51 protein-coding genes and 1 tRNA gene are annotated in these 56523 nt (G+C 62.7%); 43 read left to right on the top strand and 9 right to left on the bottom strand.

Annotated elements, in window-relative coordinates:
- Nucleotides 1-214: 214 nt before the first annotated feature.
- Complete coding sequence (gene hemN / locus CK226_RS26965; RefSeq protein WP_063169226.1) at nt 215-1564, bottom strand: oxygen-independent coproporphyrinogen III oxidase; 1350 nt, start codon at nt 1562-1564, stop codon at nt 215-217.
- Nucleotides 1565-1716: 152 nt separating this feature from the next.
- On the opposite strand from hemN, the gene CK226_RS26960 reads away from it, so the two are divergent.
- From CK226_RS26960 to CK226_RS26905, 12 genes are all read left to right on the top strand, one after another.
- Nucleotides 1717-2460 carry a Crp/Fnr family transcriptional regulator gene (locus CK226_RS26960; protein WP_024502861.1) on the top strand — a complete coding sequence of 248 codons (744 nt, stop codon included), beginning with the start codon at nt 1717-1719 and terminating at the stop codon, nt 2458-2460.
- A gap of 494 nt (nt 2461-2954) precedes the next feature.
- Entirely contained in the window at nt 2955-4574 is a 1620-nt protein-coding gene (gene ccoN, locus CK226_RS26955; protein WP_063169225.1) for a cytochrome-c oxidase, cbb3-type subunit I, read from the top strand.
- Nucleotides 4574-5305: a cytochrome-c oxidase, cbb3-type subunit II gene (gene ccoO, locus CK226_RS26950; RefSeq protein WP_063169224.1), complete on the top strand. Its 732-nt coding sequence runs from the start codon at nt 4574-4576 to the stop codon at nt 5303-5305. Before ccoN ends, ccoO begins: the two co-directional genes overlap by 1 nt.
- A gap of 11 nt (nt 5306-5316) precedes the next feature.
- Entirely contained in the window at nt 5317-5466 is a 150-nt protein-coding gene (locus CK226_RS26945) for a cbb3-type cytochrome c oxidase subunit 3 (protein ID WP_024502864.1), read from the top strand.
- Between the two features lie 2 nt (nt 5467-5468).
- A complete protein-coding gene (gene ccoP, locus CK226_RS26940) occupies nt 5469-6332 on the top strand; it encodes a cytochrome-c oxidase, cbb3-type subunit III (protein ID WP_063169223.1) in 864 nt (287 codons plus the stop codon).
- Between the two features lie 167 nt (nt 6333-6499).
- Nucleotides 6500-8059, top strand: a complete 1560-nt coding sequence (ccoG, locus tag CK226_RS26935) for a cytochrome c oxidase accessory protein CcoG (protein WP_063169222.1) — start codon at nt 6500-6502, stop codon at nt 8057-8059.
- On the top strand, nt 8056-8553 hold the full coding sequence (locus tag CK226_RS26930) for a FixH family protein (protein ID WP_063169221.1): 498 nt from the start codon (nt 8056-8058) through the stop codon (nt 8551-8553). The genes ccoG and CK226_RS26930 overlap by 4 nt, the downstream gene beginning before the upstream one ends.
- Nucleotides 8550-10829, top strand: a complete 2280-nt coding sequence (locus tag CK226_RS26925) for a cation-translocating P-type ATPase (protein ID WP_063169220.1) — start codon at nt 8550-8552, stop codon at nt 10827-10829. The genes CK226_RS26930 and CK226_RS26925 overlap by 4 nt, the downstream gene beginning before the upstream one ends.
- A 5-nt stretch (nt 10830-10834) precedes the next feature.
- Entirely contained in the window at nt 10835-10990 is a 156-nt protein-coding gene (gene ccoS, locus CK226_RS26920) for a cbb3-type cytochrome oxidase assembly protein CcoS (protein ID WP_081714250.1), read from the top strand.
- A 728-nt stretch (nt 10991-11718) separates the two neighbouring features.
- Nucleotides 11719-12336, top strand: coding sequence for a hypothetical protein (locus tag CK226_RS26915; RefSeq protein ID WP_063169219.1), 618 nt, complete (start codon nt 11719-11721; stop codon nt 12334-12336).
- Nucleotides 12337-12616: 280 nt separating this feature from the next.
- Nucleotides 12617-13798, top strand: a complete 1182-nt coding sequence (ubiM, locus tag CK226_RS26910) for a 5-demethoxyubiquinol-8 5-hydroxylase UbiM (RefSeq protein WP_024502870.1) — start codon at nt 12617-12619, stop codon at nt 13796-13798.
- 175 nt (nt 13799-13973) lie between these two features.
- Complete coding sequence (locus CK226_RS26905; RefSeq protein WP_082826564.1) at nt 13974-15875, top strand: EAL domain-containing protein; 1902 nt, start codon at nt 13974-13976, stop codon at nt 15873-15875.
- 1453 nt (nt 15876-17328) lie between these two features.
- Here CK226_RS26905 and CK226_RS26900 read toward each other — a convergent pair.
- Nucleotides 17329-18651: an integrase gene (locus CK226_RS26900; RefSeq protein WP_063169217.1), complete on the bottom strand. Its 1323-nt coding sequence runs from the start codon at nt 18649-18651 to the stop codon at nt 17329-17331.
- 114 nt (nt 18652-18765) lie between these two features.
- Nucleotides 18766-18855 (bottom strand) — tRNA-Ser (locus CK226_RS26895).
- 416 nt (nt 18856-19271) lie between these two features.
- Here CK226_RS26895 and CK226_RS26890 point away from each other — a divergent pair.
- The 3 genes from CK226_RS26890 (at nt 19272) to CK226_RS26880 (ending at nt 21019) form a co-directional block, all read left to right on the top strand.
- Nucleotides 19272-19943 carry a 50S ribosomal protein L21 gene (locus CK226_RS26890; RefSeq protein ID WP_095772323.1) on the top strand — a complete coding sequence of 224 codons (672 nt, stop codon included), beginning with the start codon at nt 19272-19274 and terminating at the stop codon, nt 19941-19943.
- Nucleotides 19944-20041: 98 nt separating this feature from the next.
- Nucleotides 20042-20311, top strand: a complete 270-nt coding sequence (gene rpmA, locus CK226_RS26885) for a 50S ribosomal protein L27 (protein ID WP_095771984.1) — start codon at nt 20042-20044, stop codon at nt 20309-20311.
- Between the two features lie 120 nt (nt 20312-20431).
- Nucleotides 20432-21019 (top strand): GNAT family protein, encoded by a 588-nt coding sequence (locus CK226_RS26880; RefSeq protein WP_179301136.1) that lies wholly within the window; start codon nt 20432-20434, stop codon nt 21017-21019.
- 163 nt (nt 21020-21182) lie between these two features.
- Here the strand turns inward: CK226_RS26880 and CK226_RS26875 are convergent, their stop codons facing one another.
- Nucleotides 21183-22052 (bottom strand): endonuclease/exonuclease/phosphatase family protein, encoded by an 870-nt coding sequence (locus CK226_RS26875; protein ID WP_095793485.1) that lies wholly within the window; start codon nt 22050-22052, stop codon nt 21183-21185.
- Between the two features lie 132 nt (nt 22053-22184).
- Between CK226_RS26875 and obgE the strand changes: the two genes are divergently transcribed.
- The 5 genes from obgE (at nt 22185) to CK226_RS26850 (ending at nt 27707) form a co-directional block, all read left to right on the top strand.
- On the top strand, nt 22185-23216 hold the full coding sequence (obgE, locus tag CK226_RS26870; RefSeq protein ID WP_095793484.1) for a GTPase ObgE: 1032 nt from the start codon (nt 22185-22187) through the stop codon (nt 23214-23216).
- Nucleotides 23217-23220: 4 nt separating this feature from the next.
- A complete protein-coding gene (gene proB / locus CK226_RS26865; RefSeq protein WP_095793483.1) occupies nt 23221-24357 on the top strand; it encodes a glutamate 5-kinase in 1137 nt (378 codons plus the stop codon).
- Between the two features lie 3 nt (nt 24358-24360).
- A complete protein-coding gene (locus tag CK226_RS26860) occupies nt 24361-25647 on the top strand; it encodes a glutamate-5-semialdehyde dehydrogenase (RefSeq protein WP_095793482.1) in 1287 nt (428 codons plus the stop codon).
- A gap of 72 nt (nt 25648-25719) precedes the next feature.
- Nucleotides 25720-26307 carry a nicotinate-nucleotide adenylyltransferase gene (locus tag CK226_RS26855; RefSeq protein WP_095771990.1) on the top strand — a complete coding sequence of 196 codons (588 nt, stop codon included), beginning with the start codon at nt 25720-25722 and terminating at the stop codon, nt 26305-26307.
- A gap of 101 nt (nt 26308-26408) precedes the next feature.
- Complete coding sequence (locus CK226_RS26850; protein WP_095793481.1) at nt 26409-27707, top strand: MFS transporter; 1299 nt, start codon at nt 26409-26411, stop codon at nt 27705-27707.
- A gap of 55 nt (nt 27708-27762) precedes the next feature.
- Here the strand turns inward: CK226_RS26850 and CK226_RS26845 are convergent, their stop codons facing one another.
- A complete protein-coding gene (locus CK226_RS26845; RefSeq protein WP_095793480.1) occupies nt 27763-28614 on the bottom strand; it encodes a mechanosensitive ion channel family protein in 852 nt (283 codons plus the stop codon).
- Nucleotides 28615-28856: 242 nt separating this feature from the next.
- Between CK226_RS26845 and rsfS the strand changes: the two genes are divergently transcribed.
- From rsfS to CK226_RS26790, 10 genes are all read left to right on the top strand, one after another.
- Nucleotides 28857-29234 (top strand): ribosome silencing factor, encoded by a 378-nt coding sequence (gene rsfS, locus CK226_RS26840; RefSeq protein ID WP_010912111.1) that lies wholly within the window; start codon nt 28857-28859, stop codon nt 29232-29234.
- Between the two features lie 85 nt (nt 29235-29319).
- Nucleotides 29320-29802 (top strand): 23S rRNA (pseudouridine(1915)-N(3))-methyltransferase RlmH, encoded by a 483-nt coding sequence (gene rlmH / locus CK226_RS26830; protein WP_095789939.1) that lies wholly within the window; start codon nt 29320-29322, stop codon nt 29800-29802.
- A 206-nt stretch (nt 29803-30008) separates the two neighbouring features.
- Nucleotides 30009-31364, top strand: coding sequence for a murein hydrolase activator EnvC (locus CK226_RS26825; RefSeq protein WP_095793479.1), 1356 nt, complete (start codon nt 30009-30011; stop codon nt 31362-31364).
- Nucleotide 31365: 1 nt separating this feature from the next.
- The gene (locus tag CK226_RS26820; protein ID WP_095771995.1) at nt 31366-32697 is read left to right on the top strand and encodes a S41 family peptidase; all 1332 of its coding nucleotides are present in this window, start codon (nt 31366-31368) and stop codon (nt 32695-32697) included.
- 190 nt (nt 32698-32887) lie between these two features.
- Nucleotides 32888-34069: a divergent polysaccharide deacetylase family protein gene (locus CK226_RS26815; protein ID WP_095793478.1), complete on the top strand. Its 1182-nt coding sequence runs from the start codon at nt 32888-32890 to the stop codon at nt 34067-34069.
- Between the two features lie 30 nt (nt 34070-34099).
- Entirely contained in the window at nt 34100-34621 is a 522-nt protein-coding gene (locus tag CK226_RS26810; RefSeq protein WP_095789936.1) for an RNA pyrophosphohydrolase, read from the top strand.
- Between the two features lie 65 nt (nt 34622-34686).
- Nucleotides 34687-35832 (top strand): alanine racemase, encoded by a 1146-nt coding sequence (gene alr / locus CK226_RS26805; protein ID WP_095793501.1) that lies wholly within the window; start codon nt 34687-34689, stop codon nt 35830-35832.
- A gap of 275 nt (nt 35833-36107) precedes the next feature.
- Nucleotides 36108-36530, top strand: coding sequence for a nucleoside diphosphate kinase regulator (gene rnk, locus CK226_RS26800; RefSeq protein WP_095793477.1), 423 nt, complete (start codon nt 36108-36110; stop codon nt 36528-36530).
- Nucleotides 36531-36544: 14 nt separating this feature from the next.
- Nucleotides 36545-37087 carry a nucleoside-diphosphate kinase gene (locus tag CK226_RS26795; RefSeq protein ID WP_095793476.1) on the top strand — a complete coding sequence of 181 codons (543 nt, stop codon included), beginning with the start codon at nt 36545-36547 and terminating at the stop codon, nt 37085-37087.
- 124 nt (nt 37088-37211) lie between these two features.
- Nucleotides 37212-38468 (top strand): D-amino acid dehydrogenase, encoded by a 1257-nt coding sequence (locus tag CK226_RS26790; RefSeq protein WP_095793475.1) that lies wholly within the window; start codon nt 37212-37214, stop codon nt 38466-38468.
- 16 nt (nt 38469-38484) lie between these two features.
- Here CK226_RS26790 and CK226_RS26785 read toward each other — a convergent pair whose 3' ends face one another.
- Together CK226_RS26785 and CK226_RS26780 are read right to left on the bottom strand one after the other, a co-directional pair.
- Entirely contained in the window at nt 38485-40638 is a 2154-nt protein-coding gene (locus CK226_RS26785; protein WP_095793474.1) for a phosphatidylserine/phosphatidylglycerophosphate/cardiolipin synthase family protein, read from the bottom strand.
- Nucleotides 40635-41078 (bottom strand): hypothetical protein, encoded by a 444-nt coding sequence (locus CK226_RS26780; protein WP_095793473.1) that lies wholly within the window; start codon nt 41076-41078, stop codon nt 40635-40637. The genes CK226_RS26785 and CK226_RS26780 overlap by 4 nt, the downstream gene beginning before the upstream one ends.
- A gap of 189 nt (nt 41079-41267) precedes the next feature.
- On the opposite strand from CK226_RS26780, the gene CK226_RS26775 reads away from it, so the two are divergent.
- Nucleotides 41268-41840: a hypothetical protein gene (locus CK226_RS26775; protein ID WP_095793472.1), complete on the top strand. Its 573-nt coding sequence runs from the start codon at nt 41268-41270 to the stop codon at nt 41838-41840.
- 30 nt (nt 41841-41870) lie between these two features.
- On the opposite strand, the gene CK226_RS26770 is transcribed toward CK226_RS26775, so the two are convergent.
- Nucleotides 41871-42752, bottom strand: coding sequence for a LysR family transcriptional regulator (locus tag CK226_RS26770; RefSeq protein ID WP_095793471.1), 882 nt, complete (start codon nt 42750-42752; stop codon nt 41871-41873).
- Between the two features lie 160 nt (nt 42753-42912).
- Here CK226_RS26770 and CK226_RS26765 point away from each other — a divergent pair, with 160 nt between their 5' ends.
- From CK226_RS26765 to CK226_RS26755, 3 genes are all read left to right on the top strand, one after another.
- Complete coding sequence (locus CK226_RS26765) at nt 42913-44409, top strand: CoA-acylating methylmalonate-semialdehyde dehydrogenase (RefSeq protein WP_095793470.1); 1497 nt, start codon at nt 42913-42915, stop codon at nt 44407-44409.
- Between the two features lie 248 nt (nt 44410-44657).
- Entirely contained in the window at nt 44658-44963 is a 306-nt protein-coding gene (locus CK226_RS26760; protein ID WP_095772005.1) for a hypothetical protein, read from the top strand.
- 261 nt (nt 44964-45224) lie between these two features.
- Complete coding sequence (locus tag CK226_RS26755) at nt 45225-45536, top strand: hypothetical protein (RefSeq protein ID WP_095789929.1); 312 nt, start codon at nt 45225-45227, stop codon at nt 45534-45536.
- Nucleotides 45537-45544: 8 nt separating this feature from the next.
- Here the strand turns inward: CK226_RS26755 and CK226_RS26750 are convergent, their stop codons facing one another.
- A complete protein-coding gene (locus tag CK226_RS26750) occupies nt 45545-46237 on the bottom strand; it encodes a GntR family transcriptional regulator (protein WP_179296389.1) in 693 nt (230 codons plus the stop codon).
- 69 nt (nt 46238-46306) lie between these two features.
- Here CK226_RS26750 and CK226_RS26745 point away from each other — a divergent pair, with 69 nt between their 5' ends.
- The 9 genes from CK226_RS26745 (at nt 46307) to CK226_RS26705 (ending at nt 56341) form a co-directional block, all read left to right on the top strand.
- Entirely contained in the window at nt 46307-47242 is a 936-nt protein-coding gene (locus CK226_RS26745; RefSeq protein ID WP_095793469.1) for a dihydrodipicolinate synthase family protein, read from the top strand.
- A 14-nt stretch (nt 47243-47256) separates the two neighbouring features.
- On the top strand, nt 47257-48570 hold the full coding sequence (locus CK226_RS26740; protein WP_179301135.1) for an FAD-dependent oxidoreductase: 1314 nt from the start codon (nt 47257-47259) through the stop codon (nt 48568-48570).
- Between the two features lie 16 nt (nt 48571-48586).
- Entirely contained in the window at nt 48587-49588 is a 1002-nt protein-coding gene (locus CK226_RS26735; RefSeq protein ID WP_095793468.1) for a 4-hydroxyproline epimerase, read from the top strand.
- Nucleotides 49589-49924: 336 nt separating this feature from the next.
- Nucleotides 49925-50827: a branched-chain amino acid ABC transporter permease LivH gene (locus tag CK226_RS26730; protein ID WP_095772009.1), complete on the top strand. Its 903-nt coding sequence runs from the start codon at nt 49925-49927 to the stop codon at nt 50825-50827.
- A 4-nt stretch (nt 50828-50831) separates the two neighbouring features.
- Complete coding sequence (gene livM, locus CK226_RS26725) at nt 50832-52427, top strand: high-affinity branched-chain amino acid ABC transporter permease LivM (RefSeq protein WP_095789925.1); 1596 nt, start codon at nt 50832-50834, stop codon at nt 52425-52427.
- Nucleotides 52427-53902, top strand: coding sequence for an ATP-binding cassette domain-containing protein (locus CK226_RS26720; protein WP_095789924.1), 1476 nt, complete (start codon nt 52427-52429; stop codon nt 53900-53902). Before livM ends, CK226_RS26720 begins: the two co-directional genes overlap by 1 nt.
- The gene (locus tag CK226_RS26715) at nt 53902-54630 is read left to right on the top strand and encodes an ABC transporter ATP-binding protein (RefSeq protein ID WP_095772012.1); all 729 of its coding nucleotides are present in this window, start codon (nt 53902-53904) and stop codon (nt 54628-54630) included. The genes CK226_RS26720 and CK226_RS26715 overlap by 1 nt, the downstream gene beginning before the upstream one ends.
- Nucleotides 54631-54740: 110 nt before the next feature.
- On the top strand, nt 54741-55088 hold the full coding sequence (locus CK226_RS26710) for a DUF6867 family protein (protein ID WP_010912085.1): 348 nt from the start codon (nt 54741-54743) through the stop codon (nt 55086-55088).
- 137 nt (nt 55089-55225) lie between these two features.
- Nucleotides 55226-56341, top strand: a complete 1116-nt coding sequence (locus CK226_RS26705; protein ID WP_095772013.1) for a branched-chain amino acid ABC transporter substrate-binding protein — start codon at nt 55226-55228, stop codon at nt 56339-56341.
- Nucleotides 56342-56523: the final 182 nt, after the last annotated feature.

Raw genomic sequence — 56523 nt, 5'->3', positions numbered from 1 at the left:
CCGCCGCCGGCTACAACTTCTCCCTCCTGCTCAGGTGGCTGAAGGGGTTTTTGTCGCTCTTGATTGCCCTGCTTCAAATCCGGCCGAAGCCGGTCGCCGCTTAGGGCTCGGATTGTTCACGGTCGACGATTTGATGCGGTAGTCGCCTATGAGCGGTCAAAACGAACGCAGCTGGTTCGCCGATCGACCAAACGGCGAGCGCACTGTGCTTTGCTCAGACCGCCACCGAGTGCCTCGCCGTTCCCCCTTTGAAATATGTATCGAACTTGGCCGCGATGGTTCGAATGAAGGGGCGACTTTCAGTCCGTACGAGGAAACTGTCACCATCGAATTCAAGCGCTCGGGCAGGATCGTGGAGTGCGATGGACCTCGAGCGATGAAGGAGCTGCTCGCCGGCTTTGCCGAACCGCTCCACCAGGTCGACTGCCGAGAAGGCAAAATCACACATCAGCCGCTCGATGATCCAGCCACGGACGCGATCGTCGTCGGAAAGGGCAACGCCGCGGACGGCAGCCAACCCGCCATCCGCAACCATGCGCCCGTACCCGGCAGTCGAAGCCATGTTCTGCACGTAGCCTTGGCGAAAACGACCGATGGACGAAGGGCCAAGTCCGATCAGTGTCGGGCAGCGATCCTCAGTGTAGCCCTGAAAATTGCGATGCAAAACCCCTGCGCGGGCCGCTATGGCCAGCGCATCGTCGGGCTTCGCGAAATGATCGAGTCCTATTGCCTCATATCCCTTGGCGACAATTGCCCGCGCCGCGAGTTGAGATTGGGCGAAACGCTCAGTGGGACTCGGCAGCCATGCCTCGTCGATCATCGTCTGATGCTTCTTGAACCAGGGCACATGTGCGTAGCCGAACAGGGCCATCCGGTCTGGCTCCAAGGTCAGTGCCTGCGCCACCGTGGAACAGATCGTCTCGCGTGTCTGATTCGGGAGCCCGTAGAGCAGGTCCAGATTGACCGATTCGACGCCCCGCGAACGAACCCCGTCGACGACTGCCTTGGTCTGCAAAAAACTCTGCTCACGATTAATTGCTTTTTGCACTTGCGGATCGAAATCCTGCACGCCGAGGCTCGCCCGCGTTACGCCGATTTGAGCAAGTGCATCAAGGCGCGCCTTGTCCATGTCGTTGGTTTCGATTTCGATGCTGACCGTAGCATCCGGGAGAAGGTCGAAGCTGTCCCGCAAGGCCGCTCCAAGAGCAACCATATCATCGGGCCTCAGAATAGTTGGCGAACCGCCACCGAAGTGGATTGCACGGACATGTGCCTTGCCGCTCACCAGACCGGCAATCGTGACGATTTCGGCATTCAGCGAGCGCAGATAAGCGGCCACCGGCTCATATTGGTGCGTCTGCTTGGTGTGGCAGGCGCAGAACCAGCAGAGCTTGTCGCAGTAAGGAATGTGCAGGTACAGCGAGATTTCGTCGCCGCTTTCCAGCGTCTCCAACCAGCCACGGTAAATGGCAGCATCGATCCCCGAATGGAAATGCGGCGCCGTCGGATAGCTGGTGTAGCGTGGGACGTTCTCGCTGAGTTTGACAGCTATTTCCGATTGCATCTCGCGTTCACCGTGTTGCCCGCCGGAACACTGCACGCATCGCTGAAGCAGACCCTGATCTCGATCAGCCGCGCTCATGGACAAACCGCCGCAGGATTTCTCTACCCTGGATGGGTATCCTGCCGGCAGTTAGGATCGGGTAAGGCGAACGCATGACCTTTCGGCAAGACATTCATAGTTCCGGCATTCCTGTTCTTTGCTTCCCTTGCGAGGCACGGCGTCGCGGTGTCTGCGGTGCGCTCGATCCAGACAATTTGGTTGGGCTCGCCAAGACTTGCTCGCGTCGCCGGATCGAGTCAGGAATGGAGTTGACCGGCGAGGCACAGAACGTCGACAGCTACTCCAACGTGCTTTCAGGCGTGGTAAAGCTATCAAAGAGCCTGTCGGATGGGCGCCAGCAGATCGTCGGTCTCCAGTTTGCACCGGATTTTCTGGGACGTCCTTTCAAGGAGGAAAGCTCGATCAATGCGGAAGCGGCAACAGCAGTCACGCTGTGTTCGTTTCCGCGAGCGGCCGTCGAACGGATGATGAAGGCGTCACGGGAATTCGAGCATCGCCTGCTCAAACAGACGCTGAATGAACTCGATGAGGCGCGCGAGTGGATGGTGACGCTGGGGCGCAAGACAGCTCCGGAAAAGGTGGCGACTTTTCTCCTCATGATGGCCCGGAATATCGATTCCAGTCTCGATGCGGCTTCCGGGTCGGCCTCCTTCGATCTGCCGCTGACGCGTGCCGAAATGTCTGATTTCCTTGGAATCACCAGCGAGACCGTGAGCCGCCAACTGACGCGATTGCGGGCTGACGGGGTGATTCGGATTGAGAACGCACGCCATGTGACGGTGGACAGCATAAGCCGTCTGGAGAAGCGCTGTGGCGGCGGACGCGAGCGGCCCTAAGCGGCGAGGCCATGTCGCATGACTCCGGGGCGGGCCGTGTTTGCCTTTTAATGCGATGTCGCCGCGCCTTCGACGAAGCGGCGTCACGGTTGTCGAGACAAACAGCTTTCGGGCTTTGATAGGAACGTGACCAATCGCCAGGTGTGTTTCGGCACATACCGGCGAAGCATGGTCCTTAATCTGCCACGGCTCGGCGGAACGATCGCGTTCGTTTCCAATGGGATCCGAACAACGTTTGGCAGGGCATCGGCAATAGCATCCAACGCGCGCAGAGCCTCAGCTTTCGCCTCAGCGATCGCGTCTGCGCCCGCCCAACCCAGGGAACGCCTTCCATGAGGGAGTGAGCCCGCGCTGCGTTCCTCGTTCATTCGCCACCTGCTGATTGCGCCGCACAAAATCGTGCGGCCTGACATAGATCAGGGCGAGGGGGCGGCGGCTGCGCGATTAGTGCGCTGCGGATTTGGCATCCACCAGATTCGAGATCGGGATCTGCAATGAAATTCGGCACAGAGATCGTCCTTCTAAGCGTGTTCGCTTTTGCGGCCCTGGTGGCCGCCGGCTTCGGCGTGGATGAACCTTTCCGCCGACACATGTGGGTGTTGTTCTTCGCAGTGGCTGGTTTCACTGCGATCCTGTTGCGCAACACGGAGTTCAGGCCAGCAGCTCCGATTGACCCATCCGCTTACATGGATGGTCCGATCCGCTACGGCGCGATCGCCACCGTGTTCTGGGGTGTCGTCGGCATGCTGGTCGGCGTGGTGATCGCGCTGCAGCTCGCCTACCCCGATCTCAACATCCAGCCCTGGTTCAATTTCGGTCGTTTGCGGCCGTTGCACACATCCGGTGTCGTTTTCGCCTTCGGCGGCAACGCGCTGCTTTGCACGTCTCTGTATGTCGTGCAGCGCACCTGCCGCGCGCGCCTCTTCGGCCGTGATCTCGCCTGGTTCGTCTTCTGGGGCTACCAGCTGTTCATCGTCATGGCCGCGACCGGCTACCTGCTCGGCATCACCGAGGGCCGCGAGTACGCCGAACCCGAATGGTATGTGGATGTCTGGCTGACCATCGTCTGGGTCGCCTACCTCATTCTGTTCCTTGGCACGATCCTGAAGCGCAAGGAACCGCATATCTACGTGGCCAACTGGTTCTACCTGTCGTTCATCGTGACCATCGCGATGCTGCATGTGGTCAACAACCTGTCCATACCAGTCTCGTTCCCGGGCTCCAAGAGCTACTCCGCCTTTTCAGGGGTCCAGGACGCCTTGACGCAATGGTGGTACGGCCACAACGCGGTCGGCTTCTTTCTCACCGCCGGCTTCCTCGGCATGATGTATTATTTCGTGCCCAAGCAGGCGAACCGGCCAGTCTATTCGTACCGGCTGTCGATCGTCCATTTCTGGGCTATCATCTTTCTCTACATCTGGGCCGGGCCGCATCACCTGCACTACACCGCCTTGCCCGATTGGGCGCAGACGCTCGGCATGGTGTTCTCGATCATGCTGTGGATGCCGTCCTGGGGCGGCATGATCAACGGCCTGATGACGCTGTCCGGCGCCTGGGACAAGCTGCGCACCGATCCGATCATCCGCATGATGGTGATGGCCGTCGCCTTCTATGGCATGTCGACCTTCGAAGGCCCCATCATGGCGATCCGGGCGGTCAATTCGCTGTCGCATTATACCGACTGGACCATCGGGCACGTCCATTCGGGTGCGCTCGGCTGGGTCGGCATGATCTCGTTCGGCGCGATCTACTACATGGTCCCGAAGCTCTGGAACCGTCAACGGCTCTACTCGCTGAGGCTCGTCACCTGGCACTTCTGGCTGGCGACACTCGGGATCGTCGTCTACGCCGCGGTGATGTGGGTGTCCGGCATCATGCAGGGCCTGATGTGGCGCGAATATGGCGAGCAGGGCTTCCTGGTCTACTCCTTCGCCGAAACCGTCGCCGCCATGCACCCCTACTATGTCCTGCGCGCCATCGGCGGCGCCATGTACCTCTCCGGCGCCCTGATCATGGCCTGGAACATCACCAGGACCATCCTCGGCCACCAGCGCGAGGAGGAGCCGATGCCGAGCCCCGTCGCCATCCGACCTGCGCGATCAGGAGCCAGGTAATGGGCTTGATGGACAAACACGCAATCATCGAGAAGAACGCCACGCTTCTTCTCGTTGGCTCGCTGCTCGTGGTGACGGTCGGCGGCATCGTCGAGATCGCGCCTCTCTTCTATCTCGACAACACGATCGAGAAGGTGGAAGGCATGCGCCCCTATTCGCCGCTCGAACTTGTCGGGCGCAACATCTATATGCGCGAGGGCTGCTACCTCTGTCATAGCCAGATGATCAGGCCGTTCCGCGACGAAGTTGAGCGCTATGGCCACTACAGCCTGGCTGCCGAGTCCATGTACGATCACCCCTTCCAGTGGGGATCGAAGCGCACCGGGCCGGATCTCGCCAGAGTTGGCGACCGCTACTCGAATGCATGGCATGTCGCGCATCTTACCGACCCGCGCTCGGTGGTGCCGGAATCGATCATGCCGAGCTATGGGTTCCTGAAAGACACGCCGATCGACGTGAAGGATTTCTCGACGCATCTGGTCGCCAACAGGCTTGTAGCCGTCCCTTACACCGATGACATGATCGCCCACGCCAATGCGGATCTGGCGGCGCAGGCCGATCCCAATGCCGACACATCAGGCCTTGAGGCGCGTTACCCAAAAGCCAAGATCGGCGACTTCGACGGCAACCCGCAACAGGTCACCGAAATGGATGCCCTGCTCGCCTACCTGCAGATGCTTGGCACACTGGTCGACTTCAAAAATTACGACGAAGCCGCCGGCTACCGCTGAGGAGAACGCTGATGACCTACAATTTGATGCGGGCGTTTGCCGACAGCTGGGGCCTGGTTGCGATGGCGCTGTTCTTCGTGGGGTGCATCGCCTTTGCCCTACGCCCCGGCAGCCGAAGGCTGGCCGACGAAGCGGCCCGCATTCCGCTCGAGGACGAGTGATCATGAGCGACGAGCATATCGATGAAATCTCTGGCGTCTCGACCACCGGCCACGAATGGGATGGTATCCGGGAGCTGAACAACCCGCTTCCCAGATGGTGGGTTATCACTTTTTACGTCACCATTGTCTGGGCGATAGGCTACACCATTGCCTATCCAGCATGGCCTCTGTTGCACTCGGCGACAACGGGTGTGCTCGGCTATTCCAGCCGCAACGAGGTCAGGAACGAGCTGACCGCGGCTGAGGCCGCCAAGGGCAAATATATCTCGGCGGTGGAGTCCAAGAGCGTCTCGGAAATCGCCGCGGACGACGGCCTGCGCGAATTCGCAATCGCCGCCGGTGGCGCCGCTTTCAAGGTCAATTGCGTACAATGTCATGGCTCCGGCGCCCAGGGTTCCAAGGGCTTTCCCAATCTCAACGACGACGACTGGCTGTGGGGCGGCAAGGCCGAGCAGATCCAGCAGACGATTACGCACGGCATCCGCTTCGCATCCGATCCGGACACGCGCCTGTCGGAAATGCCGGCCTTCGGCGACATCATTACCGCCGACCAGATCGCACAAGTCAGCGCCTACGTGGCCAGCCTTTCCGGCAAGGTCCGCGATGCAAGTCTGATCCAACCCGGCGCCAAGGTCTTTGCCGAGAATTGCGTGGCCTGTCACGGCGACAATGCAAAAGGCAACAGGGAATTCGGCGCCCCCGACCTGACCGATGCGATCTGGCTCTATGGATCCGGTGAGACAGCCATCGCCGCACAGGTCCGTGCGCCAAAACAGGGCGTCATGCCGGCCTGGGTTGGCCGTCTCGGCGAGATCAAGGTCAAGGAACTTGCAGTTTATGTCCATTCGCTTGGCGGCGGAGAATAGGAATGGAAGGTCCTATTCTTCGGTCCCCCCTGCCAAGCGGACGAGGCCCGGCGTGAGCCGGGCCTCGACACCATCCCTAATGCGATCTGCACAACCCGGCAAGGCTATCCTACGGCGAGGCTTTACGACAGGTGCCCCTGACATTGGCTGGGAAAGTGGAGTTGCACATGCGTGACAAGACGCAGTTGACAGGGCTCGAAACAGAAACTGTCAATTCCGCCAAAACCCGCAAGCCGCTTTATGCCGCGCGTCAAAAGATCTTTCCGAAGCGCGCCTCGGGCAACTTTCGTCGCTTCAAATGGCTGGTGATGACGATCACACTTGGCATCTATTACCTGGCTGCGTGGCTGCCTTGGGCTCGCGGTCCATTTGCCCCGGACCAGGCAGTCCTGCTCGATCTCGCGAACCGGCGCTTCTACTTCTTCTTCATCGAGATATGGCCCCAGGAATTCTTCTATGTGGCCGGCCTCCTGGTCATGGCGGGCGTCGGTCTTTTCCTGATCACCTCGACTGTCGGCCGTGCCTGGTGCGGCTATGCATGCCCTCAGACGGTGTGGGTCGATCTGTTCCTCGTCGTCGAACGTGCGATAGAGGGCGACCGTAACGCTCGCATGAAACTCGATGCAGGCCCCTGGACCGCCCGCAAGCTGATGCTGCGCTTATCGAAGCACGCCGTCTGGCTGGTCATCGGTGCGGCGACCGGCGGCGCCTGGATTTTCTATTTTGCCGATGCGCCGACGCTGGTTGGCGAACTCTTCACCGGCACCGCGCCACCCGTCGCCTACATCACTGTCGCCGTGCTGACGGCTACCACCTACACGTTCGGCGGTCTGATGCGCGAGCAGGTCTGCACCTACATGTGCCCATGGCCGCGCATCCAGGCAGCGATGCTCGACGAAAGTTCTCTCACCGTCACCTACAATGACTGGCGCGGCGAACCGCGTTCTCGCCACGCCAAGAAGGTCCTTGCCGCAGGGCTGCCGGTCGGTGACTGCGTCGACTGCAATGCCTGCGTCGCGGTCTGCCCGATGGGGATCGACATCCGCGATGGCCAGCAGATGGAATGCATCACCTGCGCGCTGTGCATAGACGCCTGCGACGGGGTCATGGACAAGCTCGGCAAGGAGCGCGGGCTGATCTCCTATGCGACACTGTCCGACTACAACGCCAACATGATGCTGGCGACCGCGGGCGGCTCCAGTTCAGTCAACCCGTCGCAGGTCAGGACCGCTGATGGCCTGTTCTCCGACAAGGTGGCGCATTTCCATATCCGCAAGATCTTTCGGCCACGCACCTACGTCTACATGGGTATCTGGTCGCTGATCGGCCTGGGTCTGCTCTATTCGCTGCTGACGCGCGATCGGCTCGAAGTCAACGTGCTGCATGATCGCAATCCGCAATTTGTCACGCTGTCCGACGGCTCGATCCGCAACGGCTACACCGTCAAGCTGCTCAACATGATCCCCGAGCCAAGGACGATCGTTGTCGCGATTCAAGGCTTGCAGGGCGCCGAGATGAGCGTGGTCGGCGACGACATCCCGGAAGGCCGTTCTTTTGCCATTCCGGTCGAACCCGACCGCCTGAAAATGCTGAAGGTCTTCGTGCGCCAGCCGGCGGATCAAATCCAGGGCACAGCGCAGACCTTCAAGTTCCGTGTCGAGGACAAGGCGAGCTTCGAGGCGGACGAATACACCGCCACCTTCAACGCGCCGGAGACTGCCAGATGACCGCTAACGCTGAAAAACCCCGCGTATTCACCGGCAGGCACATGCTGGCCATCATCCTAGCCTTTTTCGGGGTGGTCATCGCGGTCAATCTGACGATGGCAACGCTCGCCAACACGAGCTGGACCGGCCTTGTCGTCGAAAACACCTATGTGGCGAGCCAGCAGTTCAACAAGAAGGCCGAGGAGGGGCGGGCGCAGGCAGCGCTCGGCTGGACCGGCAAGCTGACCATCGCATGGGGCGAGGTCCGCTATAGCCTTACCGACGCCGTCGGCAAGCCGATTGCCTTGCATGGCGTCAAGGTGCTGTTTCGCCATCCCGCCTACGAGAAAGAGGACAAGGCGGTCAACCTCGCCCTCGCCTCCGGCCAGGAATTCGCAGCCCAGCACATGCCGAAGGATGGCGTCTGGATCGTCGAAGTCGACGCTGACGCCGGTCTGGCCGAGCCCTACCGCGAAGTCCGCAGGATCATGATTTCCCATGGAGCGCTGAAATGAGTTGTTGTGCACCGGGCGCCGAAATGGCGCTTGATCTGGGCAGCACCACGTCGGTCCTGCCGTCTAGTCAAGAGATCAGGCTGGCGAGCCGATCGCTTGGAGATGATCTCCGCCAAACCGATCTTTCGGTGCCGAGCGTTCATTGCGCAGCTTGTATCCAGACGATCGAGACGGCGTTGGGAACGCTCGATCGCGTCGAGAGCGCCCGCGTCAACCTGTCGACGAAACGGGTCTCGGTCCGCTGGCGTGGCGACGAGGTTCCACCGTTCGTCGCCGCGCTTGGACGGCTCGGCTACCAGGCGCATCTCTTCGCCCCCGAGATTGATGAAAAGGACAGGACGCTTTCGGAGTTGATCCGCGCCGTCGCGGTTGCCGGGTTCGCGGCGGGCAATATCATGCTGCTTTCGGTCTCTGTCTGGTCCGGGGCCGAAGGGGCTACCCGCGACCTGTTTCACTGGGTCTCCGCATTGATCGCCATCCCAGCGCTCGCCTTCGCCGGCGGCATCTTCTTCCGCTCGGCCTGGAATGCACTGCGCCACGGCCGCATGAACATGGACGTGCCGATCGCGGTCGGAGTGTCGCTCGCTTACGCCATGAGCCTCTATGAGACGATCAACCATGGCGACCACGCCTATTTCGACGCGTCGGTTTCGCTGCTTTTTTTCCTTTTGATCGGCAGGACGCTGGATCACGTGATGCGCGAACGTGCCCGCACCGCGGTGAAAGGCCTGTCGCAGCTGGCCGCACGCGGCGCCATGGTGCTGCGCGGCGATGGCGCGCGCGACTATCTGCCGGTTGGCGAGATCGAACCGGGGATGCAGCTGCTGATCGCGGCCGGTGAAAGGATCCCCGTCGACGGCAAGATCATCCACGGAGCGTCTGATCTCGACTGCTCGCTGGCCTCAGGCGAAAGCGCGCCGAAAAACGTGGCGCCGGGCGAAGCCGTGCAGGCCGGCGTGCTCAATCTTACCGGCCCGCTGACGATCGAGGCGACCGCCGCCGCGAAGGATTCGTTCCTCGCCGAAATGGTTCGGCTGATGGAAGCCGCAGAGGGCGGTCGCGCGCACTATCGCCGCATCGCTGATCGCGTGTCGGCACTCTACGCGCCCGTGGTTCATCTCACCGCCTTCGTGACATTCCTGGGTTGGATGGCGGCGACGGGCGACTGGCACCGGGCGATGACGATCGCCATTGCCGTTCTGATCATCACCTGCCCGTGCGCGCTCGGCCTCGCCGTACCGATCGTTCAGGTGGTCGCCGCGCGGCGTCTGTTCGAGAACGGCATCATGGTCAAGGACGGTTCGGCCATGGAGCGCCTGGCGACGATTGATAACGCAGTGTTCGACAAGACCGGAACGCTCACGCTCGGACAACCCCGGCTCCTCAATGCATCGTCGATCGATCCGGCCATGCTGGCAATCGCGGCAGACATGGCCGCGCACTCGCGTCACCCGTTTTCAAAGGCCATAACCGGCTTTGCCGCTCCTGGCGGGCAACACAAATTCGATGCCGTCACAGAGCATCCGGGGTTCGGGATCGAAGCCACTGTCGCCGGAAGCATCTGGCGGCTGGGTCGACGCGGATGGGCTGGATGGAAGGCCCGGACCGGTGGTGAAGGCAACCATGGCTATGGCGGAACGGTGCTGACAAAAGACGGGTTCATTGTCGCGACCTTCGATTTCGAGGATGCGCTGCGCGCCGACGCGGCGGCGGCGATCAAGCGATTGAACGATACTGGGGTGTCGATGCAAATGCTGTCGGGCGATACCGCAGGTGCCTGCGGTGAAGTTGCAAGAATGCTGGGTGTCGAGGACTTCGTTCCGTGCCTGCTGCCGTCGGGCAAGGTCGAGCGCATCGAGACCCTGGCGAAAGACGGACACAAGGTTCTGATGGTTGGCGACGGCCTCAACGACACGCCGGCGCTGAGCGCGGCGCATGTCTCGATCGCTCCGGCCACCGCCGCCGACATTGGCCGCAATGCCGCCGACTTCGTATTCCTGCGCGAAAGCCTTCTGGCAGTGCCTCTCGCGCTGGACGTCTCGCGCAAGGCGGGACACCTGATCCGCCAGAACATCGCGATTGCGATCGTCTACAATGCCGTCGCCGTGCCGATCGCCATCCTGGGCCACGCCACGCCTTTGTTAGCGGCGATTGCCATGTCTGCCTCATCGGTGCTTGTTATTGGAAACGCATTGCGCTTGCACGGCTTCGGGGCGAATGCGACGCTGCAAGTTATTCAAAAAGTCGGACGCTCCGCAGTCAGCTATTCGGCATAATCCTCGTGACGACGTTGCTCTATCTCATACCAGTGGCCCTTTTTCTGGGTGCACTGGGTGTGTCCGGCTTCGTCTGGGCATTGCGAAGCGGTCAATACGAAGATCTCGACGGAGCCGCCGAGCGGATACTAATTGATCGGGACGACAAACCGGAACGCTGATTTCAATCCGCTGTGCATAAGATGCGCGGATCGCGCTCGTCAGTCGAGCCGGCTCGGTCGGGAACAAGCTGTCCATGCTCCATGCTCCATGCTCCATGCTCCATGCTCCATGACCATCTTGACCTAAGCTGCACACTACATTTGTGAAAAGCCTCTGTCGTGCGAAGGACTGCCTCCCATTGCACCCAGTATGAGGCGTGTGATGCCACGAGAGTACCTCGCGTGGCCGGACGAGAGCTTGGCAATGTGCGCACGGGTTCCAAAGTGGAACGTCACGGTCGATCACCTGACCGTGAACCGCCAGTGCCGATTGGTCATGTCTGGCTGATCCAGATCAGGGTCATACTCATCGGCGTGGTCTATTGACCAGTCTTCGACGGAGAAATGCATGACTTACGGAAAGATTGGTCGTCATTATCAGCACCTTCACGGTTCTGGGTTTTCTGTCGTGTGGTCGGCCATGCCTTGTGCTTACGGCGCAGCCATTAGCTGACCGGCGTCGTGTGTATCTCGCTTGCTGGCTGACCATCCGCGTGGCTTGCGCGGACAGGGGGCCGATCAACAGCTTTCGCCTTTGATGGGTTGTGTGCGTCGTTGCCGATCCATCCCGATTCCCGGCCCGCGCCTTGAGGCTATGCGACGGTACCGGAACCCAGCGCACGTCACGCGGTTCCGCGCGCGTGGTGTCCGCTCGTCACGACGATGAACGAACAAGCGGCTGGAGTACCATGAACACCGTACACATCATCGACTGCCACAATGCAAATGACTACTTCGCCGACAGGCAAGAGGGACCGATCGTGCAGCACTTGTTAAAGGCTGTCAACATCCGCGCGGAGCTCCAAATGGCGTTGAACCGAACGAAATTTGGTGAGGCTGTAGTACGAGCGATGGAGGCGGAGTGCGACGTGCTTCACATCGCCGGGCACGGCAATGGTGACGGGATCGCTTCGTCCAGTGGGCGAAGTGGCCTTCTTTGGGCTGACTTCGTAAAAATGTTCCAGGGCTCGCATCCAGCGCCGAAGATCCTCGTGATGTCAACGTGCTGCGGAGCATCATCGGGGTTGGGACGTGCGTTTTCGAAATCGATCAACCGTCCGAAGTTGATCATTGGTTCGAGTGACGCGCGCTATTTCGACGACTATGTCGCCGCGTGGGCTTTGCTCTATCGGCGACTGAATTGCAAGGACATCGACATCGAAGCCATGCAGCAGGTTCTTGATGAGATATGCGCGGTCGTGGATAAAAGTTTCCGCTACCTTGGCTGGGATGACGAGAGAGAGCGCTACGTTCGATACCCTCACCCTCGCAAGAGAGCCCGCTTCGACGTCGTGGAGCGTGAGTAGTATGCGCAAGGGTTCCAGGTGGAATGTGGCGATCGATGCGGCGCGGCCGTCGCTGACCAGCGTCGCGAGTGTCTCGCTTGCTGGCGGCGATCTGCGCGGCTGCGCGGCGAAAGGGCGGGATCGGTTAGCCGCATCCACCTCTGAGCGCTTTGAGTGCTTCGTTGCCGATCGATGCGAATCTCCCGGCCCAGCGCCTTTAGGCAATGCGGCGGGCACGGAGCTCATGTCACTCGGCTCAGTTCCACCGTTACACGAGGATAGGCGACCGGATGGCGGCACGCTGATGGGCTCTGACGATAATTTTGACATCGTTGTCGTTGGAGCCGGCCCGGTCGGCCTTTCGTTCGCTGCGTCGCTTGCCCAAAGCGAACTCAAGGTGGCAGTTGTTGAACAGAACACATTCGATAGTCTGGCGAATCCGGCTTTCGATGGTCGCGAAATCGCGCTGACCAACGCTTCGATCAGAACCCTTCGCGAGCTCGGCGCCTGGGATGTCATCCCGGCTTCGGACAAATCAGCACTTCAAGGCGCGCGCGTGCTCAACGGCTCGAGCGCATTCGCTCTTCGTTTCGATCCTCCCAGCAACTCTGGAGAACCGCTGGGGGTTTTGGTTCCAAATTGCCGGATCCGCGAGGCGCTGTTCAAAATCGTCCGCTTGCAGGATCGCGCCCGGCTGTTGTGCGGCCACTCGGTCGTCGATGCAACAAACAGCCAAGAAGGAGCAGTCGTAACGCTCTCTAATGGCGCGCGTTTAACTGCTCGGCTGGTTGTTGCCGCGGATTCGCGTTTGTCCGCCACGCGTGATCTGCTAGGCATCGGCGCCGATATCAACCGGCTTGGCCACTCGATGCTGATTTGCCGAGTGAGGCACGAGCGCGCCCACCACCAGATCGCCATCGAATGGTTCGATCACCATCAGACGATAGCGATATTGCCCCTCGCGGAGGGCATGTCGTCGCTGCTGCTCACATTGCGCTCAAACGAGGCCTATAGACTGCTTGCCTTCGATGATGATTTGTTCCTGTCGGAGTTGACGAAACGGTGTCGAGGGCGCCTTGGAAAAATGACCTTGGCAAGCAAGCGCCACACCTATCCGCTGGTCACGACCTGGGCGCACAAATTCCGGGCGCCGAGCGCCGCACTCATCGGCGACGCTGCCATCGGCATGCACCCGGTGACCGCTCACGGATTCAACATCGGTCTCAGCAGCCAGAAGCAACTCGCCCGTGGAATCATGACTGCGTGCCGCGACGGCCGCAATGTTGGCGACCCCGACATGCTGCATATATACGAAAGGCGGCTGCGCCTGTCGGCGGCGCCGCTCTACCATGCAACGAACATATTGGTTGGACTCTACTCCAGAGACCACCTGGCGGCACGGCTTGCAAGGCATCTGGGGCTTCGCTTTGCCCAACATGTTCCCCTTGTCCGGCATGGGATTTCGGCGGAGCTCCAGCGGTGATACTGCACCAGCAGTCGCATTTTTGCGCGTGCTGGGCGAGCGATGAGAGAGTGCATGATGCACCGGAGTAATCCTGCTCCCCGACGCTGATCTCCGATTGAAGAATTAACCCGTCCTTCAGGGGGGCTGCATAGGCTGCGGACAAGCAGGAGTAAGCAAGCTGACCCGTCCAGCCTTGGAAAAAGAAGATCCGCTGGAGGCGAGAATCCTTCAGGACCAGCTCGCTGATCTGAGGGCAGGCCTTTTCGTCTCAATGCCGATAAGCATTGTGCTGTCCGGGCTGATTTTGACCGTGCAGGCCCTTTCCGGGAACGGTCTTGCTGGCGCGGCCTGGTTTTCGGTCGTTAATGCGATAAATGCCGCCCGCCTTGCACTCGCCCGTCATCAGCTGAAGGAACCCGGAGTCCAGGATGATCTGACACGGGTTTGGCTGCGGCTTCGCTGGTTTGGCAGGCTTGCTCTTCTGGCGGGATTCACCTGGTCATTCCTTGCCGTCCTAACGGCTGGATACACGACGTCTCAAGCATCGCTGCATCTAATAATTCTGGCGGGCATTTCAGCTGGCGCGGTCACGTACGGCAGCTCATATGCTGCGGCAGCGATATGCTTCATCACACCGCCACTCCTCATTGCCGCCGCATGTTTGCTGACGAAGGGAGCCCCGGAAAACTACATTCTGGCTTTTGCCGTCCTGCTTTTCGAGGGCGGCCTGGTTCGATCCTCGTTCGTTGGACAAGCGCGCTTCCGTGACGCGAGCCGCCTGAGACATCAAGCCGAGCGGCTTGCCGCGGAAATGGAGCGCAATTCCAGGGAGGACCATCTTACCGCGCTCCTCAACAGGCGGGGCCTCGAACATGCAATCGATCAGTTTGAGAACACCGATGGACCCTTTGTGGCCATGCTGATTGATCTGGACGGGTTCAAATCTGTCAACGATACCTACGGTCACAGAACGGGTGACGAGCTGCTTGCCAGGATCGCCCGCCGAATAGAGGAAGAAGCACCGGAGGGCTCAACGCTCGCCCGCATCGGTGGGGATGAATTCGTGCTGGTTTTTTCTTCGCGAAAGAATTCTCCTTCTCCCACCAATCTCGCGTCCAATCTCATAGCCAAGCTTGCTCGCCCCTATCCTGGGATCGCATCAGTCCGCATTGGAGCGTCTATAGGAATCTACTTGGCTGAAAACCCCGGACTAACGGAAATGTTGTTGCGGGCCGACATCGCCCTTTACACAGCTAAGCGCCGCGGCAGGAATGAATTTTGTCTGTTCGATGCCGAGCTAGCCCGGGAGTTGCAACGCCGCCAGTCAATCGAACGCGATCTTCATTCGGCGATAACGATGAGAAGCTTGGTCGCTTGGTTTCAGCCAATCGTAAGACTCGAAACTGAAGCCGTCGTCAGTTTTGAAGCCTTGCTAAGATGGTCTCACCCGCTTCACGGTCCCATTTCTCCGCCCGAGATCATGACAGCGGCACGCGAAACTGGAATGCTTCAGCTGCTAACTCAAACGGTATTCGCCGACTGTTGCGCTCTTATCGAGGGCTTGGTCAAAGCTGACCGTCGTGATGTTCGTGTGGCGATGAATGTTTCACCGTGCGAGTTGGAAGCTGGCGATATTGACGAGATGATTCTTAATGGTCTGGCGGCAAAAGACCTCCCTGCAACGATGTTCGACATCGAGATTACCGAAGAAGCCCCAGTGGATCCGGACAGAGTGGATGAAAAGCTCGCCCGGCTTTCACATGCTGGCATTTCTATCGCGCTCGATGACTTCGGCACCGGTTTTTCGACGTTGGCATCGCTCAAGGACAGTCGGATCAGGAAGGTGAAAATAGATCAGGGCTTCGTTCGCGGCTTAGCCAAGTCCCGGGAGAATCGGCTGCTTGTCAAAGCGGTGATTGATCTTGGTAGGACGCTCGGGATCGAGGTCATGGCCGAGGGCGTTGAAACAGAGGCAGATCGGCAAACTCTGTACAAGCTTGGCTGCAGAACCGCGCAGGGCTTCCTGTTCTCTAAGGCAGTGCCTCTCCATTTGGCACTTGATTCGGTAGTAAAAGAGCACGCGAAGGAGTTGTGACCGGCCTCTCCGTCCGTGCTGCTCGCGGAACTTTCATGTGGGGTGGACCTGACGCGCGAAAGCCGTTTCGGACGGTAGAGTTATTACGGGGGCGAAACTGAGCACGTGGTTTGGATAGCAGCAATCCGGTCCACCGGCGCACATGCAGCGGCTTCATACAAGCGTTCAAGTTGCGAGATGAGCTTGAGTGAACGACGTCGGAGAATTGCGTCCTTTGGACGCTGGTTTCGCGGTTCCCGTAGGATTCGATTACGGGAAGCGTTCTTGGCTGCTTCTCGGCTCAGCGCTCATCGGGATGAACAACGTACCCGCGGTCAAGGTCTTCGCGACCTCAACCCAGTCACCATCCCGCAACAGCAGCGGTCGGGTCCTGATCAAGCGCTCAGCCTCAGCACAGGTGCTGGAGCAACGGTAGAGCGCGGAAAACGTGTATCGGAATGCGCTGGCTCACCATAGGAAGCTGCCACGGCATGTCGAATGTCCCCAGGGGGCGGACCGTTCCCTTGCATTTGTCTCGATGACGGGCTCTCAAAGCTAAAGCCAAGAGAGCTTTATAAAAATCGCACCCGATCGGCTGCGCAACGACGACCAGCTGAGGCCCGATCGGGTGCTAAGGTCGTGCCAAAAAAGGCGCGTCACTGTCGCATTTCTAGCCGGCTTGCGATCGGACGTCATCTCTTGGCGATCGCTGCCCCTTCTCTCAAATGCGCTTAGCGGCGCCGATGGCGAATAGCGCAAGCTTTTCCACCCGTTTCTACTCCACTACCGAGACTCGTCACCAACCTCCTTTTATTCGCTTCCATATGGCCCATCCTGTCTCCAATCGAGGAGGAGCGCGAACATGGGCCAAGCCGTAGAACGTCTCAGTCTCGGGAATTCTTCTGCTCGCCAAACTGCCGTTGTCGCCGGCACCATATTTGGCAGGGTGACAGTGCACGACAAGATATCAGGCGTTCTTGTCTGGGCTGAACTATGCTTGCAAGCCATAACCCAAAAATCGCCGATCCCTTTGAATTCGAGCCGGATGAATGGGTGTTTCAAAATTTTTGGCGGTTTTAGGCAGAACCCTCCGATGGCCCGCGTACCGGTCAAGCTTCGTGAGCACTTTAGGTTCGTCGATCAGGCATAGGTTTCTTTCCCATGCCACATGCTGGCCGTTTGCCTAGTTCGGAAGCCCTCGAGAGGCGTTGCTCGTCTTGGTATGGCGTCGCCCCTTTTTCCGATCCATCGGCCACGGAGCTAGAATGGTGTCTAGCTGTTGCCGCCTACTTGGTCATCCGGCATGGAGATGCCTATATACCGACCTTCGAAAGGCTGGAATACGAGGTCGAACAAATGCGGCGGAAGCTCGGAAATCGCGAGCGAGCGCAGCGCGTGCTGGCCACGCTCAACCTAAATGGCTCGGACAGCTGGAGCCGTGAGGTTGGTTCTCAAGGCCTGGATGGCGCCGCAATCACATTCGCCCGGGCGGGGTAAAAGCGATTTTTTGGAGCCACTCGCGCTTTTGCGCTAACGAAGGTCCCGCGCCGTATTTGGGCCGGATCCATTTGTGGCCCATCAGAGAAGCAATTACCTTCTCCGGCGCCTCAACTGCCGTCAGCCGGTCCTCGAAAGTGTGTCGCAGGCTATAAAGACTATGCTCGGAAGTCGGCAGAAGTTCCTTGCTGGCGAGCACCTTGTTGACGAGCGCTGAAAGTGACGCGGCCTTGTCGCGATAACGAGGAAAGCCGTCCGGATGGAGCTTGATGGCTGCAAGTGCGCCGCCAACCAAGGGAATGTCACGGGCTGAATGACCGGTCTTCAAGCGACGGCCATTGGGGCGCACCCGCACATGCGGGATTTCTCGATCGAGGTGGATTGTTTCGGTGGTGAGGTTTGCCGCTTCAGAAAGCCTGAGTCCGGTATCGGCAATCACATAGATTAGATGGCGGGCTTCGTCATTGAGTCCGTCGAGCGCGCCTTCAGCGAGTATCTTCTCCTGAATGAACTCCGCTGTGAACGCAGCGCGTTGCCCGGGGACGGCGCCGGAAAGACGCAGGTTTCGAAAAACCGGCTCCAGCTTGAGCTGGTGAGTCAGATCGACGACGCGCAGCATTTTCGAAACATGGCCGATGTCCTTGTTGGCCGTACCGATATCAAGTCCATCCTCAACGATCCGCTTTTGCCACCACTCGCGGAACGCGATTGCGTCGTCCCGAGTGAGGCTTGCGATCTCCTTGTCGCCAATGACTCCAACCAGATTGGCAACTGCGCGCTTTTTGGGGTTACGCCATTTCTTGATTTGGTTGGGCGACATGGTCAGCAAGTTCTGTTGCTCGATCGTCTCGAATTCCTTGATAAGACCGCTCAGGCGGACCGCTGGCCGCTTCTCCCCACCCATGACGGCCGAGACGTCCTGCGCGTCCTCGATCGATTTTTTGTCGAGGAGCAGCTTGATACGGGCCATGAGTTCGTCGAGCGGCCCCGCTGCTAGTTCCTCGTTAGTGCGATAGGCCAATCCAAATGACCGCGCGCGCTTCCTCGCGGCTTCGAAACGCAGCCCCGCCTCGGCGGATTGGCCTTCCCGCAGTCTACGCCAATACGCCTCCAGCCCCGCGCCGAGGCTTTGCACTGCATCTCGCGCCCGTACACCGCGGGGATCGTCAGCCACGGCGACGCCCGTGGAAATGCGTACTAGGCAGCGGCGATCAAACGCCGCGAATTCCTTCGGCACCCTGCGGACGAGATACCAGATGCCTTCACGTTTATGCGGCTTTGGCGCTGCGGAACGTCGCATTATCTTTCTCTAATGTTACACAGTTTGTTACACAGTCTAAGATATGTTTCGCTTCGTGCTGGTCAAGCGCAACAAGGAAGCTTTTGAAAGGAAAGGATTTTTATGGAAGCTAAATGGCGGAGAGGGAGGGATTCGAACCCCCGATGGGCTTGCACCCATGCCGCATTTCGAGTGCGGTGCATTCGACCACTCTGCCACCTCTCCGCGGTCATGGTCGGCCGTTGCCGGCGCGGCGCACTAGATAACGGCTGAACGGGCAGGTTACAAGGCCAAATCCACCGATATTTGGCTTGTCATCCGGCCTGCGGGACAAGCGACTGAAACAGGGCAGGTCTTTGCAGGCGAGCCCACGCCGTTTCACGGGCCAACCACGCATCCTCGCCGCCGGGCGACGGCGACGCCGGGCGGTCATGTCGACATGCCTGGTCCTTGCCGGTCAATGACTGTCCCGGCAACGGCTGTTGCCTTGACTCCTGCGCAACCTTCGGTTAGGGACAGCGCGCAATCGGCGTGGAGGGTTCTTCCGCGCCGCTTGTTTTTTGAACCCGCAGACTGACAAAAAGACGGCCGAATCGCCTCAGGCGGTTCATCAAGGCCGACCGAACAGCGAAAGGCAAAAAATGTTCGCAGTCATTAAAACGGGCGGTAAGCAGTATCGCGTTGCCGCCAACGATCTCCTGAAGATCGAAAAAGTCGAAGCCAATGTCGGCGATATCGTCGAGATCGGCCACGTGCTCGCGCATGGCGAGGGCGAGAATGTCACGTTCGGCGCGCCGTTCGTCGATGGCGCTCTGGTCACGGCCGAAGTCGTCGAGCAGGGCAAGAACCGCACGGTCATCGCTTTCAAGAAGCGCCGCCGCCAGAACTCGCGCCGCAAGATCGGCCATCGCCAGCTTTTGACCACCGTGCGGATCGCCGAGATCCTGCTGGGTGGCGCCAAGCCGGCCAAGAAGGCCGCCGTGAAGGCGGAAGCCAAGGCCGAGGTTGCTGCCGACGCCGCGCCGAAGGAGGCCAAGGCCAAGAAGGAAGCCGCCCCCAAGGCGGAAGTGACGGCCGAGACGGCCGCCGCGCCGCTGTTCAAGGCGCCGAAGGGCGAGCCGGACGACCTGACCGTGATCAAGGGCATCGGCCCGGTCGCCGCCAAGGACCTCAACGAGCAGGGCATCATCACCTTCGCGCAACTCGCCAAGCTGACCGACAAGGATGTCGCCAAGATCGACGAGCACATGCCGTTCAGCGCCGACCAGATCAAGGACTGGCGCGAGCAGGCCAAGGAACTGGCGAAGAAGTAATTTTTCCGGCGAAACATCCGCCGGATCGGACTTGAAACGGAACGCGAACGCGTTCATAAGGCCTTTTAGGCGCCTTGCGGCGCAACGGAGTTAGTTAGATGGCACACAAGAAAGCTGGCGGCTCGTCGCGCAACGGTCGCGACTCGCATTCCAAGCGTCTGGGCGTGAAGAAGTTCGGCGGCGAAGCCGTCATCCCGGGCAACATCATCATTCGTCAACGCGGCACCACGTGGCATCCCGGCGTCAATGTCGGCATGGGCACGGACCATACGCTTTTCGCGCTCGAATCAGGCGCGGTCACCTTCAACAAGAAAGCCAACGGCCGAACCTACGTATCGGTCAATCCGATCGCCAAAGCCGCGGAGTAGCCGGTTCCGCACTAGAACACCGGCACCCATCTCGGGAACCGGTGTCTGGCAACGCCAGGAAAAGGATCAGGGGAGATGGGTTTCCATCTCCCCTTTTTCTTGTGCCTGGAGGACTTTGAAATGGTTGCCGAAGCGGAAGACTCAGAAGACGAAAGTTACGCGATAGACTGCCCGGTGCTGGCCACCGAGCGGCTGGTGATGCGGGCGCCGCGCGAGAGCGACATCGCGCAACTGGTCGAGCTTGCCGACAACCGTCACGTCGCCGAGATGCTGGCGCGCATGCCGCACCCCTATGGCGAGGCCGAGGCCCGCGCATTCCTGGCCATGACACGGTCGCGCCGCGCCGGCATCGCCTACGCCTTGACGCTGGCCGGCACCGACACGTTCGTCGGCTGCGCGGGGCTCAACACCACCGATCGCGGGCTGGAGCTCGGCTACTGGATCGGCGAACCCTACTGGAAGCGCGGCTATGCGACGGAAGCCGCCCACGCGCTGGTCGACCTCGCCTTCCAGCAGACGTCGGTCCAGGTGCTGCATGCCTCGACGCGGGTCATCAATCCGGCCTCGCGCCGGGTCATCCACAAGTGCGGCTTCCAGTATGCCGGGCAGGGCATGCTGAATTCGATCGTCGCCGGCCAAGTGCCGGTCGAGCGTTACAGGCTCGACAGGAAGACGTGGATCAGCCTGCGCAACTGGGTGCATTTTTGATGTGTGCTGATATTCAGGTGAGGCCGGCCTGCGAATGGCGGCTTCCTGCGCTTCCGGTGCTCACGTACTTTAAGTACGCTCCGCTCCGGTTCTCGGAAGCCACCACTCTCGGCGCGGCCTGACCTGAATCTCAACACACATCGGAGCGAGGCCGAAGACTGAATCAGGCCAGTTCGGCCCACACCGGCAGGTGGTCCGAACCGGTCGCCTGCCGGTCGACCCACAGGCGCTGCAGCGATCTGGCCAGCGATGCGCTGGTGAAGACGTAGTCGATGCGCTTGTGGCGGCTGGTGTTGGTAGGATCCTTGGGGTCGACCCAGCTCGCGAGATCGTCGCCGGTGACATCGAGGCGCGCGGCGGCGTCAACGGCGAAGTCGGCGGTCAGCGGCATGCCGAATTCATGGTCCGGCCGGCCGGCGAGTTCGAGATATTCGGGCGAGCCGGCCAGCATGTTGAAATCGCCCATGGCGACAAAGGCCTCGGGATGGGGCAGTTCCGGCAGGCCGATCTCGGCGACGCCTGACAATGCGCCGCCTTCGAGCGCATAGTTCAACAGGCGCCGGCGCAGGAACTGGATCTGCCTGGCGCGTTCGACCGGGCTGCGGTGATCGAGATGGATGGAATAGAAGCGGATGAAACCAAGCGGCGTCTCGATCAGCGCCTCCAGCGCGCCGCGCTGGAAATTCATCATCTCGAAGCTGCGGCTGCGCGGCAAAAGCAGGTTGCGCGACAGATGAATGGGCGTCTTCGACAGCATCATGTTGCCGAGCTGGAAGGTGGTGGTGATGGCGCGGCCGTTCTCGATGCGCGAGCCGATATTGGCCTCGAAATTGCTGCCATAGACGGCGAAATAGTCGGGCAGCGCCTCGCCGATCTCGGCGACCATGTCGCGCCCGCCGTTCCTTGGATTGTTGCGGGTGACCTCCTGCAGCGCGATCACATCGGCGCCGCGCACCGTGCCGGCAATGCGGGCGACATCGTATTGTCCATCAAGGCCGATGCCGTACTGGATGTTGTAGGTTACAAGTTTCATGCCGACATGTCTCCGGCCGACCCCACGCGGCCAATGTCACAAAACGGTCTCGCCCTTGACCGCGCCTTGGTTTAGAGCAAGGCCCAAGGTTAAGAGCAATGCCGCAAGGCCAATAAAAGAAACTGCAATCCCATGAAATTTCTCGATCAAGCCAAGGTCTATGTCCGCTCGGGTGACGGGGGCGCCGGTTCGGTGTCGTTCCGGCGCGAGAAATTCATCGAGTTCGGCGGGCCGGACGGCGGCGATGGCGGCCGCGGCGGCGATGTCTGGCTGGAAGCGGTCGACGGGCTGAACACGCTGATCGATTATCGCTACCAGCAGCATTTCAAGGCCAAGACCGGCGTCCACGGCATGGGCCGCAACATGACCGGCGCCAAGGGCGCCGACGTGACGCTGAAGGTGCCGGCCGGAACGCAGGTGTTCGAGGAAGACAATGAGACGCTGATCTGCGACCTCACCGTGGTCGGCCAGCGCTTCCTGCTCGCCAAGGGCGGCAATGGCGGCTTCGGCAACCAGCATTTCAAGACCTCGACCAACCAGGCGCCGCGCCGCGCCAATCCCGGCCTTCCCGGCGAAGAGCTCAACATCTGGCTGCGGCTGAAGCTGATCGCCGATGCCGGGCTGGTCGGGCTGCCCAATGCCGGCAAGTCGACCTTCCTGGCCGCCGTCACCGCGGCCAAGCCGAAGATCGCCGATTATCCCTTCACGACGCTGCATCCCGGCCTCGGCGTCGCGCGCATCGATGCGCGCGAATTCGTCATTGCCGACATTCCGGGCCTCATCGAAGGCGCGCATGAGGGCGTCGGCATCGGCGACCGCTTCCTCGGCCATGTCGAGCGCACGCGCGTGCTGCTGCACCTGGTCTCGGCGCAGGAGGAAAACCCGGGCAAGGCCTACAAGACCGTGCGCGCCGAGCTCGAGGCCTATGGCCACGGCCTGACCGACAAGGTCGAGGTCCTGGCGCTCAGCCAGGTCGACACGCTCGATGCCAATGAACGCAAGAAGAAGGTCGCCTCGCTGAAGCGCGCCGCGGGCCGGGCGCCGATGCTGCTGTCCGCCGTCACCGGCGAAGGCGTGGAGGCGGTGCTTCGGGCGCTGATGACAGTGATTGCCGAGGCGCGGGGGCAGATTGCCGCGCCGGTCGAGACGCGCTGGGAAAAGTAAGGCCATGCAGTCGCTGAAAAAATACCGGCGCATCACCGTCAAGATCGGCTCGGCGCTGCTCGTCGACCGCGCCACTGGCCTGAAGCGCGACTGGCTGGACTCGCTCGCCGACGACATCGCGGTGTTTGCCCAGGGCGGTGCCGAAATCCTCGTCGTCTCCTCTGGCGCCATCGCGCTTGGCCGCACCATCCTTGGCCTCGGCAAGCGCGCGCTGAAGCTCGAGGAAAGCCAGGCGGCGGCTGCCGTCGGGCAGATCGCGCTCGCCGGCGCCTGGTCGGATGCGCTCGGCAGGGGCGCGCTGAAGTCAGGCCAGATTCTGCTGACGCTTGGCGACACGGAGGAGCGCCGCCGCTATCTCAATGCGCGGGCGACGATCTCGACATTGCTCAAGATGAAGGCGGTGCCGGTCATCAACGAGAACGACACGGTGGCCACCTCAGAAATCCGCTATGGCGACAATGACCGGCTGGCCGCGCGCGTTGCCACCATGATGGGCGCCGACCTTCTGGTGCTGCTTTCCGACATTGACGGGCTCTACACGGCGCCGCCGGTGCGCGACCCCCAAGCCAAGTTCATTCCGGTGGTCGACCGCATCACATCAGACATCGAGGCGATGGCGGGGGCTGCCGCCTCCGAACTGTCGCGCGGCGGCATGCGAACCAAGCTCGATGCCGGCAAGATCGCCACCGCCGCCGGCACGGCGATGATCATCACCTCGGGCACGCGGCTGTCGCCGCTGATGGCGATCGAGCGCGGAGAACGCGCCACCTTCTTCCGGCCGAGCGCCAATCCGGTCAAGGGCTACAAGACCTGGATCGCCGGCCAGCTCGAACCGGCCGGCCGGCTGACGGTCGACGCCGGCGCCGTCGGTGCGCTGGCATCGGGCAAATCGCTGCTGCCGGCCGGCGTCAAACTGGTCAGCGGCAATTTTTCGCGCGGCGATACGGTGGCGATCCTGTCGCCCGAGGGCCGCGAGATCGCGCGCGGGCTGGTTGCCTATGATGCCGCCGATGCCGTAAGGATCGCAGGCCTGAAGACGGCCGAGATCGAAACCGTGCTCGGTTACGAAGCGCGTTCGGCGATGATCCACCGCGATGATCTCGTGGTGAGTCACGCGGGAGGCGACATAAGCGGAGGATGAGCCATGCTGAAGCTGCATGAAAAATCCGGGGATGACACCGTGGCGCTGATGGCCGATATCGGCCGCCGCGCCCGCGCCGCCGCCCGACCGCTGGCCATCGCCGCCACCGCCGCCAAGAACGCCGCGCTGCTTGCCATGGCAGAGGCGATCGTCGCCGGGCAACAGGACATTCTCGACGCCAACGCCATCGACATCTCGAATGGCCAGGAGTCAGGGCTTTCCGCCTCCTTCATGGACCGGCTGAAGCTCAATCCGGCGCGCATCCGTGCCATGGCCGACGGCATCCGCGAAATCGCTGAACTCAACGATCCGGTCGGCGACGTGATCGCCGCATGGGAACGGCCGAATGGCCTGCGGATCGAGCGCGTGCGGACGCCGCTCGGCGTCGTCGGCGTCATCTATGAGAGCCGCCCGAACGTGACGGCCGATGCCGGTGCGCTCTGCCTCAAGGCCGGCAATCCGGTGATCCTGCGCGGCGGTTCGGATTCGCTCAATTCGTCCGCTGCCATCCATGCCTGCCTGGTCGAGGGCCTGAAGGCGGCCGGCCTGCCGGAAGACGCTATCCAGCTGGTGCCGACCACCGATCGCGCCGCCGTCGGCGAGATGCTGAAGGGGCTCGGCGGCACGCTCGACGTCATCATCCCGCGCGGCGGCAAAAGCCTGGTCGGGCGGGTGCAGAGCGAGGCGCGCGTGCCGGTCTTCGCCCATCTCGAAGGCATCTGCCACCTCTACATCGACCGCTCCGCCGATCTCGACATGGCGGTCAAGATCGCCGTCAACGCCAAGATGCGGCGCACCGGCGTCTGCGGCGCGGCCGAGACGCTGCTGGTCGACCGCGCGGTGGCGTCCACGCATCTGGTGCCGATCCTCGATGCGCTCCGCGCCGCCGGCTGCGAGATCCATGCCGATCAAGAGGTGCTGAAGGTGTTTTTCGACGCCAAGCCGGCGACCGATGCCGACTGGGTGACCGAATATCTCGACGCCATCATCGCGGTGAAGCTGGTCGACGGCATCGGTGGCGCGATCGAGCATATCGAGACCTTCTCCTCGCATCACACCGAGGCGATTATCGCCGAGGATCCGAAAGCCGTGGAGCGGTTCTTCAACGAGATCGATTCGGCGATCCTGCTGCACAATGCCTCGACGCAGTTCGCCGATGGCGGCGAGTTCGGCATGGGCGCCGAGATCGGCATCGCCACCGGCAAGATGCATGCGCGCGGGCCGGTCGGCGTCGAGCAGCTGACCTCGTTCAAATATCGCGTGCGCGGGTCGGGACAGGTGAGGCCTTGACGTTTTTCGTTATCAGAGCCTGAGGCGATGCTGGCATCTTCCGGACCGCCAGTGCACTCCGCCTACCTGAAAATGCCGCATGCCGAGAAAGGCCTGGCCGTCGGCCTGTTCGGCGGCTCGTTCAATCCGCCGCATGCAGGCCATGCACTGGTCGCCGAGATCGCGCTGAGGCGCCTGGCGCTCGACCAGCTGTGGTGGATGGTGACGCCGGGCAATCCGCTGAAGAGCACGCGGGAATTGGCGCCGCTGGCCGAGCGGCTGCAACTGTCCGAGCAGATCGCCAAGAACCCGAAGATCAAGATCACCGCCTTCGAGGCCGCGCATCATGTGCGCTACACCGCCGACACGCTGGCGCTGGTCAAGGCGCGCAATCCGGGTGTCGACTTCGTCTGGATCATGGGCGCGGACAGTCTGCGCGATTTCCACCGCTGGCAGCGCTGGCGCGAGATCGTGCTGACCTTCCCCATCGCGGTCATCGACCGGCCGGGCGCGACGCTGTCGTTCCTGTCGTCGGTGGTCGCCAAGACCTTCGATTATGCCCGCATCGACGAAGGCGACGCGCCGCTGCTCGCCCACATGAAGGCGCCGGCCTGGACCTTCATCCACGGCCCGCGCTCATCGCTGTCGTCAAGCGCGATCCGCAAGATGGCGAAGGGGTAGGGCTTGCACGGATCTTCCTTCTTCCCTTGCGGGAGAAGGAAGATCGCTGATGTCGTTTTTGCAGGGGCTTTTCGCCGCCGAATGGGCGATCGTGTCTGAACATGGCCACTCCCGTGAAGCACCATACCAAAATCGAACCGGAGCATGGCAGCGCGCCGACGCCGCTGATCGCGATCGCCAGTGTCATCGTGTCGATGGCGCTGATCGCCATCGGCAACGGGCTGATGTTTGCCTACATCCCGGTCCGGCTCGGCGTCGAAAGCTTCGATCCGACCTGGGCCGGGCTGATCGTCACCGGCCTGTCGGCCGGCGGTCTTGCCGGCTGCATCCTGACCGGGCCGCTGGTGCGCAGGGTCGGCCATGCCCGCGCCTTCATGGTGCTGTCTGCGCTGATCGCGCTGTCCAACGCGGCCATCGGCGCCGGTCCGCATCCCGTGCTGTGGATCGGCGCGCGCGCTCTCTACGGCTTTGCCATATGCGGTCTGTTCATCGTCGCGCAGAGCTGGCTGAACGATGCCGTGGCCAACACCATACGCGGCCGGGTGATGGCCTTTTTCTACGTCGCCTATGTCGCCGGTCTCGGCGTCGGCTATGCGACGCTGGCGTTGGTCGACATCAAAACCGCGGATGCGCCGTTGATCGGTATTGCCTTCACGGCTTTGTCGATCCTGCCCGTCGGCATGACACGGCTGGCGCAGCCACCGGCGCCGCAGGCCGCCTCCGTGGCGCTGCGCCGGGCCTGGCGGATTTCGCCGGTCGGCGTTGCCGGCATGCTGGCGGTCGGCGGCCTGTCGATGTCGATTTCCGGTTTCGCGCCGATCCATGCCACGGCCAAGGGCTACAGCCAGGCCGATGTGGCGTTGCTGCTTTCGGTGATGCCGCTCGGCACATTGATCCTGCAGCTTCCCTTCGGCTGGATTTCCGACCGCACCGATCGCCGTTACGTGCTGATCGGGGCATCCGCGCTGGCCGCGGTGGCCGGCATGTTCGCGCTCGGTTTCGACGGCGGCGCGCTGCCGGCGCTGCTGGTGATCTATGTCTTGTGGGACGGCGCCTCGGAATCGATCTATTCGCTGTCCAGCGCGCACGCCGCCGACCGGGCCGGCAAGGACGATATGGTGGCGCTGTCCAGCTCGCTCCTGTTCGCCTGGTCGCTGGCCGGGTTCGTGGTGCCGGGTATCGTCACGGCGCTGTCGGCCGTCTTCGGCACGCAGGCCTTCATCTATGTTACTGTCGTCATCGCCTGCGCCTTCTGCCTGTTCGTGCTGTTGCGTGTGTTCACCACACAGGCGGTACCCGCCACCGACACCGGCAGCTTCGCGCCGATGACGGCACAGGCGCCGCTGCCGGTCGAACTCGCTTATGCGCCGGACGAGACCGCAGGCCGGACCAAGGACTGAACCGGTTTCCTTCGCACGGCCGGGGGGAAAAGCGCTCTGGACGCCTCGCGGCTGCTTACTGCTTACGGGTCTCTTGTGCAGGCGCTTCCGGCGGCGGCAGCGGGATGGAGATGCCCTCGCTGTCGAAAGCCTGCTTTGCGCGCTTCGTCATGTCGATATTCGTGGAGAAATAGTCGGCCGCCGAGGTCCAATAGCGCAAGGTAAGCGAAACGGTCGTATCACCGAGGCTGGCCACGAAGGCGATCGGCGCCGGTTCACGACGGATGCGCTTGTCGGCACCGGCAAGGGCAAGCAATGTCTTCTGGGCGCCGTCGATGTCGTTCCACGAGCCGATGCTCAGGCTGATGTCGGCGCGGCGCACGCCGTTGCGCGAAAAGTTGCGGACCGGCTGGTTCCACAGCGTCGAATTGGGCGCCAGTATGTAGACGCCGTCGGCGGTCCTGAGCCTGGTGGCGAACAGACCGATTTCCTCGATCGACCCTGAAATGGCGCCGACCTCGACGGATTCGCCGATGCGGAACGGCCGCAGCGCCAGAAGCATGATGCCGGCGGCGATGTTCTGCAGCGTGCCTTGCAGCGCCAGGCCGATGGCCAGGCCGATGGCGCCGATCGCGGCGATGATCGAGGCGGTCTGCACGCCGAATTGGCCGAGCACCATGATGACGACCAGGATCAGGATGGCGTAGCGGACGATCTTGGAAAAGAAATGCCGCAGCGTGGCGTCGAAACCGTGGATATGGCCGAGGCCGGCAAAGATCGAGCGCTCGGCGAGGCCGGCGACGATGTAGCCGACCACCAACAGGATGATGGCGCCGATAGCCGAGAAGGAATAGGAGACAATCAGCGTACTGAGCTGCGCCAGGCCGGCCTGGACTGTGAGAAGCGTGTTTTGCGGGTCGATCGGCATGGCGGGATTCCGGTTGGTCGGTCAGCCGATAACCCATGCCAGACGCCAGGGTTCCGATCTTTTTTGCGCCCCGCATGGAACAGGCTGGCAATCGGCGAGTTCGCGTCAGTTGTGGCTGCGTCTTGAAACTGCAACGGAACTCTGCCTATCTAAGTGGTGTCACCTGCTTTTGGGGTGATTTGGTTGTTCTTGCTGCGAAAGGAAATACACTGAGAACAGCACTGCGGAAGAAGGCCGACATCGTGCCTTCGCCGGCCGGGATCAGCGTAAACGACGCCGTGTCCCGCGCCATCAACACAGTCCTTGCCAGTCTGGAAGACTCCAAGGCCGAAAACATCGTCTCAATCGACATTCAGGGGAAATCGAGCCTCGGCGACTACATGGTCGTCGCGTCGGGCCGATCGCACCGGCATGTCTCGGCTGTCGCCGACCATCTCCTCAAGGCGCTCAAGGATGCCGGCCTCGGCACGGCGCGCGTTGAAGGGCTGTCCGGCGCCGACTGGGTCCTGATCGATTCGGGCGACATCATCGTCCACGTCTTCCGCCCCGAAGTCCGCGAATTCTACAATCTCGAAAAGATGTGGCAGGCGCCGGATCTCGAGGAAGAGACCCTCCACTAAGCCGCCTTTGTTTTGATGCATGTCATTGCCCCAAAACCGCTTCCCACTTTTGGGTGACATGCATTAGCGGCTTATAGAGGCGAGGATGAAGATTTCAGTTCATGCCGTGGGCCGAATGAAAGCCGGCCCCGAGCGGGAGTTGGCCGACCGCTATTTCGAGCGCTTCGCCAAGAGCGGGCCGGCGGTCGGGCTTGAATTTGCCGGGATAACCGAGATCACCGAGGGCCGGGCGCAGAGCGCTATCGAGCGCCAGCGCGACGAAGGCTCCCGACTGCAGGCGCAGCTGCAGCCGGGCACGGCGCTGATCCTGCTCGACGAGCGCGGCAAGAGCCTTTCCTCTCAGGATTTAGCCAATCGCATCGGGCAGTTGCGCGACGGTGGGCGCAAGGCGCTGGTTCTGGCCATAGGGGGCGCCGACGGCCACGATCCACCGCTGCGCGACCAGGCCGATCTGGTGCTGTCGTTCGGTGCGCTGACCTGGCCGCATCAGCTGGTGCGGGTGATGCTGGGGGAGCAACTCTACCGAGTGGCGACGATCCTTTCCGGCCACCCCTATCATCGCGCGTGAGCCTGCCGCTAGAGTTGCAATCAGCAGTGATTCGTCGCCCATTGCCCGGATTTCCGCCCCAATGCCGAGCTAGATTGAGAATCTGTGGTTTTGATGCATGTCGTTGCCCAAAACGGGGACCACTTGGGGCAACATCCATTCGGGGACGGGCTGGTCAAACATGGTTGATGGTTCGTTAACAAAGCCGCGGATAGTATAGATCGCGAATGTTTGAGGGCTGGAAATCGACAACGGGCCCGACAGGGGGCTCCTGGCGCGCGCGCTGCGGCATGGCTGCGGTGGCGATGTTCCTGTCGCTCCACTCGGCGCGGGCCGAAAACACGCTCGACATGGCGCCCGATCCGGACCAGAGCCGCGCCGAGTACGAGCAGGTTTCCAAGGAAATAACGCTGTCGTCCGAACGGCTTGCCAAGCTCGCCGCCGATATCGCCGCGGTCAAGAAGGACCATGCCTCGATTACCGCCGCGCTGATCCAGTCGGCGATGACCGAGCAGAAGCTTGGCCAGGACATCGAGGATATCGGCGCCAAGCTGGAAGGGCTGAAGAACCAGCAACAGAAAATCCGCGGCTCGCTCATGGCGCGACGCGATGTGCTGGCCGAAGTGCTGGGCGCGCTGCAGCGCATGGGGCTCAACCCGCCGCCGGCGATCCTGGTCAAGCCGGAGGACGCGCTGTCGTCGGTGCGCAGCGCCATCCTGCTCGGCGCCGTGGTGCCGGAATTGCGCCAGCAGACCGACAGCCTGCTGGCCGACCTCAAGGAGCAGACCCGGGTGACGGCCTCGATCGAGGCCGAGCGGGCGCGGCTGACGGACGCTGTCGGCGAGCAGGTGGCGGAAAAGAAGCGGCTCGGCATGCTGCTGGAAGCCAAGCAGAAGCTCGAGGCCGATACGCAGGCGCAAATGGCGGCCGAACAGCAGCGTTCCGCGCAGTTGGCGGCCAAGGCCTCCAGCCTGAAGGACCTGATCTCCTCGCTCGAAGCGCAGGCCGACAAGGCCCGCAAGGCCGCGGATGCCGCAAAGGCAGCCGCCGCGGGCCAGCCGGGTGACGTTCAGACGGACAGCGACAAAACGGCATCGTTGGCGTCGCTGCCGGTTCCCGAAGGCAACCGGCTCACCGCGACCGCGCCCTTTTCGGCGCTGCAGGGGCAGATCGCGCTGCCGGTCACCGGCCGCATCAAACGCCGGTTTGGCGCGGACGACGGTAATGGCGCGGTGATGCTTGGCGACATGCTTGCGACACAATCGGGAGCCATCGTCACCGCTCCGGCGGATGGGAATGTGCTTTATGCGGGGCCGTTTCGCTCCTATGGTCAACTCTTGATCCTCAATGCTGGCGACGGTTATCATGTCGTTCTGGCGGGGATGAGCAGAATCAGCGTCGTGACTGGCCAGTCAGTGCTCGCAGGAGAGCCGGTCGGTGCGATGGGAGAGGCCCGGGTGGCAAGCACCTCGGTTTCGAAGAATGGAAATGCCACGCCGGAACTCTACGTCGAGTTCCGCAAGGATGGAAAACCCGTCGATCCGACCCCATGGTGGGCGGACCGTTTTTCTGGAAGGACGTGAAATGATGCGGAAACTGTCGCTTCTGTTTGCCGGTGCGCTGATGGGCGCATCCGCCATGAGCCTTGTCTATGGTGCTCCTGGCTCGTCGGCGAACGCTGCGGGATCGGAGACCTACAAGCAGCTGGCGATCTTCGGCGACATCTTCGAGCGGGTGCGGGCACAATATGTCACGCCGCCCGACGACAAGTCGCTGGTCGAGAACGCCATTAACGGCATGCTTTCCTCTCTCGATCCGCACTCCTCCTACATGAATGCCGAACAGGCGCAGGATATGCGCGTGCAGACCAAGGGCGAGTTCGGCGGCCTCGGCATCGAGGTCACCATGGAGAATGACCTGGTCAAGGTGATCACGCCGATCGACGATACGCCGGCCGCCAAGGCTGGCGTGCTGGCTGGCGACTACATCGCCAAGATCGACGGCGAAGAGGTTCGCGGCCTGACGCTCAACGACGCGGTCGAAAAGATGCGTGGCCTGGTCAACACGCCGATCAAGCTCACCATCCTGCGCCAGGGCGCCGACAAGCCGATCGAGCTGACGGTGGTGCGCGACATCATCAAGGTCAAGGCGGTCAAGTTCCGGGTCGAGAACGACATCGGCTACATGAAGATCACCTCCTTCACCGAAAAGACCTATGACGACCTCGAGAACGCCATCGAGACCATCAAGAAGCAGGTGCCGGACGACAAGCTCAAGGGTTATGTGCTCGACCTGCGCCTCAATCCGGGTGGCCTGCTCGACCAGGCGGTGAGCGTGTCTGACGCCTTCCTGAAGCGCGGCGAGATCGTCTCGACGCGCGGCCGCGATCCGAAGGACGTCACCCGCTTCGACGCCAAGCCGAAGCAGACCGACGACATCAACGGCAAGCCGATGATCGTGCTCGTCAATGGCGGCTCGGCCAGTGCGTCCGAAATCGTCGCCGGCGCGCTGCAGGATCTGCGCCGCGTCACGGTGGTGGGCACGCAGTCCTTCGGCAAGGGTTCGGTGCAGACCATCATTCCGCTCGGCGAGAATGGCGCGCTCAGGCTGACGACGGCGCTCTATTACACGCCGTCAGGCAAGTCGATCCAGGGCAAGGGTATTACGCCCGACATCAAGGTCGACCAGCCGCTGCCGCCGGAACTGCAGGGCAGGGACCTGACGCGCGGCGAATCCGACCTCAAGGGCCACATCAAGGGCGCCGACGAGAGCGCGACCGGCTCGGGCTCGGCCGCTTATGTGCCGCCGGATCCGAAGGACGATCTGCAACTGATCTTTGCCGAGAAGCTGCTGCGCGGCGAGAAGACCGATCCGGCCTTCCCGCCCAATCCGGAAAAGGCCGTGCTCAACCAGTAACGGTTTGGTTGGCCGGGTCTGGCCGCCCGAACGAAGCAATGCGATGCTGCCGGGACCGAAAGGTTCCGGCAGTTTGATTCGGGGAGGCAAGATCAAGCCTCCGGATGCGGCGCCAGGGGCGCCAGGGTTGATGAATTCGCGCATGTCGTCGAAGGGATCGCCTTCGCAACCATGCGTCCGGGGACAGGGCTTGGCTGATATCGGCAAGGACATCGAACGCCCGCTTGGACAGTCGCTCCGGGCGCCGCGCGCTGCCCGCAAGGTCAGCACTGGCGTGGTCGCGTCGACCGTTGTCGTGCTGGCGCTGGTCGGCGTCTCGGCCGCGATCGCGCTCAGGGAAAAGCCGTTTCGCAAGCCGCAAGAGGTCGCCGTTTCGACGCCGAAAGTGACTGCCGCGGGCCCACCCGCCGCCGCGCCATCCGCTCTGGCCCCGGTCGCGGCGCCAAAGGTTGAAGCGCCGTCCAAGACCGGTGGTCCCCAGATCATCCATGTGCAGAAGGAGGAGGGCGATGGTCCTCCGCAGGCGGCCATCGTCATCCGCGATCCGTCTGGTATCGGGCAGAACCTGAAGATCGCGCATCTTCCCGACAAGGCGCTGATCGAAGCCAGCGACGCCGGACCCTTGCCGATACGCTCCGCCGATGGAAGGCGGCCGTTCGACGTCTATGCACGGCCGTGGTCCGGTGGGCGCGGGGCGCGGGTGGCGATCGTCATCGGCGGGTTGGCCGTCTCGCAGACCGGCACCCAGGCTGCGATCGCCAAGCTGCCGGCGGAAGTGACGCTCGCCTTCGCGCCGCAAGGCAACAGCATCGGCCGCTGGATGCAAGCCGCCCGGCAGAGCGGCCACGAGATCGTCATGCAGGTACCGCTCGAACCGTTCGACTATCCCAATGTCAATCCCGGCCGCAACACGCTGACCGTGGCGGCGAGCGCCGAGGAGAACCTCAAGGATTTGCACTGGGCGCTGTCGCGCACGACGAACTATACCGGCGTCATGAACTATATGGGCGCGCGTTTCTCCGCCGACCCGGCGGCGATGCAGCCGTTCATGGCCGAACTCGGCAAACGGGGTCTCGCCTATATAGACGACGGCTCGTCGGCGCGCAGCCTGGCGCCCGACCTGGCGCTGAAGGACGGCGTGCCCTTCGTCGCCGGCGATACGGCGATCGACGCCGTGCAGGATCGCGGCGCCATCCTGAAGAAACTCGACGGTCTCGAAGCCACGGCGCGGGCCAAGGGCACTGCCGTCGGCATCGGCTCGGCCTTTGATCTCACGGTCGACATCGTCTCATCCTGGATTGCCGAGGCCAGGAAGCGCGGCATCGAGATCGTGCCGATTTCTGCGGTGGCGATCGATCCACAAAAGGGTTAGCCATCGCAAGATGGCTGGAGAGACTGACTGATGCCGAAGACGAAAATGGTCGACCGCGAAACGCTGCCCTACCGTCCCTGTGTCGGGCTGATGATCCTCAATGGCGAGGGCCTGGTCTGGGTCGGGCATCGCATTGCCGAACCCGACAGCGAATTTGCCGGTACGACGCAGCTATGGCAAATGCCGCAAGGCGGCATCGACAAGGGTGAGGAACCGCTGCAGGCGGCCGAGCGCGAGCTTTATGAGGAGACCGGCATGCGCAGCGTCTCGCTGCTCGCCGAAGCGCCGGACTGGATCAATTACGACCTGCCGGACCATCTCGTCGGCATTGCCTTCAAGGGCCGGTACCGCGGCCAGACGCAGAAATGGTTCGCCTTCCGCTTCCATGGCGAGAGCAGCGAAATCCAGATCAATCCGCCGCCCGGCGGCCACACCGCCGAATTCGACAAATGGTCGTGGCGGACGATGCAGGACCTGCCCGACCTGATCGTGCCGTTCAAGCGCAAGGTCTATGAAGACGTGGTGGCGGCGTTCAGCCATCTGGCGCGGTAATCGCGCGTCGAGGTTGCCGCGTTGGTGCGAGGGTCGTATTGATGGCCGATGCAATGAGGGTCGCCATGAACGACGCCGTCAACCGGTCCGCTGCGAAAACCGTCACCGGTTGGCCGGTCAGCGAAGCGGCGGCCGGAGCGATCCTGACGATCGATCTCGGCGCGGTCCGTGAAAACTACCGGCGGCTGAAGGCGCGGCTGGGCGGCGTGGCCTGCGCCGGCGTGGTCAAGGCCAATGGCTACGGCCTCGGCGCGGCCCAGGTGGCTGCGGCCCTGATCCGGGAAGGCTGCGACATCTTCTTCGTCGCGCTGCTGACCGAAGGCGTTGCGCTGCGCAAGACGATCGGAACCGGACCCGACATCTACGTGCTGAACGGGCTGCCGCCGGGCTCCGAGCCGGAAGCGGTGGCGGCCGGGCTCTGCGCGGTCATCAACAGTGGCGCGCAGTTGAAAGCCTGGCGCGCGGCGGCGCACGATGCCGGTCGCCGGCTGCCGGCGGCCATCCAGGTCGACAGCGGCATGTCTCGGCTCGGCTTGGCGCCGACCGAGGTCGCGGCGCTGGGCGGGGATAGCAGTGCGTTCGACGGCATCGACGTCAAATATGTGATGAGCCATCTGGCCTGCGCCGACGAGCCGCGCCATCCGGCCAACGAACAGCAAAGGCTGGCCTTTGAACGGCTGCGCGCCATGCTGCCTGAGGCGCCCGCCTCGCTCGCCAATTCTTCCGGCATCTTTCTCGGACCGTCCTATCAGCACGATCTCGCTCGGCCGGGAGCGGCGCTCTACGGCATCAACCCGACGCCCGGCGAGCCCAATCCGATGCTGCCCGTGGTGTGGCTGCAGGCCAAGGTGGCGCAGACGCGCCGCGTCGAAAAGGGCGCCGGCATCGGCTATGGCCACAGCTATCACGCGGACGCTCCGCTGGGCCTGGCGACGATTTCGTTCGGCTATGCGGATGGCTGGCTGCGCCGCTCCGCTTCGGCGGGCTGGTTCGAGGGCGTGCGCCTGCCTTTCCTCGGGCGTGTGTCAATGGATTCGATCATTCTCGACATATCGGCCCTGCCGCCCGGCAGGCTGCGCGAGGGCGATCTGGTCGAGTTGCTCGGTCCCTCGCAGAGCGTCGACGACGCCGCCGGCCATGCCGGCACCATCGGCTATGAAATCCTGGCCAGTTTCGGCCCGCGCTTTCACCGCCGCTATGTCGGCGGTTGAGCGGTTTGGCCGCGCTTGACAAGCGTGCGCCTGTCGGCAAGGTTCGGGGCATGAGCAACCTCGCCTACACCAGAACCTTGTTCAGGGTCTGCCCGATCGCGGGATCGTAGCCCCGGCGCGGCCGCCTTCCGGCGTCCGTCCGTATCGGGGCATCCATACATCCAAAACCGCCATCAAGCCGTACAGCCCTTCGCGGCTGCCGGCCTTTCATCACGCCGCCGTCAGTGCGGTGGCAAGCGCGCGTCCATTCGATGCGCCGATCCAAGAGGTTTGCCATGCAATATGCAACAGGACTGCGTCCGCCAAGCCGGATTCTGATCAGCGACACCGACCATGACAGGTTGACCGGCCTGGCGAGAGCCTTGCTCGACCGCGCCCCGGAGACGGCCGAGGAACTGCTCCTCGAAATGGACCGCGCCGTCGTCACGGAGGCCGCAGCGATGCCGGCCGACGTGGTGCGTATGGGGTCGATCGTGACGGTCCGCGGCGAAGCCGGGGAGACCCAGCGCATCATGCTGGTCTATCCCGGCGAAGCCGACATTGCCGAAAACAAGATCTCGGTGCTGACGCCGATGGGAACGGCGCTCATCGGAGCGGCGATCGGGCAGGCGGTGTGCTGGAGCAGTCGTGGCGGCCGTGAACTGTCGGTGACGGTCGAGGCCGTCGACACACCGGCCTCCGGCGCGCAGCGGCGCTGATCGTGGAGGCGGTGATGAAAAGCACGAATTGCTGCCTGACGACGAAGGACCGCGCCGTCCTCGAAATCATGCTGGAGCGCCGGCGGGCATTCGCGGACCCGATCGTGCAGATGCTCGAACACAAGCTCTCAAGCGCTGATGTTGTCCCGATCGATTCGGTCGGCCCCGATATCGTCACGCTGAACAGCAGGGTGGTGTTCAGCGTCGATGCCGGTCACGCCGAGACGCGCACCCTGGTGCAGAACGAGGTGCGCGGACCGGTGGGCTCCAGCCTGTCGGTGGCAACCAGGCGTGGGCTGTGCATGCTTGGCATGGCGCAGGGCCAAGCGGCTTCGATCGAGCATGCCGACGGCCGGCGGGAGTCGATCCTGATCAAGGCCGTGCTCTACCAGCCGGAGGCTGCCCGGCGCGCGGTCAGGCAGAAAGACCGGACCGACGGGCGGCGACCGCACGGGCTCACTCTCGTCTACAGCGCCGCAGACGATTGGCGGCCTCTTGGCGAGACGGCCGGAATGCGGCAGACAGAAGATGACGACCCCGGTCCCTCGGCGGCGTGAATGGGCAACAGCGCACGGTTCTCGAAAATCGGCATCGATTTTCATTTGGGATCATGCGCAAATCGAGAAATGCGGTGGCGTCCACGGGCGTCCTGAGGACGCGCGGCGCGGCAAGGAGTGAACGATGCAGATCATGGTGCTGGGCGGCGGCGTCATTGGGGTGACCACGGCCTATTATCTTGCCGAGGCCGGCCACGAGGTGACGGTGCTCGACCGCCAGAAAGGCCCGGCGCTGGAAACCAGTTTCGCCAATGCCGGCGAGATTTCGCCCGGCTATGCCTCGCCCTGGGCCGGGCCCGGCATTCCGCTGAAGGCGATCAAATGGCTGTTGATGAAGCATGGCCCGCTGGTGGTGCGGCCGGCCTTCGATCCGCATATGTGGACCTGGCTGGTCAAGATGCTGCGCAACTGCACCGCCGAACGCTATGCCGTCAACAAGTCGCGCATGGTGCCGCTGGCCGAATACAGCCGCGACACGCTGAAGGCGCTGCGCGAGGCGACCGGCATCACCTATGACGAGCGCAGCCGGGGCACGCTGCAGCTGTTTCGCACGCAAAAACAGCTCGACGGCACCGGTGGCGATGTCGATGTGCTGAAGAAATATGGCGTGCCCTACGAGATCCTCGACCAGGACGGCTGCATCGCGGCGGAGCCGGCGCTGGCCGGCGTGCGCGAGAAATTCGTCGGCGGGCTCAGGCTGCCGCATGACGAGACCGGCGACTGCAAGATGTTCACCGAGAAACTGGCCGAGCTCTGCGTGGAGCGCGGCGTCAAGTTCGAATACGACACGACGATCTGGCGCGTCCTGCGCAGCCGCAACCGCATTGCCAATATCAGCACCAGCAAGGGGTTCAAGGCCTCCGAAGCCTATGTGATGGCGCTGGGCAGCTACTCGGCCGGCTTCATGCGCCGGATGAAGCGGTCGGTCCCGGTCTATCCGGTCAAGGGCTATTCGATCACCGTGCCGATCAAGGATGCCGCCCTGGCGCCGGTGTCGACAGTGATGGACGAAACCTACAAGGTGGCGATCACCCGGCTGGGCGACCGCATCCGCGTCGGCGGTACGGCCGAGATTTCAGGCTTCGATCTCAGGCTGCACGAATCGCGGCGGCGCACGCTCGAACATTCGGTCGGCGATCTCTTTCCGGGCGCCGGCGCCATGCGCGAGGCGACCTTCTGGTGCGGCCTGCGGCCGATGACGCCGGACGGGCCGCCGCTGATCGGCCGCACCGAGCTTTCCAATCTCTTCCTCAACACCGGCCATGGCACGCTCGGTTGGACCATGGCGTGCGGCTCTGCCAAGGTGCTGGCCGACATCATGTCGAACAAGGTGCCCGACATCGATGCCCGAGCGCTGGCTCAGGAGCGCTACCTGAAATAGGCGCGGCGCGGGAAGATCAGAACGCCTGCCTGACCCAAGCCTCGTCGAACAGCAGCCGATAGGCCCAAGGGATCGTCACGTTGGCGGCGACCGGGTTCGAGTGGGCGAGATAGTCGTCATAGATCGGCTTCATCCTGACGTAGAAGGCGGGATCGAGCACCATCATGCCGTTCTCTGAATCGTGGAAGAAGCTGCGGTTGTTGAGATTGACCGAGGAGATGGCGACCAGCCTTTCGTCGATCATCATGATCTTGGAATGCAGCACCACGTCGGGCGCCTTGAACTCGCGGATGTTGATGCGGTCGCCATATTTCTCGACGAACAGCTTGTTGAGCGCAGTGAGGAACCTGCCGCCAATGTCGCCCTTGAGGTCGATGCGGCCGACAATGTCGATCTTGACGCCGCGGGCGAGCGCCCGGTCGAAGGCCTGGGTGAGGCTCGGCGTCAGATTGAGGTAGGGGTTTACGATCTGGATATGGTGGCGGGCGGCGTCGACCAGTTCGACGAAATAGTCCTCCAGCGCATGGTCGTCCTCATAGGGCACGGAAATGAAATGCCGGGCATTGCCCTGGGGGTGGCCATCTCCACGGACCGGGATGGAGAAGGGGCGCGCCAGATTGGTGTCGGCGTCGCGCAACCATATCGTCGACAGATGCGCGGCGAGCGTCTCGACCGTCGCCCTGTCGGCGAACTCGATGTCGAAGTCGCTCCAGTTCGAATAGTAGTTCAGCGAAAAGCCATCGGTCTTACCGTATTGCTGCAGGTCCGGATAGCGCGACAGGTCGATCGGACTGTGGAACAGGAAACCGTCATGGATGTTGCGGCCGCCGATGATGACGCGCGAGCGCGCAGGGTCCAAAGCCAGCGTCGCCAGCATCTTGATATGATGGGTCTTGTGCATCTGTGAGATCTGCTCGTCGATCGGCGCGCCGTGATCGGCGCGCCAGCGGTATTCCTGCAATTCGACATTGGGGAACTCCGCCGCCAGCCGGTGCAGCATGGCGTCGTCCTTTTCGCGCTCCAGCACGTCCGTGACCAGGATGCGCACCTTGGTGCCAAGGGCGGCATGATGGCGGATCAGCCGCTCGATGATGCGGCCGGAAAAGTCGGCCTTGAATTCGAGCGACGACAGATAGATCAGCTTCAGCCTGGGCGCCCTGGAGAAATCGAGAGGCAGTTCCGGGTCGCCTTTGTCTATTGCCGCATCGGAAAGCTGTGCGCCCATCAGCGCCTCGACCTTGGCGTTGAAGCCGTCGCGCGACTTGCGCAGCAGCCGAGGCTCGCCGATTGGCAGGGCGCAGGTCTGCGACAGCCAGCGGCTGGCATAGAAGGCACGCTCAAGCGCGTCGAGGCCGGCGCTGTCGGGGACCGGGCAGCGCTCGTAGCGGCTGTCGAAGCTGGCGAGTGAGGGATCCGCGGCCTCTTCGCGCCGGATGGTGAGCGGCGCGCCGGCCGGGGCAAGGCTGGAGCGGACCCTTGCCGTGCAGCGGTTCAGGCTGTCACTTGGAAACAGGCTGACCGTGTCGTCCTCACCCGACAGGCGGAAGCGAAATGCCGCGCCGACGGCGATGGTGCGCGCGGCGCCGGCGGCGCGGATCGCCAACGCGCCGTCGCAAGTAGCCTCGATCTCAGCCGGCTGCTCGCCGGCCTGGCGCACGACGATCTCGGTACTGCGCGCCTGCAGGCCGGAGAAATCGAAACTCTTGGGTGACGAGGGCCGTGCGGCCGCATCGATGTAGAGGGTCTGCCGCGACACCCGCCAGCGTCCGTCGAAACGACCCTCGCCGCTGCCGCCATTGGCCGGCGGCAGATGCGTCCTGGTGACCGGTCCGGCCAGTTGCTGCAGCTTCGAATAGGTCGCCTGGAAGCCGCTGTTCCGCACGTCGCGGCGGTTGCGCCCGAACGGGCCGGTGCCGTTGGCGCGGTCCATGGCGCCGAGCTGATTGTAGGCGAGCAGCGCCAGGAAGCGCCTTTCGTAGTCGCTGGCGCCGGCGTCGCCAAAAAACTGCGACGCCGCGACCTGCGGCCCAGGCATGCTTGCTGACAGCCAGGGCCGCGCACAGGCCGCCTCTCCCGGCAGGAGATCGCAGGAATCGCGGCCTGTTCCGGCACAACCGGCAAGGGCGATCAGCCCGAACAGGGCAAGGATGACAAATGCGTGGCGATTCACCCGGTGGCTCCGGCCTTCATGACGCTCAACTGAGCCGGGTCGCGCGGCGGCATGAAGCCTTGGGGAAACACCTTGCAGACGGGAATGGCGAAGGTAGCGATCAGCAATTCCGCCTCGCCGCGCATCTTGCGTGGCGCCGTCTTGTCATCACGGATCGCCCTGGCGGAGGCGACGAGCGCGCCGTCGCAATCGCAATGATCGTGGCGCGCGATGTAGCAGGCGTCGTGGGTCCGGCACACCGCGTCGAGGCGGTCGACCGGCCGGGCCGACAGATCGCCGGTGCGGGTGCCGGGGCCGCAATAATTGCCGAAGACGAAAGGCGAGGGGCGCGCCATGGCGTAGCGGATCGGCTTGGGCAGTTCGGCTTCCGGCACTTTTGCCCACGGGTTGGCGCAGGCCGAAACGAAAATCAGCGGCAGGATGGCAAGAACGGCTCGCATGTCTATCCGCGCCAGCTTTCTGAACGATATTCCCACCCGGCGACCTGCCCGTGGTCGGCGCTGCACGCCTGATGCCACAGTGGCCGGTTTTGTGGCAAGGAAAAGGCGTCGCCTATTGACCGATCCTGATATATCGTGGCGGCACAATCTGCCCATGGCGCCACCTGCGCCTCACATTCGCGAGCGGTGATGCGTATCTGCTTCCTGGTTACGGCCGTCGGATTTCTATTCTGCGCAACAGCGGCCAATGCCGCCGACAAGACCGTCCACGACCGGGAAAATGGGTTCGCACTAACCTTTCCACCGGAATGGATCAATGAGCCGCCTTCCGGGGAAGCGATGCGGCTGAGCGTGCAATCCCCCGATCGGACCCTTACCTGCATGGTGTCGACGTCGCTTTACGATGCATCCGCACCGGATTCTCCGTCCGATCCGAGCAAGTTCATCGAGGGCTGGTCCATGGAAACATGGAAGATGATGATGGGCAAATCGTTCAGCACAGCCGATTTCAGCAATGACAAGCTTGCAAGGTTTCCCGACGGCTACCCTGTGCGACTTGCCGATCTGGATTTTACGGTTGTCGACAACGGTGTTCGCGTGCACGGCCATTCCAGATTTGCGTTCTCGTTGCGGGGAGCGCGCTATGGCTATGTCAATTGCAGCGTGATGAGCGAGAGCGCCGAGCAGGTGGAGCAGATGTGGGCGCCACTGGCGGACAAGGCCGAGCATGTCGTGAATTCGTTCGTTCTCGACCCACCTTGAACAGCGCATCGCGTCTGCCGGTTTGCGAAATCAGGCAAAGAGGCCCCGCTCCCGTTCCACCGCCTTGGTGATGAAACCGGCGACGATCTGGATGCGGCGCAGCGGCCTGACCGATTCGTGATAGACCAGCCAGTAGGCGCGGCGGATGGGCGCCACCACGTCGACAGCCACCAGTTCCGGCATCGACCGCGCGACGAAGGTGTGCAGGATGCCGATGCCGGCGCCCGAGCGCACCGCTTCGGCCTGGCCGAGCGCCGAGGAGATGGCGAAGCTGGTGCGCCAGTCCGCGCTGAATTCGGCCGCGTAGTCGAGCGAAGGGCTGACGATGAGGTCGGGTACATAGCCGATGAGTGTGTGCCGGCCGAGTTCGGCGGCGGTTTTGGGCAGGCCATTGGCATCGGCGTAGGCGCGCGATGCAAACAGGCCCAGCGAATAATCGACCAGCTTTCCCGCCACCAGCCGGCCTTCGGTCGGCCGCTCGACGGTGATGGCGATGTCGGCTTCGCGTCGGGACAGCGAGAAGGAGCGCGGCACCGGCACGAGCTGGATCGTCAGTTCGCGATGCAGCGCGGTCAGTTCGCCGAGGCGCCTGGCCAGGAAGGCGACGCCGAACCCGTCCGGCGCGCCGATGCGCACGGTGCCGGAGATATCGTCGCCTTCGCCTGATATGGTCGAGCGCGCGGCGATCATGTCGCCCTCCATGCGCTCGGCAATATCAAGGAATCGCTCGCCGGCCGGCGTCAGTTCGCTGCCGGTGGTCAGCCGGCGGAAGAGCTTCGTGCGCAGCGCTTCCTCGAGCGCTGCGATGCGGCGCGAGACTGTGGCGTGGTTCAGCTCCAGCCGCCGGGCGGCGCCGAGGATCTGGCCGGCGCGTGCCACGGCGAGAAAGATGCGGACGTCATCCCAGTTCATGGGAATCCCCAGGAGATATCTTGTCGTAAGTCATTTGCGAGAATTGATGCTCGCCCGTCAACCGATATCTAATTTTCGCACAACGGTTGCGTTCTCCCTCGCGTTGCCTTCGCCACCGCAAAGGCGGACAATGCGCCATCACAAACAAGGGAGAGATATCATGATCGAATACGGTCATTTCATCGGCGGCAAGCGTGTCGCCGGCACCAGCGGCCGCAAGCAGGACGTCATGCAGCCGATGGACGGCTCCGTGCGCGGCACGGTGGCGCTGGCCTCGCAAGCGGAACTGCGCGCGGCGGTCGAGAATGCCAAGGCGGCGCAGCCGAAATGGGCCGCCACCAACCCGCAGCGCCGCGTGCGCGTGCTGATGAAATTCCTCGAACTGGTCGCCCGCGACTATGACGAACTGGCCGACATACTGGCACGCGAGCACGGCAAGACCATCGCCGACGCCAAGGGTGACATCCAGCGCGGCCTCGAAGTGGTCGAAGTCTGCATCGGCGCGCCGCACATGATGAAGGGCGAATTCACCGATGGCGCCGGCCCCGGCATCGACGTCTATTCGATGCGCCAGCCGCTCGGCGTCGTCGCCGGCATCACGCCGTTCAATTTCCCGGCGATGATCCCGCTGTGGAAGATCGCGCCGGCGATCGCCTGCGGCAATGCCTTCATCCTGAAGCCGTCGGAGCGTGATCCGGGCGTGCCGATCCGCATCGCCGAACTGTTCCTCGAAGCCGGCCTGCCTGCCGGCATCCTCAACGTCGTCAACGGCGACAAGGAAGTCGTCGACGCCATCCTCGACGATCCCGACATCAAGGCCGTCGGCTTTGTCGGCTCGACGCCGATCGCCCACTACATCTATTCGCGCGGCACCGCGGCGGGCAAGCGGGTGCAGTGCTTCGGCGGCGCCAAGAACCACATGATCATCATGCCCGACGCCGACATGGACCAGACCGTCGACGCGCTGATCGGCGCCGGCTACGGCTCGGCCGGCGAGCGCTGCATGGCGATCTCGGTGGCTGTCCCGGTCGGCAACGACACTGCCAACCGGCTGATGGAAAAGCTGATCCCGCGCGTCGAGAGCCTGAAGGTCGGCCCGTCGACGGATTCGGCCGCCGATTTCGGCCCGCTGGTGACGGCTCAGGCGCTGGAGCGCGTGAAAGGTTACGTCGATACCGGCGTCAAGGAAGGCGCCACGCTGGTCGTCGATGGCCGCGGCTTCAAGATGCAGGGCTATGAGAACGGTTACTATATGGGCGGCTGCTTGTTCGACAACGTCACGGCGGACATGCGCATCTACAAGGAAGAAATCTTCGGGCCGGTGCTCTCGGTGGTTCGTGCTCCGACCTATGAGAGCGCGATCAAGCTCGCCAACGACCATGAGATGGGCAATGGCGTCGCCATCTTCACCCGCGACGGCGACGCCGCGCGTGACTTTGCAAGCCGTGTCCAGGTCGGCATGGTCGGCGTCAACGTGCCGATCCCGGTGCCGATCGCCTATTACACCTTCGGCGGCTGGAAGGCGTCGTCCTTCGGCGACCTCAACCAGCACGGTCCGGACGCCTTCCGTTTCTACACCAAGACCAAGACGGTGACCTCGCGCTGGCCGTCCGGCATCAAGGACGGTGCGGAGTTCGTCATCCCGACGATGAACTGAGCTGACGGTCTTCTTGGCTGCGCGCCTCTCGCCCTCGGCGGCGGGCGCGCGGCAACATATCCGACATCGAAGGCCCGGGCTGCATGCCCGGGCCTTTTCGTTGTGGTCGCGGCGTTATCCGCCAAATCGCTAATGTGATGGAACCAAGCGGGCGCCATACGTCTTACGCTGTATCCTGCAGCGCTTGCAGGCCAATCAACAGCGCCGGTAGCAGCTGGGGTTTTGCGTCTGGCGCAGGGAGGTCTCAGATGACACGAGGTCTTGTGGCGACGATGATCTTGATGTCGCTTGCGATATCAGCCGGTGCGGCGCAGGCGAATGCGGCTGGACAATGCGCACCGCGGGCCGATCTGATCAAGGCACTTGGCGAGAAGTTCCATGAGATCGAGGCCGGGCGTGGCCTGATCAATTCCAGCGTGGTTCTCGAGGTCTTTGTTTCCGAGCAAGGCAGTTGGACCGTTCTGGCCTCCGATACCAAGGGCCAGAGCTGCATACTGTCCGTCGGTGAAGGCTGGGACAGTACAATGATGAAAGCGGCCCTGCCGGGTGCTTGAGCGACCCGGCGCGTTCGCGGCCGCTCGGCAGGTCACGCCGTGACGGCAGGCCCTTTTTGCAGCGGCCTGAGTGTGGCTTGTTTTCAGATCGGGGCCTCACCATATCGATTCCAGGGAAATGATAAAATTCCCTGACGACAGACCGGAAACCAGAAGGAGTGACGTGATGAAGACGTCGAACCCGGCCTGGAGCGTTCTGGTGTATTGAGGCTGCCCCATGTGCCTCCCTTTGCCGGAACGCCAAGGCGAAGGAGGTGCCAAATGGCACACAAATTTTCGTTTCGATGGATCAGGATAGCCGCGATCGGCGCCGTGCTGGCGTTGTCGACGCTATCGGCGCAGGCGCAATTTATCTGCGGCGGCCACAGTGACCTTGTCACGGGACTGGCGCAGGCCTTTGAGCAAAAGCAGATCGGCTACGGTGTGGTCGGGCAATCCGCCATTGTGGAGATCTATGTCTCGGCAAGCGGGACCTGGTCGATGCTGGTGACCGACGTGCAGGGTCGAAGCTGCATTTTCGCGACCGGTGAGGGATGGGAGAATACCGCCATCGCCGCCGCGCGAGGGATTTGATCGCCCGATCAGCGTGTCGCGGCGACCTCGGCATGGCCTCGCAGCAGCGCCATCAGCCGCTTGGCATCCTTGGCGGCTGCATCCTCGTCGCCGTCGAGGATCGAGCGGATCAGCGCGACGTGATGCTCGGCTGACTCGGCGAGGCCCGTGTCCGCCTTGTAGCGGAACCAGAAGCGGCGGCTGTGGGTCTGCAGCGGCGCCGCCAGCCGCGCGGCGAAGGGGTTGTCGGCGGCCATCGCCAGCGCCTCGTCGAGCGCCTTGTCGGCCTGGATGAAGGCAAGCACATTGCCCGAGATGACCGCCTTCTGCATGGCGAGCGCCGCCTCGTGAAACAGGTCGGCCGCCTCGCGGGTGACGAAGCGGGCGGCCGAACGGGCCAGCACCACCTCGACACCGCGCCGGGCGTCGAGCACGCGCAGCCAGTCGCCGGGATGCAGCGGCGCGATCGCGATGCCGGCGCGCGGCCTGACATCAAGCAGCCCTTCCCAGGCCAGCCGCTGGATCGCCTCGCGCACCGGCGTGCGGCCGAGGTCCAGCTTCTCGATAAGCGCCCCCTCTGTGACAAAGCTCGACGGCGCCAGTTCCAGCGTAACGATCATATGCTCGAGCACGCGATAGGCCCTGGCCGCCGCCGGCTCGGAGGTCATAGTTGCTTCCATGGATATCAAAGGCGATCTCCTGATATATTCAAAATATATCATAACGGATTCCGCATTGACAGCGAGTTTCTTAACAGATATACGACTGATATATCAGATGGAGACACGACTATGTGGACCGGAGTTTTCCCCGCCGTCACGACCAAATTCACCGCCGACGACCGGCTCGACCATGCCGAAATGGAGCGCTGCTTCGGCCTGCAGATGGAGGCCGGTTGCGATGGCATCATCGCATGCGGCTCGCTTGGCGAAGGGCCGATGCTGTCGCCTGACGAGAAGATCGAGGTGCTGAAGACAGCGCAGAAAGTCGCCGGCAAGAAGCCGGTACTGCTGACCGTCAATGAGGCGGGCACCCGTGAGGCCGCCGCTATTGCCAGGCGCGCCGCCAGGGAAGGCGCCGATGGCCTGATGGTGGTGCCGAGCCCGATCTACCACACCAATGCGGAAGAGACCGTCGCCGCGCTGCGCGCGGTCGCCGAGGCTGGCGACCTGCCGGTCATGATCTACTCCAACCGGCTCGCCTATCGCGTCGACGTCACCGTCGACCAGATGGACGAGTTGGCGTCGGACAAGCGCTTCGTCGCCATCAAGGAATCCTCCGACGATATCAGGCGCTCGACGGAGATCATCAACCGGCTTGGCGACCGCTACGATCTGTTCACCGGTGTCGACAATCTTGCTTTCGAGGCGCTGTCGGTCGGCGCCATCGGCTGGGTGGCCGGCCTGGTCACCGCCTTCCCGCGCGAAACCGTCGCCATCTTCCAGCTGATGAAGCAGGGCCGCCGCGAGGAGGCGCTCGCCATCTACCGCTGGTTCCGGCCACTGCTCGACCTCGACGTCTCGACCTATCTGGTACAGAACATCAAGCTTGCCGAAGTGCTGGCAATCGATACCAATGACCGCGTGCGCATGCCACGCCAGCCGCTGTCGGGCGAGCGCCGCAAGGCGGTCGAGAAGATCATACGGGATGCGCTGGCGGCGCGGCCGAAGCTGCCTTCGCTCCAGACGTCTCCTCTATCGGCGGACAGACTGGTGGCAGCCGAATAAGGGACAGCATCGACGTGCCAGGAAATCCCAAATTGCCGGAACAGGAGCAGCGCTCCGCCGCTGGGGCACCTTCTCCGCGTGAACGGGGAGAAGGGAAAGATATCGCCATTGTCGGCGGTGGCATTATTGGCATCTGTGCCGCCGCCTTCCTCGCCGAGGCGGGGCGCGGCGTAACGATCTTCGACCGCACCGGCATCTGCGAGGAGACGAGCTCCGGCAATGCGGCCGCCTTCGCCTTTTCGGACGTGCTGCCGCTGGCGCACAAGGGCATGATCAAGCACCTGCCGAAATGGCTGGCCGATCCGCTCGGCCCTCTCAGCATTCCGCCCGCCTACCTGCCGCGGCTTCTGCCCTGGCTGATCCGCTTCTGGCGCGCCGGCGCGCCGGCGAAATACGAAGCAAGCCTCGCCGCCCAGGCCGGCATGATGAAGCTCGCCGAAACCGAATGGATGGGGCTGCTCGATCGCTCCGGCACGCGGCCGATGCTGCGCGAGGACGGCTCGCTGGAGCTCTACGAGAGCGAAGCCGAGTTCCGAGCCTCGCTGTCCGGCTGGGCCGAGCGCGAGCGCTTCGGCATCGGCCTTCGCCATGTCGAGGGCGAAGGCCTGGCGGGTCTGCAGCCGGGCCTGTCCCCGCGCTTCATCAAGGGCACCTTCGTGCCGGGCTGGAAGACGGTCGCCGATCCAAAGCTGCTCGGCAAGGCGGTGTGGGCTTACGCCGAGGCCAGGGGTGCCCGCTTCGAAAGGGCTGGGATCGACCGGATCGCGGCGGACCAGCATGGCGCGACGCTGACGCTGGCCGACGGCACGACCAGGCAGGCAAGGCACCTGATCGTCGCCGCCGGCGCCTGGTCGCACCTCCTGGCACAGCAGCTTGGCGACCGCATTCCGCTGGAGACCGAGCGCGGCTACAACACGACGCTGCCCAAAAGCGCCTTCGATGTGAAGCGGCAGCTGATCTTCTCCGGCCATGGCTTCGTCATCACGCCGCTGGAGACGGGCCTGCGCGTCGGCGGCGCGGTCGAACTCGGCGGCATAGAGCGGCCGCCCAATTTCAACAGATCGAAGGCGCTCCTGCAGAAGGCGCAGCAGTTCCTGCCCGGGCTCAATCCCTCGGGCGGGCGCGAATGGATGGGGTTCCGGCCCTCGCTGCCGGATTCGGTGCCCGTCATCGGCAAGGCATCGGGAAGCCGGCCGGTCGTCTATGCCTTCGGCCACGGCCATCTCGGCCTGACCCAGGCCGCGGCGACCGGACGGTTGATCCGGGAAATCATCCTGGGGCAGGTTGCGTCTGTTGATCTCGCCCCCTTCAGTCCACAACGGTTTTGAATTTTCGAGGAACGACATGGCCAAGAAATCCTTCTTCTGCATCGACGGCCACACATGCGGCAATCCGGTGCGGCTGGTCGCCGGCGGCGGCCCGCTGCTCGAGGGCTCGACGATGATGGAACGGCGCGCGCATTTCCTTGCCGAATATGACTGGATCCGCACCGGGCTGATGTTCGAGCCGCGCGGCCATGACGTGATGTCGGGTTCGATCCTCTATCCGCCGACGCGCGAGGATTGCGACATCGCCATTCTGTTCATCGAGACCTCCGGCTGCCTGCCGATGTGCGGCCACGGCACCATCGGCACGGTGACGATGGCCATCGAACACGGGCTGATCAAGCCGAAGACGCCGGGTGTGCTGAGGCTCGATACGCCAGCCGGGCTGGTCATCGCCGAATACAAACAGGTCGGCGAATATGTCGAGGAGGTGCGCATCACCAATGTGCCGTCGTTCCTCCATGCCGAAGGTTTGACGGTCGAATGTCCCGGGCTCGGCGAGATCACCGTCGATGTCGCCTATGGCGGCAATTTCTACGCCATCGTCGAGCCGCAGGAGAACTACCGCGACATGGCGGATCATTCCGCCGGCGACCTCATCGCCTGGAGCCCGGTGGTGCGGCAGCGCCTCAACGAGAAGTATTCCTTCGTGCATCCGGAGAACCCCGGCATCAACAGGCTGTCGCACATGTTGTGGACCGGCAAGCCGACGGTGGAAGGGGCCGACGCCCGCAACGCCGTATTCTATGGTGACAAGGCGATCGACCGCTCACCGTGCGGCACCGGCACCTCGGCGCGCATGGCGCAGCTCCATGCCAAGGGCAAGCTCAAGGCAGGCGACGCCTTCGTGCATGAATCGATCATCGGTTCGCTGTTCAAGGGCAAGGTCGAAAAGGAGGTCACCGTGGCGGGCAGACCGGCGATCATTCCTTCGATCGGCGGCTGGGCGCGGATGACCGGACTGAACACGATCTTCATCGACGACCGCGATCCGTTCGCGCATGGTTTCGTGGTCAAGTGAGGAGAATCCTGACGCTGCGGAAAGGAGTGTGACGAAAAGACCAACCTTGTCAGGAACGCAACGATTCCTCTTGTCACCTAATTTTGACGATGATTTCTTCGAAACGGGGCGCATGATACGGCCGAATCGTCAAAGACATTGCGTTATGCCAATGATAGGGTCCGCGATAGTCCAGGGGTCGGGTGCAGAAAACGGGCGGTCGGAACGACGTGAATCGGAAACACGCGGGGCGGTCAAAAAAATCACGTTGCAATCCGGGCTCGAAACTTTACGACTAGGGGAAATACGAAAAGGAATGCGTCTGCATGGGCGACATTCCAGGGGAGCCACGTACACATGCAGTATTTTGTCCAGCAGCTTATCAACGGGCTGACGCTGGGATCGATCTATGGGCTGATCGCAATCGGCTACACGATGGTCTACGGCATCATCGGCATGATCAACTTCGCCCATGGCGACATTTTCATGGTGGGCGCCTTCACGGCGCTGATCGTCTTCCTCATCCTCGGCGCGCTGTTCTATTCGGTGCCCGTGGTCATCGCTCTGCTGGTCATGATGATCGTGGCGATGCTGCTGACCAGCCTCTACAACTGGACGATCGAGAAGGTGGCCTACCGGCCGCTGCGCGGTTCGTTCCGGCTGGCGCCGCTGATCACCGCCATCGGCATGTCGATCGCGCTGTCGAACTTCGTCCAGGTGACGCAAGGTCCGCGCAACAAGCCGATCCCGCCGATGGTCAGCCAAGTCTACAACATCGACGGCGTCAGCGTGTCGCTGAAGCAGATCATCATCGTCATCGTCACCGCGCTGCTCCTGGTGGTGTTCTGGTACCTGGTCAACAGGACCTCGCTTGGCCGGGCGCAACGCGCCTGCGAGCAGGATCGCAAGATGGCCGCACTGCTCGGCATCGACGTCGACCGCACCATCTCGATCACCTTCATCATGGGTGCCTCGCTTGCCGCCGTCGCCGGTACGCTGTTCCTGATGTACTATGGCGTGGTGGCTTTCTCCGACGGTTTTGTGCCGGGTGTGAAGGCATTCACCGCGGCGGTGCTTGGCGGCATCGGCTCGTTGCCGGGCGCCGTGCTCGGCGGGCTGCTGATCGGCTTCATCGAGAGCATGTGGTCGGCCTATTTCTCGATCGACTACAAGGACGTCGCGGCGTTCTCGATCCTGGCCATCGTGCTGATCTTCCTGCCTTCCGGCATATTGGGCCGGCCTGAAGTCGAAAAGGTCTGAGATCATGGCCGTGACCGTATCTCGCGAGAGCGACAGCGTCGCCACCCCCACCCAACGCGCGCTTAAGGAAGCGTTCTATGCCGGCGCCATCGCGCTTGGCCTGTTCGTGCTGTTCATCGGGCTGAAGACCGGTCAGAACATGTCCAATGAACTGGTCCTGACTCAGCGCTGGGGCCTGCTCGCCGCCGTGGTGATCGCCACGGCCGTCGGCCGTTTCCTCTATGTCGCCTATGGCCAGCCCTTCATGGCCAACCAAAAGATCGCCAACGTCGCCACCGGTCTGTTGCCGGCCAGCGTGGGGTCACGGTTCTTCACGCTGCCGGCCTTCATCGTGGCTGTCGTCGCGGCGGTGCTGCTGTTCGTGTTCAACAGCTCCCTCGCCGGATGGGTGGGAGCAGAACCGGCCGGCTATCTGCAATTCCTGCGCGCCCTGGCGGTCATCTATCTGCTGGCTTGCGTGATCTACTACTTCCGCGCCTTCATCCATGCCAACTTCACCAAATTGGGCATCACCGCGCTGGTGCTGTACCCGATCCTCGTGGTCGCGGTGCTGTCGCTGAACGCGTGGTCGATTGCTGGAGGGCTGCAGGGCTCGCTGAAATGGGTCGACAATTTCGGCATCCAGATCCTGATCTATGTGATGCTGGCCTGGGGACTGAACATCGTCGTTGGCCTCGCCGGCCTGCTCGACCTCGGTTACGTCGCCTTTTATGCACTTGGCGCCTATGCCTATGCGCTTCTTGCCACGCATTACGGCCTGTCGTTCTGGATCCTGCTGCCGGCCGCGGGCTGCATGGCCGCCCTGTGGGGGGTGCTGCTCGGCTTCCCCGTGCTGCGCCTGCGCGGCGATTATCTGGCGATCGTGACGCTCGCCTTCGGCGAGATCATCCGCCTGGTGCTGATCAACTGGCGCGACGTCACCAACGGGTCGGCCGGTATCTCCGGCATTCCCAAGGTTTCCTTCTTCGGCCTGATGACCTTCAACGTGTCGGACCCCAACTACATTGCCAAGGTTCTGCATCTGGCGACATCGAGCGCCTACTACAAGATCTTCCTCTACTATCTGATCCTCGGCCTGTGCCTGCTTACCGCCTTCGTCACCATCAGGCTGCGCCGTCTGCCGGTCGGCCGCGCCTGGGAAGCCTTGCGTGAGGACGAGATCGCCTGCCGCTCGCTCGGCATCAACACCACCACCACCAAGCTGACCGCCTTCGCCACCGGCGCCATGTTCGGTGGCTTCGCCGGCTCGTTCTTCGCCGCGCGGCAAGGCTTCGTCAGCCCGGAATCCTTCGTTTTCCTGGAATCGGCCATCATCCTCGCCATCGTCGTTCTCGGCGGCATGGGCTCGCTGGTCGGCATCGCGGTCGCCGCGATGGTGATGATCGGCGGCACCGAGGCGCTGCGCGAACTCGATTTCCTCAAGCAGATCTTCGGGCCGGACTTCACCCCCGAACTCTACCGCATGCTTCTGTTCGGCATGGCCATGGTCATCGTCATGCTGTGGAAGCCGCGCGGCTTCGTCGGCAGTCGTGAACCGACCGCCTTCCTCAAAGAGCGAAGGGCTGTCTCAAGCTCCTTCACCAAGGAGGGCCACGGCTGATGAACGCGACCACGCAAATGAACGACGCCATCCTGCAGGTCGAACATCTGTCGATGAAGTTCGGCGGGCTGGTCGCCATCGGCGACCTCTCCTTCACAGCCAGACGCGGCGAGATCACGGCGCTGATCGGGCCTAACGGCGCCGGCAAGACCACCGTGTTCAACTGCATCACCGGCTTCTACAAGCCGTCCGAAGGCATGATCACGCTCAACCGTTCCGACGGCTCGACCTATCTCTTGGAACGGCTGCCCAACCATGAGATCCCGGCGCGCGCCAAGGTGGCGCGCACCTTCCAGAACATCCGCCTGTTCTCGGGCATGACGCTGCTGGAGAACCTTCTGGTTGCCCAGCACAACAAGCTGATGAAGGCCTCGGGCTATACGGTGCTCGGCCTGTTCGGCTTCAGCGGTTACCGCAAGGCATCGGCAGAGTCGATGGACCTGGCCAGGCATTGGCTGGAGAAGGCCGATCTCGTCGATCGCGCCGACGATCCGGCCGGCGATCTGCCCTATGGCGCGCAGCGGCGCCTCGAGATTGCGCGTGCCATGTGCACGGGTCCGGAACTTCTGTGCCTCGACGAGCCGGCGGCCGGCCTCAACCCGAAGGAATCGGCGGCACTCAACGAGCTCTTGATGGACATCAAGAACAACACCGGCACCTCGATCCTGCTGATCGAGCACGACATGTCGGTGGTCATGCAGATTTCCGACCATGTCGTGGTGCTGGAGTATGGCCGCAAGATCTCCGACGGCAATCCGCAGTCGGTGCGCACCGATCCACGCGTCATCGCCGCCTATCTCGGCGTCGACGACGAGGAGGTCGAGACCGTGCTGACCGAGGTCGGCGACGAGGACGTCATCGAGCAGCTCGACATTGGGCCGGATGCCGCACATGGTCCGGGGACATCGTCGTCATACCTGGCCGGACCCGTGACCGACACCGTCGGACACAGCGATGGCGAGCGCGTCACGGTGTCGAAAGGCGCCTCGAAGGCGGCACAGGTCGATGCCCGCGCGGCTACCGTGGCGAGTAAACCCGTCGCAAAACCGGCCGCGCCGGCCAAGCCGGCGGCGAAAGCGGCACCGAAGAAAACGGCCGCCAAGGCGCCCGCGGCAAAGGCCGAAGGCATTTCGAACCGCCTCGCCGCCCCTCGTGGCGGCAAGGCCGACAACCTGACCCGCATCAAGGGCATCGGTACGGTCAACGAGAAGAAGCTCAACGAGCACGGCATCTTCCACTTCGACCAGATCGGCGCCTGGAAGAAGGCCGATGTCGAGGCTGCCGAAGCCTATCTCGCCTTTGACGGACGCATTGCGCGCGAGGAATGGGTCAAGCAGGCCAAGCTGCTAGGTCAGGGCAAAGACACGGAATTCTCGCGCCGCGTCGACGCCGGCAAGGTGGCGACCAGCCATGCTTCCGCCAAGACTACCGGTGCGGCCAAGCCTGTGTCGGGCAAGCGTGGAGGGGGCAAATAATGGCCAGGACAACGCTGCTCGATATCAAGGGCGTGGAGACCTATTACGGCAACATCCGGGCGCTGAACGGCGTCGATGTCACCGTCAAGGAGGGCGAGATCGTGGCGCTGATCGGCGCCAACGGCGCCGGCAAATCGACGCTGATGATGACCATTTTCGGCGCTCCCCGCGCCCGCACGGGGACCATCACCTTCGCCGGCACCGACATCACCCAGTTGCCGACGCACGAGATCGCCCGCATGCGCATCGCCCAGTCACCCGAAGGCCGGCGCATCTTCCCGCGCATGACGGTGATGGAAAACCTGCAGATGGGCGCCAGCCTCGACAACCTCAAACACTATGACGAGGACGTCGAGAAGGTGTTCGCGCTGTTCCCGCGGCTCAAGGAGCGCATCGCGCAGCGCGGCGGCACGCTGTCGGGCGGCGAGCAGCAGATGCTGTCGATTGGACGCGCGCTGATGGCGCGGCCGAAGCTGCTTCTGCTCGACGAGCCGTCGCTGGGCCTGGCGCCACTGATCGTCAAGCAGATCTTCGATGCCATCCGCGAGCTGAACCGCACGCAAGGGCTGACCGTGTTCCTGGTCGAGCAGAACGCGTTCGGCGCGCTGAAGCTCGCCACGCGCGGCTACGTCATGGTCAACGGCAATGTGACGATGAGCGGCACCGGCAAGGAACTGCTCGCCAATCCGGAAGTGCGCGCCGCCTATCTCGAAGGCGGACATCACTGAGTTTGGAGCGGAATGTGCATCCGGTATCCCGCTCCAACTTGTTTGTTTGTCGCATGATCCTTGTCCGAAAAGTCTGCAACTTTTCGGGATCATGCTAGGGAGACTTCATCATGCAGGGCATTCTCTATGAGGAACCCTCGATCTGGCAGTTCTTCTTCGTCACCTGTCTGCTCGGCGGCTGGGCGGCCTGGATGACTGGCAAGGCCAGCGCCCAGACATGGCGCTCCTTCATCCAGCTTTTCGCCTATCTGCTGGGTCTCGGCATCGGCATCCGCTTCATCCATCACGCGCTGTTCGACGGCACGATGTTCTCGCTGCAGTACTATATCGTCGACACCATCGTGCTGATGATATTGGGCTTCGTCGGCTATCAATACACACGAACCAACCAGATGGTCACACAGTATAATTGGCTCTACGAAAGAGCTTCAATCTTGAGCTGGAAACCGAAAGGTTGACGTTCATCATTAACGCCGGGTCAGGGATGAATCGGCGTGACAAGTGCCTGAAAATCGGCAAACTATGCTTTCTGCGATAAGGGTGGGCATCGCATGAAAGCTTCATCCACGCCCACTCCGTTAATGGGAGCGTTTAAATGAAAAAGTCACTTTTGTCCGCCGTCGCCCTGACCGCGCTTGTCGCGTTCGGCGGCAACGCGTGGGCTGATGTAATGTTCGGCGTTGCCGGTCCGATCACCGGTCCGAATGCGGCCTTCGGCGCACAGCTGCAGAAGGGCGCAGAGGCGGCGGTCGCCGAGATCAATGCCAAGGGCGGTATCAACGGCGAGCAGATCAAGCTCGAAGTCGGCGACGACGTCTCCGATCCGAAGCAAGGCATCTCGGTCGCCAACAAGTTCGTCGGCGACGGCGTCAAGTTCGTGATCGGCCACTTCAACTCGGGCGTCTCGATCCCGGCCTCGGAAGTCTACGCCGAAAACAACATCGTCGAAATCACGCCGGCCGCGACCAACCCGAAGTTCACCGAGCGCGGTCTGTGGAACGTGTTCCGCACCTGCGGACGCGACGATCAGCAGGGCAGCATCGCCGGCGCCTACATCGCCGCGAACTTCAAGGATGCCAAGGTCGCCGTCGTGCACGACAAGACCCCTTATGGCCAGGGCCTCGCCGATGAAACCAAGAAGGCGATGAACGCCGCGGGCGTCAAGGAAGTGATGTATGAAGGCGTCAATGTCGGCGACAAGGACTTCTCGGCGCTCATCGCCAAGATGAAGGAAGCCGGCGTCACCCTGATCTACTGGGGCGGCCTGCATACCGAAGCCGGCCTGATCATCCGCCAGTCGGCGGACCAGGGCCTCAAGGCGCCGATGATGTCGGGTGACGGCATCGTGACGGACGAACTCGCCGCGATCGCGGGCGACGCCGTCGCCGGCACGCTCAACACGTTCGGACCCGATCCGCGCCTGATCCCGGCCAACAAGGAACTCGTCGAGAAGTTCCGCGCGCAGGGCTTCGAGCCGGAAGCCTACACGCTCTACGCCTACGCCGCCGTGCAGGTGGTCGCCGAGGCGGCCGCTGCCGCCAAGACGAACGACCCGCAGGCCGTCGCCAAGGCGATGCATGAAAGCGGCCCGTTCCCGACCGTGCTGGGCGATCTTGCCTATGACGCCAAGGGCGACCCGAAGCTGCCGGGCTACATCATGTACGAGTGGAAGAAGAAGGACGACGGCAAGTATTCCTGGTTCCCGAAATAAGCTGCTCTGGCAGGTCTGAAATCCAAGATGCCCGGCGCGACGCGCCGGGCATTTTCTTTTGGTGCGTTCGGGTCGGCGATGATCTTTCTTGCCGGCACCTCTCAGGCGGAGAGATCGCATCCAGGATCGAAATTGTCGTCATTGTTCCGTCCGTTCGGGCTAAGGCATGCGAGTGTTGGCCG

The sequence above is a fragment of the Mesorhizobium sp. WSM4311 genome (genome assembly GCF_002295115.1).
GTDB lineage: Bacteria > Pseudomonadota > Alphaproteobacteria > Rhizobiales > Rhizobiaceae > Mesorhizobium.
Note: the sequence above shows the minus strand (reverse complement) of the source record. Positions and strands in the feature narration are given on the sequence as shown.

Excerpts from the sequence above, each read along its gene's own strand:
- hemN (WP_063169226.1), bottom strand. The coding sequence starts at position 1,564 with ATGCAATCGGAAATAGCTGTCAAACTCAGCGAGAACGTCCCACGCTAC.
- CK226_RS26960 (WP_024502861.1), top strand. The coding sequence starts at position 1,717 with ATGACCTTTCGGCAAGACATTCATAGTTCCGGCATTCCTGTTCTTTGC.
- ccoN (WP_063169225.1), top strand. The coding sequence starts at position 2,955 with ATGAAATTCGGCACAGAGATCGTCCTTCTAAGCGTGTTCGCTTTTGCG.
- ccoO (WP_063169224.1), top strand. The coding sequence starts at position 4,574 with ATGGGCTTGATGGACAAACACGCAATCATCGAGAAGAACGCCACGCTT.
- CK226_RS26945 (WP_024502864.1), top strand. The coding sequence starts at position 5,317 with ATGACCTACAATTTGATGCGGGCGTTTGCCGACAGCTGGGGCCTGGTT.
- ccoP (WP_063169223.1), top strand. The coding sequence starts at position 5,469 with ATGAGCGACGAGCATATCGATGAAATCTCTGGCGTCTCGACCACCGGC.
- ccoG (WP_063169222.1), top strand. The coding sequence starts at position 6,500 with ATGCGTGACAAGACGCAGTTGACAGGGCTCGAAACAGAAACTGTCAAT.
- CK226_RS26930 (WP_063169221.1), top strand. The coding sequence starts at position 8,056 with ATGACCGCTAACGCTGAAAAACCCCGCGTATTCACCGGCAGGCACATG.
- CK226_RS26925 (WP_063169220.1), top strand. The coding sequence starts at position 8,550 with ATGAGTTGTTGTGCACCGGGCGCCGAAATGGCGCTTGATCTGGGCAGC.
- CK226_RS26915 (WP_063169219.1), top strand. The coding sequence starts at position 11,719 with ATGAACACCGTACACATCATCGACTGCCACAATGCAAATGACTACTTC.
- CK226_RS26900 (WP_063169217.1), bottom strand. The coding sequence starts at position 18,651 with ATGCGACGTTCCGCAGCGCCAAAGCCGCATAAACGTGAAGGCATCTGG.
- CK226_RS26890 (WP_095772323.1), top strand. The coding sequence starts at position 19,272 with ATGTTCGCAGTCATTAAAACGGGCGGTAAGCAGTATCGCGTTGCCGCC.
- rpmA (WP_095771984.1), top strand. The coding sequence starts at position 20,042 with ATGGCACACAAGAAAGCTGGCGGCTCGTCGCGCAACGGTCGCGACTCG.
- CK226_RS26880 (WP_179301136.1), top strand. The coding sequence starts at position 20,432 with ATGGTTGCCGAAGCGGAAGACTCAGAAGACGAAAGTTACGCGATAGAC.
- CK226_RS26875 (WP_095793485.1), bottom strand. The coding sequence starts at position 22,052 with ATGAAACTTGTAACCTACAACATCCAGTACGGCATCGGCCTTGATGGA.
- obgE (WP_095793484.1), top strand. The coding sequence starts at position 22,185 with ATGAAATTTCTCGATCAAGCCAAGGTCTATGTCCGCTCGGGTGACGGG.
- proB (WP_095793483.1), top strand. The coding sequence starts at position 23,221 with ATGCAGTCGCTGAAAAAATACCGGCGCATCACCGTCAAGATCGGCTCG.
- CK226_RS26860 (WP_095793482.1), top strand. The coding sequence starts at position 24,361 with ATGCTGAAGCTGCATGAAAAATCCGGGGATGACACCGTGGCGCTGATG.
- CK226_RS26855 (WP_095771990.1), top strand. The coding sequence starts at position 25,720 with ATGCCGCATGCCGAGAAAGGCCTGGCCGTCGGCCTGTTCGGCGGCTCG.
- CK226_RS26850 (WP_095793481.1), top strand. The coding sequence starts at position 26,409 with ATGGCCACTCCCGTGAAGCACCATACCAAAATCGAACCGGAGCATGGC.
- CK226_RS26845 (WP_095793480.1), bottom strand. The coding sequence starts at position 28,614 with ATGCCGATCGACCCGCAAAACACGCTTCTCACAGTCCAGGCCGGCCTG.
- rlmH (WP_095789939.1), top strand. The coding sequence starts at position 29,320 with ATGAAGATTTCAGTTCATGCCGTGGGCCGAATGAAAGCCGGCCCCGAG.
- CK226_RS26825 (WP_095793479.1), top strand. The coding sequence starts at position 30,009 with ATGTTTGAGGGCTGGAAATCGACAACGGGCCCGACAGGGGGCTCCTGG.
- CK226_RS26820 (WP_095771995.1), top strand. The coding sequence starts at position 31,366 with ATGATGCGGAAACTGTCGCTTCTGTTTGCCGGTGCGCTGATGGGCGCA.
- CK226_RS26810 (WP_095789936.1), top strand. The coding sequence starts at position 34,100 with ATGCCGAAGACGAAAATGGTCGACCGCGAAACGCTGCCCTACCGTCCC.
- alr (WP_095793501.1), top strand. The coding sequence starts at position 34,687 with ATGAACGACGCCGTCAACCGGTCCGCTGCGAAAACCGTCACCGGTTGG.
- rnk (WP_095793477.1), top strand. The coding sequence starts at position 36,108 with ATGCAATATGCAACAGGACTGCGTCCGCCAAGCCGGATTCTGATCAGC.
- CK226_RS26795 (WP_095793476.1), top strand. The coding sequence starts at position 36,545 with ATGAAAAGCACGAATTGCTGCCTGACGACGAAGGACCGCGCCGTCCTC.
- CK226_RS26790 (WP_095793475.1), top strand. The coding sequence starts at position 37,212 with ATGCAGATCATGGTGCTGGGCGGCGGCGTCATTGGGGTGACCACGGCC.
- CK226_RS26780 (WP_095793473.1), bottom strand. The coding sequence starts at position 41,078 with ATGCGAGCCGTTCTTGCCATCCTGCCGCTGATTTTCGTTTCGGCCTGC.
- CK226_RS26775 (WP_095793472.1), top strand. The coding sequence starts at position 41,268 with ATGCGTATCTGCTTCCTGGTTACGGCCGTCGGATTTCTATTCTGCGCA.
- CK226_RS26770 (WP_095793471.1), bottom strand. The coding sequence starts at position 42,752 with ATGAACTGGGATGACGTCCGCATCTTTCTCGCCGTGGCACGCGCCGGC.
- CK226_RS26765 (WP_095793470.1), top strand. The coding sequence starts at position 42,913 with ATGATCGAATACGGTCATTTCATCGGCGGCAAGCGTGTCGCCGGCACC.
- CK226_RS26760 (WP_095772005.1), top strand. The coding sequence starts at position 44,658 with ATGACACGAGGTCTTGTGGCGACGATGATCTTGATGTCGCTTGCGATA.
- CK226_RS26755 (WP_095789929.1), top strand. The coding sequence starts at position 45,225 with ATGGCACACAAATTTTCGTTTCGATGGATCAGGATAGCCGCGATCGGC.
- CK226_RS26750 (WP_179296389.1), bottom strand. The coding sequence starts at position 46,237 with ATGATATATTTTGAATATATCAGGAGATCGCCTTTGATATCCATGGAA.
- CK226_RS26745 (WP_095793469.1), top strand. The coding sequence starts at position 46,307 with ATGTGGACCGGAGTTTTCCCCGCCGTCACGACCAAATTCACCGCCGAC.
- CK226_RS26735 (WP_095793468.1), top strand. The coding sequence starts at position 48,587 with ATGGCCAAGAAATCCTTCTTCTGCATCGACGGCCACACATGCGGCAAT.
- CK226_RS26730 (WP_095772009.1), top strand. The coding sequence starts at position 49,925 with ATGCAGTATTTTGTCCAGCAGCTTATCAACGGGCTGACGCTGGGATCG.
- livM (WP_095789925.1), top strand. The coding sequence starts at position 50,832 with ATGGCCGTGACCGTATCTCGCGAGAGCGACAGCGTCGCCACCCCCACC.
- CK226_RS26720 (WP_095789924.1), top strand. The coding sequence starts at position 52,427 with ATGAACGCGACCACGCAAATGAACGACGCCATCCTGCAGGTCGAACAT.
- CK226_RS26715 (WP_095772012.1), top strand. The coding sequence starts at position 53,902 with ATGGCCAGGACAACGCTGCTCGATATCAAGGGCGTGGAGACCTATTAC.
- CK226_RS26710 (WP_010912085.1), top strand. The coding sequence starts at position 54,741 with ATGCAGGGCATTCTCTATGAGGAACCCTCGATCTGGCAGTTCTTCTTC.
- CK226_RS26705 (WP_095772013.1), top strand. The coding sequence starts at position 55,226 with ATGAAAAAGTCACTTTTGTCCGCCGTCGCCCTGACCGCGCTTGTCGCG.